This window comes from Kitasatospora sp. Ki12, from assembly GCF_054601375.1.
This window is the reverse complement of the sequence record NZ_BAAIHT010000002.1, coordinates 2099234-2156904: the sequence shown is the minus strand read 5'-3', so window position 1 is coordinate 2156904 and position 57671 is coordinate 2099234. Positions and strand designations below refer to the sequence as shown.

Annotated in this window: 49 protein-coding genes (2 of these 49 running past the window's edge); 13 read left to right on the top strand and 36 right to left on the bottom strand. The window is 70.8% G+C overall.

Annotation, left to right across the window (positions count from 1 at the left end; all coding sequences use genetic code 11):
• A protein-coding gene (locus ACYP53_RS27000; RefSeq protein ID WP_459649317.1) for a hypothetical protein crosses the window boundary here: on the bottom strand, positions 1-405 show its 5' end (the start). The gene continues 2697 nt to the left of window position 1, outside the view; 405 of the gene's 3102 nt are visible here — the first part of the coding sequence; it begins with the start codon at positions 403-405; the stop codon falls past the left edge of the window.
• Between the two features lie 182 nt (positions 406-587).
• Here ACYP53_RS27000 and ACYP53_RS26995 point away from each other — a divergent pair, with 182 nt between their 5' ends.
• Positions 588-1517: a hypothetical protein gene (locus tag ACYP53_RS26995; RefSeq protein WP_449789034.1), complete on the top strand. Its 930-nt coding sequence runs from the start codon at positions 588-590 to the stop codon at positions 1515-1517.
• 118 nt (positions 1518-1635) lie between these two features.
• Here the strand turns inward: ACYP53_RS26995 and ACYP53_RS26990 are convergent, their stop codons facing one another.
• A complete protein-coding gene (locus tag ACYP53_RS26990; RefSeq protein ID WP_459649316.1) occupies positions 1636-2400 on the bottom strand; it encodes a hypothetical protein in 765 nt (254 codons plus the stop codon).
• 110 nt (positions 2401-2510) lie between these two features.
• Between ACYP53_RS26990 and ACYP53_RS26985 the strand changes: the two genes are divergently transcribed.
• Positions 2511-3332: a hypothetical protein gene (locus ACYP53_RS26985; protein ID WP_459649315.1), complete on the top strand. Its 822-nt coding sequence runs from the start codon at positions 2511-2513 to the stop codon at positions 3330-3332.
• Between the two features lie 44 nt (positions 3333-3376).
• Here ACYP53_RS26985 and ACYP53_RS26980 read toward each other — a convergent pair whose 3' ends face one another.
• The 18 genes from ACYP53_RS26980 to ACYP53_RS26895 form a co-directional block, all read right to left on the bottom strand.
• Entirely contained in the window at positions 3377-4222 is an 846-nt protein-coding gene (locus ACYP53_RS26980; RefSeq protein ID WP_449789031.1) for a protein phosphatase 2C domain-containing protein, read from the bottom strand.
• 39 nt (positions 4223-4261) lie between these two features.
• Entirely contained in the window at positions 4262-4897 is a 636-nt protein-coding gene (locus ACYP53_RS26975; protein WP_459649314.1) for a DUF5753 domain-containing protein, read from the bottom strand.
• A 111-nt stretch (positions 4898-5008) separates the two neighbouring features.
• The gene (locus ACYP53_RS26970; protein ID WP_459649313.1) at positions 5009-5674 is read right to left on the bottom strand and encodes a hypothetical protein; all 666 of its coding nucleotides are present in this window, start codon (positions 5672-5674) and stop codon (positions 5009-5011) included.
• A 152-nt stretch (positions 5675-5826) separates the two neighbouring features.
• The gene (locus ACYP53_RS26965; RefSeq protein ID WP_459649312.1) at positions 5827-5955 is read right to left on the bottom strand and encodes a hypothetical protein; all 129 of its coding nucleotides are present in this window, start codon (positions 5953-5955) and stop codon (positions 5827-5829) included.
• Positions 5956-6399: 444 nt separating this feature from the next.
• Positions 6400-7374, bottom strand: coding sequence for an endonuclease/exonuclease/phosphatase family protein (locus tag ACYP53_RS26960; protein WP_449789010.1), 975 nt, complete (start codon positions 7372-7374; stop codon positions 6400-6402).
• A 41-nt stretch (positions 7375-7415) separates the two neighbouring features.
• Positions 7416-7928 carry an NUDIX domain-containing protein gene (locus ACYP53_RS26955; protein ID WP_449789009.1) on the bottom strand — a complete coding sequence of 171 codons (513 nt, stop codon included), beginning with the start codon at positions 7926-7928 and terminating at the stop codon, positions 7416-7418.
• Positions 7929-7963: 35 nt separating this feature from the next.
• Positions 7964-8302 carry an HIT domain-containing protein gene (locus ACYP53_RS26950; RefSeq protein WP_449789087.1) on the bottom strand — a complete coding sequence of 113 codons (339 nt, stop codon included), beginning with the start codon at positions 8300-8302 and terminating at the stop codon, positions 7964-7966.
• A gap of 2 nt (positions 8303-8304) precedes the next feature.
• A complete protein-coding gene (locus tag ACYP53_RS26945; protein ID WP_459649311.1) occupies positions 8305-9375 on the bottom strand; it encodes an NUDIX hydrolase in 1071 nt (356 codons plus the stop codon).
• 11 nt (positions 9376-9386) lie between these two features.
• Complete coding sequence (locus ACYP53_RS26940) at positions 9387-10613, bottom strand: IS110 family RNA-guided transposase (RefSeq protein WP_459649310.1); 1227 nt, start codon at positions 10611-10613, stop codon at positions 9387-9389.
• Between the two features lie 218 nt (positions 10614-10831).
• The gene (locus tag ACYP53_RS26935) at positions 10832-11134 is read right to left on the bottom strand and encodes an NUDIX hydrolase (protein ID WP_459649309.1); all 303 of its coding nucleotides are present in this window, start codon (positions 11132-11134) and stop codon (positions 10832-10834) included.
• Positions 11131-11502, bottom strand: coding sequence for a glutamate ligase domain-containing protein (locus tag ACYP53_RS26930; protein WP_459649308.1), 372 nt, complete (start codon positions 11500-11502; stop codon positions 11131-11133). The genes ACYP53_RS26935 and ACYP53_RS26930 overlap by 4 nt, the downstream gene beginning before the upstream one ends.
• On the bottom strand, positions 11499-12743 hold the full coding sequence (gene fxlM / locus ACYP53_RS26925; protein ID WP_459649307.1) for a methyltransferase, FxLD system: 1245 nt from the start codon (positions 12741-12743) through the stop codon (positions 11499-11501). The genes ACYP53_RS26930 and fxlM overlap by 4 nt, the downstream gene beginning before the upstream one ends.
• On the bottom strand, positions 12740-14698 hold the full coding sequence (locus ACYP53_RS26920) for an ATP-binding cassette domain-containing protein (protein WP_459649306.1): 1959 nt from the start codon (positions 14696-14698) through the stop codon (positions 12740-12742). The genes fxlM and ACYP53_RS26920 overlap by 4 nt, the downstream gene beginning before the upstream one ends.
• The gene (locus ACYP53_RS26915; RefSeq protein ID WP_459649305.1) at positions 14695-15021 is read right to left on the bottom strand and encodes a MazG-like family protein; all 327 of its coding nucleotides are present in this window, start codon (positions 15019-15021) and stop codon (positions 14695-14697) included. The genes ACYP53_RS26920 and ACYP53_RS26915 overlap by 4 nt, the downstream gene beginning before the upstream one ends.
• A gap of 119 nt (positions 15022-15140) precedes the next feature.
• Complete coding sequence (locus ACYP53_RS26910; RefSeq protein WP_459649304.1) at positions 15141-15743, bottom strand: 3'-5' exonuclease; 603 nt, start codon at positions 15741-15743, stop codon at positions 15141-15143.
• A 430-nt stretch (positions 15744-16173) separates the two neighbouring features.
• Positions 16174-16662 (bottom strand): NUDIX domain-containing protein, encoded by a 489-nt coding sequence (locus ACYP53_RS26905; protein WP_459649303.1) that lies wholly within the window; start codon positions 16660-16662, stop codon positions 16174-16176.
• 65 nt (positions 16663-16727) lie between these two features.
• Positions 16728-17312, bottom strand: a complete 585-nt coding sequence (locus ACYP53_RS26900; RefSeq protein ID WP_459649302.1) for an AAA family ATPase — start codon at positions 17310-17312, stop codon at positions 16728-16730.
• Positions 17309-17683, bottom strand: coding sequence for an NUDIX domain-containing protein (locus ACYP53_RS26895; RefSeq protein WP_459649301.1), 375 nt, complete (start codon positions 17681-17683; stop codon positions 17309-17311). Before ACYP53_RS26895 ends, ACYP53_RS26900 begins: the two co-directional genes overlap by 4 nt.
• Positions 17684-17866: 183 nt before the next feature.
• On the opposite strand from ACYP53_RS26895, the gene ACYP53_RS26890 reads away from it, so the two are divergent.
• The 4 genes from ACYP53_RS26890 (at position 17867) to ACYP53_RS26875 (ending at position 23713) form a co-directional block, all read left to right on the top strand.
• Positions 17867-19300: a site-specific integrase gene (locus ACYP53_RS26890; RefSeq protein ID WP_459649300.1), complete on the top strand. Its 1434-nt coding sequence runs from the start codon at positions 17867-17869 to the stop codon at positions 19298-19300.
• An 86-nt stretch (positions 19301-19386) separates the two neighbouring features.
• Positions 19387-21159, top strand: coding sequence for a hypothetical protein (locus ACYP53_RS26885; RefSeq protein WP_459649299.1), 1773 nt, complete (start codon positions 19387-19389; stop codon positions 21157-21159).
• Positions 21156-23294 carry an integrase gene (locus tag ACYP53_RS26880; protein ID WP_459649298.1) on the top strand — a complete coding sequence of 713 codons (2139 nt, stop codon included), beginning with the start codon at positions 21156-21158 and terminating at the stop codon, positions 23292-23294. The genes ACYP53_RS26885 and ACYP53_RS26880 overlap by 4 nt, the downstream gene beginning before the upstream one ends.
• Positions 23294-23713: a hypothetical protein gene (locus tag ACYP53_RS26875; RefSeq protein WP_459649297.1), complete on the top strand. Its 420-nt coding sequence runs from the start codon at positions 23294-23296 to the stop codon at positions 23711-23713. The genes ACYP53_RS26880 and ACYP53_RS26875 overlap by 1 nt, the downstream gene beginning before the upstream one ends.
• Positions 23714-23809: 96 nt before the next feature.
• On the opposite strand, the gene ACYP53_RS26870 is transcribed toward ACYP53_RS26875, so the two are convergent.
• From ACYP53_RS26870 to ACYP53_RS26800, 15 genes are all read right to left on the bottom strand, one after another.
• Positions 23810-26371, bottom strand: coding sequence for an ATP-binding protein (locus tag ACYP53_RS26870; protein WP_459649296.1), 2562 nt, complete (start codon positions 26369-26371; stop codon positions 23810-23812).
• On the bottom strand, positions 26368-29595 hold the full coding sequence (locus tag ACYP53_RS26865) for a hypothetical protein (protein WP_459649295.1): 3228 nt from the start codon (positions 29593-29595) through the stop codon (positions 26368-26370). The genes ACYP53_RS26870 and ACYP53_RS26865 overlap by 4 nt, the downstream gene beginning before the upstream one ends.
• Complete coding sequence (locus ACYP53_RS26860) at positions 29592-33224, bottom strand: AAA domain-containing protein (protein ID WP_459649294.1); 3633 nt, start codon at positions 33222-33224, stop codon at positions 29592-29594. Before ACYP53_RS26860 ends, ACYP53_RS26865 begins: the two co-directional genes overlap by 4 nt.
• Complete coding sequence (locus ACYP53_RS26855; RefSeq protein ID WP_459649293.1) at positions 33217-37230, bottom strand: hypothetical protein; 4014 nt, start codon at positions 37228-37230, stop codon at positions 33217-33219. The genes ACYP53_RS26860 and ACYP53_RS26855 overlap by 8 nt, the downstream gene beginning before the upstream one ends.
• Positions 37231-37233: 3 nt before the next feature.
• A complete protein-coding gene (locus ACYP53_RS26850) occupies positions 37234-38643 on the bottom strand; it encodes a lipase/acyltransferase domain-containing protein (protein WP_459649292.1) in 1410 nt (469 codons plus the stop codon).
• A gap of 181 nt (positions 38644-38824) precedes the next feature.
• The gene (locus tag ACYP53_RS26845; protein ID WP_459649291.1) at positions 38825-39067 is read right to left on the bottom strand and encodes a hypothetical protein; all 243 of its coding nucleotides are present in this window, start codon (positions 39065-39067) and stop codon (positions 38825-38827) included.
• Between the two features lie 480 nt (positions 39068-39547).
• Positions 39548-41497: a tetratricopeptide repeat protein gene (locus tag ACYP53_RS26840; RefSeq protein WP_459649290.1), complete on the bottom strand. Its 1950-nt coding sequence runs from the start codon at positions 41495-41497 to the stop codon at positions 39548-39550.
• A 143-nt stretch (positions 41498-41640) separates the two neighbouring features.
• Positions 41641-43536, bottom strand: coding sequence for a glycoside hydrolase family 15 protein (locus ACYP53_RS26835; RefSeq protein ID WP_459649289.1), 1896 nt, complete (start codon positions 43534-43536; stop codon positions 41641-41643).
• A gap of 31 nt (positions 43537-43567) precedes the next feature.
• A complete protein-coding gene (locus ACYP53_RS26830) occupies positions 43568-44047 on the bottom strand; it encodes a hypothetical protein (protein ID WP_459649288.1) in 480 nt (159 codons plus the stop codon).
• Positions 44048-44167: 120 nt separating this feature from the next.
• On the bottom strand, positions 44168-44413 hold the full coding sequence (locus ACYP53_RS26825; protein WP_459649287.1) for a hypothetical protein: 246 nt from the start codon (positions 44411-44413) through the stop codon (positions 44168-44170).
• On the bottom strand, positions 44410-44928 hold the full coding sequence (locus tag ACYP53_RS26820; RefSeq protein WP_459649286.1) for a helix-turn-helix transcriptional regulator: 519 nt from the start codon (positions 44926-44928) through the stop codon (positions 44410-44412). Before ACYP53_RS26820 ends, ACYP53_RS26825 begins: the two co-directional genes overlap by 4 nt.
• 32 nt (positions 44929-44960) lie before the next feature.
• The gene (locus ACYP53_RS26815; RefSeq protein WP_459649285.1) at positions 44961-46469 is read right to left on the bottom strand and encodes a glutamate ligase domain-containing protein; all 1509 of its coding nucleotides are present in this window, start codon (positions 46467-46469) and stop codon (positions 44961-44963) included.
• Positions 46470-46568: 99 nt separating this feature from the next.
• Positions 46569-48005, bottom strand: coding sequence for a glutamine synthetase family protein (locus ACYP53_RS26810; protein WP_459649284.1), 1437 nt, complete (start codon positions 48003-48005; stop codon positions 46569-46571).
• Positions 48002-49501, bottom strand: a complete 1500-nt coding sequence (locus ACYP53_RS26805; protein ID WP_459649283.1) for an amino acid permease — start codon at positions 49499-49501, stop codon at positions 48002-48004. Before ACYP53_RS26805 ends, ACYP53_RS26810 begins: the two co-directional genes overlap by 4 nt.
• A gap of 52 nt (positions 49502-49553) precedes the next feature.
• Positions 49554-50540 (bottom strand): hypothetical protein, encoded by a 987-nt coding sequence (locus tag ACYP53_RS26800; protein WP_459649282.1) that lies wholly within the window; start codon positions 50538-50540, stop codon positions 49554-49556.
• Positions 50541-50914: 374 nt separating this feature from the next.
• On the opposite strand from ACYP53_RS26800, the gene ACYP53_RS26795 reads away from it, so the two are divergent.
• A complete protein-coding gene (locus tag ACYP53_RS26795; RefSeq protein ID WP_459649281.1) occupies positions 50915-52240 on the top strand; it encodes a DNA-binding protein in 1326 nt (441 codons plus the stop codon).
• 66 nt (positions 52241-52306) lie between these two features.
• Here ACYP53_RS26795 and ACYP53_RS26790 read toward each other — a convergent pair whose 3' ends face one another.
• Positions 52307-53344: an NAD-dependent epimerase/dehydratase family protein gene (locus ACYP53_RS26790; RefSeq protein WP_459649280.1), complete on the bottom strand. Its 1038-nt coding sequence runs from the start codon at positions 53342-53344 to the stop codon at positions 52307-52309.
• 253 nt (positions 53345-53597) lie between these two features.
• Here ACYP53_RS26790 and ACYP53_RS26785 point away from each other — a divergent pair, with 253 nt between their 5' ends.
• The 6 genes in view from ACYP53_RS26785 to ACYP53_RS26760 are tightly spaced (at most 52 nt apart) and all read left to right on the top strand, a layout consistent with a single transcriptional unit that may run on beyond the window.
• Positions 53598-53738: a hypothetical protein gene (locus tag ACYP53_RS26785; protein ID WP_459649279.1), complete on the top strand. Its 141-nt coding sequence runs from the start codon at positions 53598-53600 to the stop codon at positions 53736-53738.
• Between the two features lie 13 nt (positions 53739-53751).
• Entirely contained in the window at positions 53752-54942 is a 1191-nt protein-coding gene (locus ACYP53_RS26780) for a cupin domain-containing protein (RefSeq protein WP_459649278.1), read from the top strand.
• Entirely contained in the window at positions 54939-55784 is an 846-nt protein-coding gene (locus tag ACYP53_RS26775) for an aldo/keto reductase (protein ID WP_459649277.1), read from the top strand. The genes ACYP53_RS26780 and ACYP53_RS26775 overlap by 4 nt, the downstream gene beginning before the upstream one ends.
• Entirely contained in the window at positions 55765-56613 is an 849-nt protein-coding gene (locus ACYP53_RS26770; RefSeq protein ID WP_459649276.1) for a hypothetical protein, read from the top strand. Before ACYP53_RS26775 ends, ACYP53_RS26770 begins: the two co-directional genes overlap by 20 nt.
• Before the next feature lie 3 nt (positions 56614-56616).
• Positions 56617-57447, top strand: a complete 831-nt coding sequence (locus tag ACYP53_RS26765) for a hypothetical protein (RefSeq protein ID WP_459649275.1) — start codon at positions 56617-56619, stop codon at positions 57445-57447.
• Between the two features lie 52 nt (positions 57448-57499).
• Positions 57500-57671, top strand: the 5' portion of a protein-coding gene (locus ACYP53_RS26760; RefSeq protein WP_449788982.1) for a class I SAM-dependent methyltransferase. The gene runs 548 nt beyond the window's last position; 172 of the gene's 720 nt are visible here — the first part of the coding sequence; it begins with the start codon at positions 57500-57502; its stop codon lies beyond the right edge, outside the window.

Here is a 57671-nt window from a genome sequence, read left to right as displayed (position 1 = left end):
CTCCAACGGGACGCCGTGCCGGGCCTGGAGGGCGTGCCACAGCCTCCAGATCCGCCCCTGCACCGGTGGCGGGCCGGCGAACCCGTCGGGGAATGGGCCGTTGTCGCTGGTGTTGTCGGCCAGGCGCGCGCGGTTCAGCTCGGTCAGGCCGGACTCGGTCGACTGAGCGGTGCCGTCGTGCTCGGGGCCGGGCAGCAGCCGTGCAAGGCTGTCGCGAAGGCGCGGCGGGTTCCCGAGGCGATAGCGCACTGCGCGGAGCGGGACCTGGTCGACGCCGACGGCATCCTCGGTGGCGATCAGGTAGTAGAGCAGCGCCAGGACGTCCTGCTCGTCCCGGTCGAGCGCCCTGAACGCCCGCGCCCGAGACTTGGCGTCGCGCCAGCGCTGTTCCTCGTCACCGCTCATTCCACAGATGGTAGGACGTCAGGTGCCCATGGGCTGAGCTGATCTTGAGAGCGGTGGGGCCAGCGCAGGCGGGCCTTTACCCGATCAACCAGGTGAAGCCGACTGCCGGTCGTTAACCTGCTCCCGGCACACGACGGCATCACCATCACGACCACCGCGGAACACCCGGGAGAAGACCGACCATGCCCGTTGAGGACCAGCTGCCGGCGTGTGGCGCCCGGCACCCGCTGGAGCGCCGCCTCGGAACACAGCCCCGCCCGCCCGGCGTGGCCCGCGACGCGGACTACACCCCGAGCGCCCACCTGCTCGCCGCGCTCTTCGCCGACTGTCTGCCGTGCGTCCTGCAGTGGCGGGAGATCGTCCTCGGCAGCGAACGGCTACTCGTGGCCGATCTGATCGCCACCGCCACCGGGCCCATCGAGTACCTCGACTCCGCGACAAGCCTTGCCACCCGGCAACTCCGCGAGGCCGTCCGGCAGCTCCGGACCAAGAACACCGCCGTCCCTCTCATCACCGCGGTCGACGACCTCAGCCACGAAGACCTGGCCCTCGTCCTCGACGACGCGCTGCGGCACTACCGGCTGGCCGAACGGCTCGCCCCCGGCGCTGACTGGTATCGCCGAAGCACGACGGCCCACCTCTCCGGGCCGCTCGACAGCCCGGCCGAGTATGGCCTCGCCATCAGCAGCCTGACGGTCGGCAGCCGAGAGTTGCCGTTGATCTACCTGGTCCCGAAGAGCGGCACGGCCGGGGTCGGCCACCTGCGCGACCGCTGCCGCTGGTCGCAGTGGGTGATGAAGGACCTGCCGGCCCTCGACACCAGCTGGCAGGTGTTCATCGACACCGACGCCCGCGACCTGGTGGCGATCTGCCAGGCCAACCACACCGGCCTGATCGACGTCGACCTCTGGTACGCCGATCGCATCGGCGACCGTCTCCCTGACCCTTGGCTCGCCCTGATGGAGAAGCAGGGCATGATCCTCCTGTGCGGCCCGGTGCCGGCCGGGCCGGACGAGGTCCGAGCACGGGCCACCGTCGGGATGTTCCACGCTGTGCTGGCTCTCCCCGTGGTCGATCACCATCGCGACTCGGCCAAGCGTCGTCGGCGCTGACCAAGGACGCAGGCGATCGCGCCGGACCTCGGCCACGGCCGCGCCAGATTCACAGGAACCCGGGCGAGCCTCGAAGCGGTGGCGCTGCCGGGAGAACCGGAGCCGGGGAGCCGGGCGGTCAGTAATCGACATCGCCGGTGGCACCGGCGTGCAGCACGGTGAGCAGGTCGCCGAGGGCGAGTTCGGCGTCGAGCAACGCCGGCGGGTTGAACGGGTCCGGGCCGGGCTCGATGTCGGCCACCGTCATGGCGGTGGCAGGGCGCAGTGCCGTGCTGCAGGTGCTGAGCAGCGCGCCGAGACGGCCGGTGGTCATGGCGGCGTACACGGCAAGGGTGCCGAGGTGACGCTGGAGGTCGCGGAGCCGGTCGTCGTCGCTGGGCTCCGTACCAGGTCGGTGCTGACGCCGGGTCTTGGTGAGGAGATCGTGGGCGACGGCCGTCTCGTAGTCGTCGAATGCCCATTCCCTGCGGTTGAGGGCGCGGGCGGCCTCCGTGACCGGCTCGCGGACGGCATCACGCAGTGGTGCCGGGACGGCCGCCTCGGGATCGGTCCGGGCCTCCCGGTAGGTGAGCTCGGCCGGTCCCAGAGCCAGCCGTACGACTTCTCGCAGGAGCGCCCGCGGGGACAGCCGCGGCAGGTCCGGGGTCCTGGTGTGGCCGCATGCGCAGGTGAGCGTGGCAGGACTTCCCCAGCGTCCCGCCACGGTGAGGCCGCAGGCGGCGAGGCACACCGGGCAGTGCACTGGTGCGTACCGCTCGGCCGTCTCCCGCGACAGCCGCGGAAGGTAGAACTCCTGTACCTGCGGTACGTGGTGGCAGATGACCACGTGGAGGTGCCCGGCGCCGTCGTGCCCGAGGCGGCTGGTCACGATCGTCCAACTCACCGGCCACACCGTAGCAGCCGGTACACGCTCTTGGACCGGCGCTGCCGCGCATCCCTGGCCGCTGCCCGGCGGTGCGTCCGGCTGCGAGGCGGAGGTTCTAGCCTTCCACCATGACGCTCACCGGCGCCGAACGGGTGCTCTTCGACTTCATACAGCAGCAGGCCGAACTGGAGCAGTCCTTCGACCGTGAGGGCACCACTGCCTGGGTGCACCGCTCCGTGTACGCCCTCCTGCTCGCCCACGGCCAGTGGTGCACTCCCGCGGTCCTGCCGCCCGGGGTCGACCCGCTGCGGGAGCGATATTGCTACCGCAACGCGCAGCGCACCGAACTGGCCCACCCGGCCCTGATCTACACGGAGGGCTGGGCGCTCGCCGCGACCGCCACGGCTCCCATTCCGCTTCCGCATGCGTGGTGTACGACGGTCGACGGCGACGTCGTCGATCCGACCTGGGCCGGGTTGGGCGGCGGCATCGCCTACTTCGGCATCCCCCTGGCCGATCCCGCCCCGCCCCGGCGCCGCAGGCCACGGTGTGCTGGAAGATCCCGAGACAGCCCATCCGCTGCTGCGCAACGGGCTGTCCCCTGGGGCAGTGGTCGTCGGGGTTGGCAGGCGTGGGAGTGCGCCTGCCTGAGCAGCACAAACGGGCAATCTGGACCGTCGCCGCGACACGTGCGCACAGAGACGATGGCGACACCAATTCTCACCCAGAGAGGGTCATTCGCCGCCGTGCTTCTTCAATTGGCCGGACGTCGTCGACGGGCGATCTTGACGCTCGCTGCGGACGCTGGCCACGGCCGTGACGTCGATCTCGCCCGCCGGCACCCAGTTCGGGAGTCGCCGTCCTGGCCCCGCCCAGCTGTCGCTTCTTCCGGGTTCGGCACCTCAGGTCGTGCCCGCCGCGGGTCCGTCGGGTTCGCCGACGGACTGTGAGCGGGGTGAGGTGATGGCCCGCCCCGGCTGGACCGGGCTCCGCCTTACGGGCAGGACAGCAGCCAGTGGGCAAGGGCGGCGTCGTCGGATGGCTTGTACCGGGGGTGGTGGCGGGCGTCCGGGTCCTGGGCTTCGAAGTCGCGGATGGTGTCGATGACGGCGTCCGGCCCTGCTGTGCGAGAGAGGGCGGCGATCTGTGGCCAGGTGAGGAGCTGGTAGGCGTCGACGGCCTCGGTGATGCCGTCGGTGGCCAGGAGCAGGTCGGTGAGCCCCTCGGCCGGCCAGGTTGCGGCGAAGGCGTTCTGGCCGGCGGCGGGGTCGGCTTCGGCGATCCAATACCCGCCGACGCGGTTGACCTCGGTGTTCTGGAAGTCTCGCAGTTCGCGCAGGATTTCGCGGTGCTGCTCGTCGAAGCCGTGGCCGGCGCGGAGCCGGGACCGATAGAGGGCCGCCTGGGGCTGGGCGTCGACGAGGTGCGCGAGACGGTCGTCCCGGAGCTGAAGGAGGGTGCCGTCGCGCTGGATGGCGGTGATCGGGCTGTCGCCGAGGACGGCGACGTCGATCTGGTGGTCTGCGAGGCGGGCGACGGCGACGGTCGCGGCCGGCGAGCGCCCGGGGATCAGGTGATGGTCGCGGGCGAGGCCGCCGATGGCGGCGGTGAGGACCTCGCGAAGATCGGCTCGGGGCATGCGGGTCAGCAGGTTGGCGATCCGCTCGCCGAGGGCGCCGGCGTACCAGCCACCGCGCGGCTGCTCGTCGGTGACGGTGCTGACGCCGTCCAGGACAACCAGGGCGTGGTCAAGCACCACGATCCGATCCTCGGAGGGGCGGTTGTCCTGTCCGGCGCGCTCGCCCGTGCGGACGACGGGCACGGTGGAGGTGGTCGACATAGGGATGTCCTTCGCGGGTGTGGAAGCGGCGGTCGGAGGTCAGGAGGTGTGCAGGGCCGTGGTGATGATGGCCCGGGCGTCGTCGCCGTACACGGCGGACTCGTGGAGTCGGTCGAAGGCGCGGTGGAAGACCCGGACTCGGTGGTCGGTGATCGTCTCGCCTCCGCGGTAGCCCTCGACTTCGACGCGGGCGCCGTCGAAGATTCCGAAGCCGTCGCCGGGGTACACGGCGAGCCGGGCGCGGGCGGGGATGATGCCGAGGGTGAGGCCGGGCAACTTCATGGCCTCCAGGAGGTGTTCGAGCTGGGCGCGCATGACCTCGGGGCCGCCGATGCCGGTGAGCAGCGCCTGCTCACCGAGCAGGACGTGGAAGCTGCGTCCGCCGACGCCGAAGTACTGGGCGCGGGCGACGCGTTCGGCGGCGCCGGCCTCGATGTCCCGCGGGATGCCGTGCAGGTCGACGACCGGCCGCAGGACCTCCTCGGCGTAGGCGCGGGTCTGCAGGTTTCCCCAGACGAGGTCGGGGCTGTAGCCGTGGTAGTGCGTGGTCTGCTCGACGAGCCGTCGGAACTCGGCCTGGGCCGGCCCGGTTCCCTGCCGGAGAAGACCCGGCCAGTCGATGGCGGCCGGGCCGGCAGCTGTGAGGTCCGGGGCGGGGAGGGTGTGGTCGGACATGCGTTTCCTCCTGAAGACGGGCCGCGGTGTGGGGCCTGGTGGAAGGGCTGTCCCGCCCGACGCGTGCCTGCGTCGGGCGAGACCGCGAACAGGGTGTCAGCGAGCAGGCTGCTACGGCTGGGCGCCGTCGGAGCCGCCAGTGAGGGGGATGGTTGCGACCGGCTCCCAGGACAGCTCCCAGGCCAACTCGCCACCCGGCCGCGGGAGCTGCTCGAACTTCACGTCGAGCAGCTGGAGCGCGCCGAAGCGAACGAGGACGTGGCTGGGCGAGATCCCCCGCAGGGCCGTCTGCAGCGCGTCGGAGGACGCCTCGGCCCAGGCATAGCCGAGCGAGATGTGGTGCCGGCCGCCGTCGTGGAGCAGCGCGCCGGGCCCGCGGACCTCGCGGATCGCGTCGCGTACCCGCTCGCGCAGGTCGACCAGCCTCTCATCGGGCGAGAGGTCCAGGAACGCCCCGACCCGGTTGGCGATCGGAGAGCCGGCCGTGACCTCCAGCGGGCCGGTGAAGGCCAGGTGCGTGTGCAGGGCGGCGACGAGGTTGTCGCGCTCCTCCGGGGTGATCTTGTCGGCGGTGGTGTCGGCGACCATCTCGATGGTGCAGTGCAGCGTGCCGTCGCCGACCGGGGTGATCGGGTAGGGGCTCATTGCGCCGCGGCACTCGCTGACCAGCCGGGCCAGGGGCAGGTCGGCCTGCAGGTTCGGAACGGCGTAGACGTGCAGGACGCGGGCGCCGTCGGGCCACGGCGCGCCCTGGAATTTCGGAACGAACTTCTCCACGATCGCTTCTCCGTCACGTTGGTGCGGCGGCCGTTCCGCGTGGGGCGGCGCGGCCTCGCCGCTGCTGGTCAGGACTGGCCGAGGTGCAGCTGGTGGACGCGCTCGAAGGTGTAGCGGGGGACCGGAGTGGGATGCTGGCGTTCCCACACCAGTCACACGCTGGAGACGGTGGCGTTGGTGCGGATTCCCGGCCGGATCCGGCGGCCGATGTCGGAGGCGAGGCGGTCCGAGCGGGCGGCGAGTTCGGGGGTGTCGGTGTCCTTGATGGTGCAGTCGGGCATCGGAACTCGCCGAATAGGTCGGCCGCCCGCCCGCGGCGGTGAGCCCGGCCCGCACACGCCGGTACAACAGGTCCGGGCCGTGCTCCGGCCAGATGTCCACGATGCCGGCTGAGCCGGAGGCGCGGGCCGGGCCGATCTCGATGGTGAACGGCTCCAAGTAGGCGAGTTCCTTCTGGGCGGCGGTGGCGGCGCTCGCGAGCATCGCCTCGTCGACCCGCGCGCCGGCGGCGGTCAGCGGGTGGATCTTCTGGATCGTCATGTGCAGGTCGTCGTCGGCGATCGGTGCGATCACGTCCGGGTACTGCTCGGTGATTTCGCGCAGCCGGGCGAAGTACTCGAGGACCTGCGGCTGGTCCTGGGGTAGCCACAGGACGTGTGGTCGCACCCAGTCCTCAGCCGGGCCATCCTGGCGTCCCCACCAGCGGCTGGTGGTCATGAACTTCCTCACCGCGTCTCCTGCCGCGCCGGGATAGCGCTGACGTCCAGGTCGGCGTAGACGGGGCGGTGGTCGGCCGCAGCCTCGCTGGCCGGGCTGACATGGGCACGGTAGTGGACCAGGGCGGGGGCCACGGGCCGGGTCGCCAGGATCAGGTCGATCCGTCGCTCGCCCCACGGGTCCGGATCGCCTTGCCCGTCGGCCCAGTAGCCGACGGTCGGCTGCCACCGTGCCGCCAGCTGGGCGGCGGCGTCGACCATGAACCCGCGCCGCAGCAACGCTGCGGTCTGCCGGCGGTCGGCCAGGTTCTCCCCGCCGACGGTCTCGGCGATGCACTGGTACTCAAGGTCGTCGTGGTCCTGGTCGGTGTAGGGCTCGGCGTCGTAGTACACGTGGTCGGACGTGGTGGCGGCGGAGATGGAGTTGAAGTCGCCCGCCAGGATGCCCGGCTTCGCCCCGCCGGTGCGGCGGAAGATCCCCTTGAGCCGTAGAGCCTCGTTCGCGCGGCCGTCGGGCCGGAACGGGTCACCGTGGTAGCTCCCGACAAGGAGGGGCTCCGCCGCGCCGACATCGAGTTGCAGGGTCGTGCAGCTGTGCCAGAAGTCCGGTGCGCCGAACGGGCGGAACCCACCGGGGACCGCGCGCACGGTGTCAGGGTTCCAGAGGATGGCCGTGTACCAGCCCCGGTGCTGGTTGTTCGCCATGGCGATGCCACCAGGCGTTCCGTCCGCACGTATCGTCGTGGCGGTCAGGCCGCAGTCGGCCGCGAGAGATCCGATGATCTCGCCGGCCTCGGCCCGCCACCGCTGCGCGCGGTCAAGCTCCGTCTCGCCTTCCTGCAGGTCCTCGTCGACGAGGACCTCTTGGAGGGTCAGGATGTCGGGCGCCACCTCCCGAATGGCAGTGACGCGGGCTCTCCAATCAGCGGTGTTGCGAGCGGTGAGTTTGAGCTTGTAGGCGTTGAAATTGGTGATGCGGACCAAGGTCGGCTCCTCTGGTAGGACTGGCTGTGGTGTCACGGGTGCTACATCGGACGCCCGTTGTGCAGGACGAGCTGGCGGCTTTCCGCGCGGGCCTGGGTGAGTGAAGACAGCAGGTCGTAGCGGTTGGGCAGCAGGATCGGCTGCCAGTCGGTGAGGCTGCGGAAGGCGTAGCTGTCGTGCTCGTCGGACAGCCGGATCGCTTCGGCCTGGGCGGCGGTGAGCCAGCCTCCGTCGAAGTGGTAGTCCGTCATGGCCGGCCGGTGCTCGGTTGGGTCGCGGAAGTCCGTCGCCAGGGGGCGCAGGATGCCGGTGAGGTCGAGGCCGGTCTCCTCCAGGGTTTCGCGTGCCGCGGCACGGCGCGGGTTCTCGCCGTGGTCGAGGCGTCCTCCGGGGAACAGCCAGCGTGGCTCGGCGCCGAAGGCGTCCCGCTGCTCGTCCGGGGCTTCGTGGAGCAGCAGGACCCGGTTGCTCTGGTCGGTGAGGAACACGGCGCAGCCGTGGAGCGCCTGCGGCATCGTCTTCAGGTATTCGGCGGGGGGAATCCACTGCGGCATCGTGGGCGGTCTCCTGTTCGTTGGCGCAGCCGGGTTCAGGCCAGGCCCTCGGGCTTGTCGCCGCGGTAGAGGACGTGCACGTGGAGGTGCTTGGACTCCTGGTAGTCGCCGAGGTTCGTCACGACGCACGCGGCGCCGTGCTCGGCCTTGACCTGGGCGGCGACCTGCCGGACGACCCGCATCACCTCCAGCAGCAGTTCCTCGCCGCCGTCGCCCAGGTCCTCGATGGAGGGGGTGTGCTGCTTCGGGATCACCACGATGTGTACTGGGTAGCTGGGCCTGGTGTGGTGGAAGGCCAGGACCGAGTCCGTCTCCTGGACGGTATCCACCTTCGTGAGGCCGGTCAGCACCTGCTCGCAGTAGAAGTCGGACATGCTCACGCTCCGATCAGGGCGAGGTAGTGGGCGACGTACGGCGGGGTCTTGAGCGCGGCGACCTCGGCGAAGGGCACCCAGGCGATGCCCACGCCTTCGTCGCCGAGCCGGATCGCGTCCTTCGGGCCGGTGTACACCGCGTGCAGGACACGGGTCATCGCCGAGACGCGCTCGTGGCGGGGGCCGGGCAGCTCCCGGACGTCGGTGATGGTGATCCCGGCTTCCTCGAACACTTCCCGGGTCGCGGTCTCGGACGGTGTCTCGTCGTGCTCTCGCCACCCGCCGATCGGGGTTCGGAATCCCGGCCAGGCGATGCCCTCCTTCTCGTCCCGGTGGTGCACCAGCAGCTCGCCGTCCGGGGTGGTGACGAACACCACGATGCCCTCGAAGTCCTGGTGCTCCGGGGTAGGCCGTTCGATGTAGAGCACCCGGCCGGAGCGGGCGGCGCGCAGCACCTGGAGGTCTTGCCGGTACTCCTCGGGCGTCAGGTAGTGGCGCCAGTTGTACTCGGTCTCAAAGCGGAACTCGCAGTGTTCGGCCGGGTCGAGGACGATGCGGGCCTTCTGCTCCTCGGTGAGCGTGCCACCGTCGAAGACCCATCCGATCGACGGCACGGGGCGGACGTGGTCGGCCTGCTGGTGGATGACGGCGATCAGCCGCTGTCGGCCGACCGGGTCCGGGTTCTCGGTGAGCAGGTCGAGACCGATCTCTTCGCGGGCCTCGCGCAGCGCGGTCTCGAACGGGGACTCGCCGGGCTCGGAATTCCCGCCGGGCCAGTCCCATCGGTCGGTGTCCACGGCGTTGCGCATGCCCAGCACCCGGCCCTGCTCGTCGCGCACGAGAACGCAGGCGTACGTCATCGGCCGGTCGATCGTGGCGAGGTACTGGCTGGCGGGCTTCCATCCGGCGGCGAGGCGGTGGGTGAGCCAGGTGATCACCTCGCGGTAGCCGTCGCTGGTCGGCGGCAGCTCGTCTGGGCGGAACCAGTCGAAGGAGTCGTGCTCGGAGAGGGTCACCGTGGTCTCGTCCGGGACGGTGCAGGTGAAGACGAACTGGCGGGTCAGACACCCCATGACGTTTGAGGTCAAGCGGCATGGAGGTCTGCGTGGTGGGACCAGGCGGTCGCTTCGTCGTAGTGGGTGCGGCTCTTGAGGCATCCGTGGAGGATGCCGACGAGCCGGTTGCCGAGCTGGCGGAGGGCGGGGTTGTAGCCGGCTTCGCGGGCTCGTTGCTTGTCGTAGTAGCGGCGGGCGCCCGGTGAGGCGCGCAGGGCGGAGAACGCCTGGCGTTGGAGGGCGTCGGCGAGCCGGTTGTTGCGCACGTAGCGGGCCTGGACGCTGTGGCTCTTGCCGGAGGCCCGAGTGACTGGGCTGGTCCCGGCGTAGTTCTTGCGGGCCTTGGCTGAGCTGTAGCGGGTGGGGTCGTCCCCGAACTCGGCGAGCACCCGGGCGCCGGTGATCTCGCCGATGCCAGGCATCGACAGGTAGATGTCAGCGTCCGGGTGCGCGAGAAAATGTGCCCTCACCTGCTCTTCCATCGCGGCTATCTGCTCGTTGAGGGCGAGCAGGAGGCGGGCGTGGGCGGTGGTGGCGGCCGCGTAGGCGGCCGTGAGCGGCTCGGGCAGCTCCAGGTATGTCTCGCGCAGTGTGGCCTGGATCGCGCCGGCCTTCTGGTCCCGGTCGCGGCGCCGGGCCCGGGCCAGGACGGCGGCGATCTGGGTGCGGGTCAGCTTCGCCGCCGTCTGCGGCGTGGGTGCCTTGATCAGCAGTTCCAGCGCGTCGGCGCTGGTCAGCTCCAGGGACGCGTATGCGGTCAGCGCCCCGGGGAAGTACTCGCGCAACGTGCTGCGGAGCCGCTGGAAGGTGCGGGTGCGTTCCCAGATCAGGGTCTGGTGGGCGCGGGTGACGACCTTGACGGCCTGGGCCTGGTCACTATCGCCGGCGATGGGCCGCAGCTGGTCGCGGTCGATGCGGACCATGTCGGCGAGCGCGTGGGCGTCGCCCTTGTCGCTCTTGGCACCGGAGGTGCCGTATCGCTCCTTGAAGCGGGCGACCTGCCGGGGGTTGATCGCGTAGACCTGGTAGCCGGCGGCGATCAGGGCCTGCACCCAGGTGCCGCGGTCCGTCTCGATCCCGACGATCACGTCGGCGGGGTCGGGGTCCTCGCCGGCGTGCCTGGCCACGAGCTCGTGCAGTTTGGCGATGCCCTCCACGCCCTCGGGCAGCCGGGCGGCGGCCAGCTTCCGGCCGGTCGGGTCCTGGACCTCGATGTCGTGGCGGTCCTCGGCCCAGTCGTCGCCGATCAGTAGCAACTCGTCCTCCCCGTCGTGTACTTGCCGGTCGTGCAGCCAGCGGAAGACACGGCACGCGGCCTAATGGATCCAGTGCTCACGCCTTGTCCGGCGGGCACGCCACCCCATCAGCGGTCATGGCCTTCCGGCCGACCAGCAGGGGCACGGTCTGACCCCAGAACTCGCAATGGTTCCGGCGACACGAGTGCTCACCTGCTGGCGGCTACGGCACCGAGTCTCTACGACTCAGCAAGTCCCATTAGGCGGCCCCGGGTGTTGACGAAGTCCAGGGCCCGCACGTACTCGATGTCGGGGCAGTGGATGCCGGTCTCCTCCACCAGCTCCCGGATCCCACCGTCCCGGGGGTCCTCGCCGTCGTTCAGCCCGCCGGCCGGGTAGTCCCACAGGCCGGGCAGCACGTCGTCCTGCTTGCGGCGCAGCATCAGCACATGGCCCTGCTGGTCGCGCACCACGGTTCCGGCCGCGAGCTTCTGGACGCCTTCGGCCAGGGCCTGTTCGGCGAGCAGCTTGTACGAGATCATGCGGTGGTCTCCTCCTTCGCACGGTTCCAGTCGCCCCAGGCGGTGACCGGCTGCCCGGCCAGGGCCTCGGCGACCTGCCAGAGCATCCCGGCGCGGGAGCCCTTCACGAGGACGACGTCGCCGGGGCGTACCTCGTTCTGGAGCCAGGCGGCGGCGGTGGCGTTGTCGCGCACGATCGCGACGGTCTCCACGCCCGCCGCACCGGCGGCGAGCGCCAGCTGCTTAGCCAGAGCGCCGCCGACAGCGAGGACCAGGTCCACGCCGAGTTCTCCGGCCTCCCGTCCGACAGCGCGGTGCCCTTCGACGGCGTCCTGTCCGAGTTCGGCCATCTCGCCGAGCACGGCGATCGTCCTGCGCTGCTCGTTCAACGGGGGTCCTCGGTGGTCCAGGTGACGGTCATCGGGGTGGTGGGGCGGGCCAGGACGAAGCGGCCCCGGTCCGGGTCGGCCGCCGGCGGCGAGGCCGGGATAGCGATGACGGCGGGGTGGTTGCGGAAGCGGTGGTCCCACAGTGCGGCTTCGGCGGCGAGCTGGGCGGCGAGGGCGGCGCCGCCGGGGCCGTAGCCGTGGAAGTCGAGTTCGAACCGGTCGCCGCCGTCCTCGGTGAGGTGGTAGCCGAGGTGGGCGAGTGAGCCGCCTGCGGTGGTGGCCATCGTCTGGGCGGGCAGGCCCGGGACCGCGTCCTTGGAGGACCGCAACCACATCGGCGGGTTGGGAAGGCGGCAGGCGAGCCACAGGTACAGCTGCTCGAACGACTCCTGTCGGCCGACGAAAACCCCGGTGGGCACGGTGGTGTGCCGGGTGTTCAAGACCCCGGTCAGGGCGGCCGGGTCGGTGGCGTGGAGGTTGTCCCGGTTGGACTGGAGGGTGGCCGCGCCGGTGCCGGTCAGGTCGATGGTGCTGGAGGCGGCCGGGGTGGTGCCGGGGTCGCGCAGCGGCATGAAGCCCGCCATCTCGCTGCCGTCGCCGACCCAGCCGCCGTGGCCGTCGCTGACGAAGGGGACGGTCCGCGACACCGCCCCGGCCAGGCGCACCGGGACGAGGAGACGGCCGGCGGGGTGGAGCTGGTCCAGCCAGGCCCGAGGGACTTCGAAGGCGCCCACGGTGGCGGTGATCCGGTCGAACGGCGCCTCGCTGGGGTGGCCGAGCCTGCCGTCGCCGAGGACGACGTCCACAGATCCGATGCCCGCCCGGGCGAGGTTGGCGCGGGCACCCCGGACCAGGTCGTCATCGACGTCGATGGTGACGACCCGTCCGGCCGGTCCGGTCAGGTGCGCCAGCAGGGCCGCGTTGTAACCGGTGCCCGCCCCCAGCTCCAGCACCCGGTGGCCGGGCTCGACCTGGAGCTGCTCCAGCATCATGGCCACGATCCGCGGTTGGGACGCCGCGCTGATCGAGGTCCCGGCCTCGTCGGTCTTGATGGACACGATGTCGTCGGCGTAGGCGGTGGTGAGGGGGACGCCGGGGACGAACAGCTCGCGCGGCACGGTGCGCATCGTCGTCTCCACCGCGCTGGTGCGGATCTTCCTGTCGGCGAGCAGCCGATCGGCGAGCTGGTGGCGAAGCTCCTCGGCGGTGCTGGGCCGGGAGGTGGTCTGCTGGTCGCTCACGCGGTCTGCTCCTCGCTGGTCGTCTCAGGGGTCTCGGTCAGTGGCGGCCTCTGCGCGGGCACGCCGCTGCGGTCGTGCTGCAGCGCCCGGAGGTCGGCGAACATCCCGGGTGTGGAGGCGAGTTCGTCGAAGGTGCCTTCCTGGATGACGCGGCCGTGGTCCAGGACGACGATGCGGTGCGCGACCCGGGTGTTCTCCAGGTTGTGGGTGACCAGCACGGTGGCGCGGTCCTTGGCGATGCCGGTCAGGCCGTTGAAGATCCGGTGTTCGGCCCTGGGCTCCATGGCGCTGGTCGGCTCGTCCAGGATGAGCAGGTCGGACTGCCGGTGGAACGCGGCGGCGGTGACCATGCGTTGCCACTGGCCTTCGGACAGGTCGGTGCCTCCCCAGAAGTCCCGCGACACGAGGGTGTCGAGTCCCCGGTCGAGTTCGGCGATCACCTCGTCGGCGCCGGTGGCGGCGGCGGCCTCCATCACGGCGGCGTCGCCCCGGCTGGTGGGCTGGCCGAGCGTGATGTTCTGCCGGGCGGTGAGCGGCCAGTGGGAGAAGTCCTGCTGGACGAAAGCGGTGTGCCCCCACAGCAGGTCCGGGTCCATGTCGCGGGTGTCGCGCCCGTCCCACGTCACCGCGCCGTCTGCGGGCAGCGTCAGGCCGCACAGCAGCCGCATCAGGGTGGACTTCGCGGCGCCGTTCACCCCGACCACGGCGACGATCTCTCCGCGCCTGACGCGGAAGTCCACGCCGCGCAGGGCCTGCTTATCGGAGCCGGGGTAGGTGTAGGTGACGCCCCGGGCCTCGATCACGGCGGTCTCCTCCGGCGGGGCCTGGGTGCCGCGGTTCCGGCGCTGGGCGCCGGCCAGCTCGATGAAGCTGCTCCAGTCGCCGACCCACAAGCCGGTGCGGTGGACGGCGGCCGCGTAGCTCGCCGCGTTGCGTAGGCTCGCCGAGGCCGCCCGCAGGGCGATAACGGCGGTTCCGGCGGCGGCAAGGGAGACCCGGCCCGTGGCCAGGAGCCAGGCCAGGCCGCCCCACACCAGAGCGGCGCCGATGCCGGACACCAACGACCCGTACAGGTTCAGGCGGGCGGAGCGGGCGGCGGCCTCGTCGGTGGTGGCGCTGATCTTCTTCACCGCGCGGGCGTGGTGGCGCAGCAGGAACGGGACGAAGGTGTTGGAGCGGACCTCGGCGGCCGAGCGGCGGTCGCACAGGTACCAGCGCAGTACGGCGGCGGCGCGCAGTGGTCCGTAGATGGCGAGCATCGCGCGGTGCAGGGAGGTCGCGGCGGCGGTGCGGGCCAGCGCCTGGGGCAGGACGGCCAGGACGAGCAGGGGCAGCAGCAGGGGGTGGATCGTGGCGATCACCACGGCGGCGGCGGCCAGCGAGGCGGCGTGGGTGATCAGGTCGCGGACCTGGGAGACGAGGTCGCGGGTGGAGACTGCGCCTCGGTCCCCGGCGTCCCAAGCGGCGTGGAACTTCGGGTCGTCGTAGGCGGACAGTTCGGCGCGCGTCGCGGCCTCGATCAGCTCCATCTCGGCCAGGCGGTTGATCTTGGGGCCGAGCCGGTCGGACACCCAGCCGCCGACGATGTCCAGCAGCGAGCCGGTCGCGGCCATCGCGGCCAGCACGATGATCGAGGGCAGGGAGTCGGAGAGGCGCTGGCTGATCGAACCGGTGCTGGCCAGCAGGTGGGTGATCATGCCGGTGGTGGCCAGCAGGCCGAAGGCGCTCGCCGTCGAGGCGACGACCGCGCACACCAGCATGATCGTGAGGGAGCCCGGGTCGGCCTGGCGGCCGAGGCGCAGCGCGAGGAGGACCAGGCGGGGCAGGGCGCGGGCGGTGGCCAGCACGCTGGCCTTGCGGCCGGAGATGAGTTCGGCGTCGCTCTCGGGCGGGCGGTACTCCATCATCTCGGCCTCGTCCTCGGCCGTGAGGTCGAGCTGCTGCGTGGTGCTCAAGCGGTGCCCTCCCAGCCCTCGGCCTTGGTGCGGATGGTGCGCAGGTGCTCGGTGAGGAACCATTCGGGGTCGCCGCCGAGCATGCAGAGCGTGACGAGGGCGGTGAGGGCGGTGTCGCACGCCTCGGCGCGCACGTGGTCCCAGGTGTGGGAGTGGCCTTTGTTCGGATTGAGTCCGAGCGCTCCGATGATGGCCTGGGCGAGTTCGCCGGCCTCCTCCTGGACCTTGAGCCCTTGCAGCATCCGGAGCTTTTCGGGATCGTCCTTGAAGCGTGAATTCAGCTTATTAGCAACCAAGTTGGCGACTTTCAGCAGCTCTTCCATGGGGGTTGATCCTGCTCCCTGTTCGATTTCGCATCCAAGCGCCGGGAGGTTCCCGGCGGTTCTCGGCGAGCCCGGGTCGAAGACCCCGAAGACCACGTTTTCGATTCGGGCCGGGCCGCTCACCACAAGGTCGCGTCCTCCTGCGGCTGGGGGTGGCCGGGCAGGCCGGGTGGGACAGCGGCGGTCAGCAGGGCGGTCCAGGTGGCGTGGTGCCCGGCGAGGTAGATCAGCAGCAGGGCGGCTGCGTGGGCGTCGAAGGCGGCTCGGTGGCGCTTCCCGGGGACGGCCGACAGGTCGATGCCGCACAGCTCGATCAGCGCGTCCAGGCCGTACCCGCCGGCCTTCGGGTAGGTCGCGCGCGCCAGGCGCAGGGTGTCCAGCACCCCGGCCGGCTGCCACCCCGGCAGGTACCGCAGCAGCACGCCGTAGTCCACGTGGGCGTTGTGCGCGGCGATCCACGCGCCCTCCAGATCGGCGCGCACCCGGGCTCCGATCTGCGGCCACGACGGCGCGGAGGCGACGGCCTGGTTCGTGATGCCGTGCACCCGCACGGCCATCGGGCTGATCGGCCGGGGCGGTCGGATCAGGGTGGAGCGCACGGAGGAGGGCACCAGGCTGCCGTCCACCACGGGGATGGCGGCGAGCTCGACCAGGTCCGGCGGTTGGGCGCCGTTGCCCTCCACGTCCAGGACGATGACGGGGGGCCAAGTGCTGTAATCCATGCGTTCCCTATCGGCTGGCGGTCAGGCAGGCGGTGACCGTTTGGCCGCCCATTGGTCGCCGGGAAGGGTGGCGGCCAGCAGCGCGAGCGCGGCGACGGTGTCACGAAGTGGTCTTGGCGGTCAGTTGGCTTGGCGTGCAGGGACGTCCGAGGTGAGGCGTTGGCCGGGGATGTTGGTGGTGTACTGGCGGGCCTGGAGGAGGTAGGAGGCGCGGTAGCGGGAGGCCGGTTCCTGGGCCATCAGCTCGGCGTGGGTGCCCTGTTCGATGAGGCGACCGTGGTCGAGGTAGAGGCGAACGGGATGGTCGGGCGCCAGTGCCGTCCGGGTTCGGCGTAGCCGTGGGGCGACCGGTGCGGACCGGGCAGGACCGACCTGGCCGGCACTATGCCGGGCGGGCGCACTCGCCCGGCATAGTGCCGGCGGGCGCCAGTCACGTCTCGACGAGCTCCCGCTGTCCGGAGGCGGGGTCGAATCCGTGGGTGGAGAATGCGGGCTTGCCGGCCAGGTACGCCTCCACCGCGGCCTTGGAGGTCGGGAACATCGGGCTGGGCAGGACGTCGGCGGCGGGGTGCCAGCGCACCTCCAGGTGCTTGTCCGGCTCGACGTTGACCAGCTCGCCCGTGAACTCGCTGGTGGCGAAGACGAACAGCACGAAACCGCCGCGCCCGTCCCAGCCCTCCTTGGCCTGGATGGTGTGCACCAGGCGCAGGTCGGACGGTTTGGCGATGAGCCCGGCTTCCTCACGCAGTTCCCGGGCGGCAGCGTCGGGGATCTCCTCCCCAGGGTCGACCTTCCCGCCGGGGATCGTCCACGCGGGGCCTGGGGTCCAACTTCGTTGGGCGTAGTGGACGGTGGCGATCCGGTCGGTGCTCAGGTCGTGGGCGATGACGCCGACCGACAGCCTGCTCGTCTCGTGCATCAGGGGCTCCTGGTTGAAGGTTGAGGGGGCGATGGAGGGGAGGCGACGGTCGAGTAACTGCGCTTCTAGGTGTCGCGCGGGGGCAAATCCGAGAACGCGGTCTCGCGCATGATGCGGTCGACCGTGTCGTGGAGGGTGCTGTCGCTGCCGATGACGGTCTCGATCCCGCCGGGAAGGACGTCGTGCTCGCGGTACCAGTCGCGCAGTTCCCGCTCGGTGACAGCAGCCAGGTACTCGCGATCGGCCTTCGAGGCGTGACGGACCAGCGTCTCGTCGATCGGGATGTCGAGGTAGTAGCAGCGGGTGACGCCGCGGTGGTCGCCCACCAGGCGCGTGAGCATCTCGCCGTAGTGATCGGCGTACAGGATGCCTTCGATGACGACGTGGTAGCCGGCGCCGAGCGCGTACCGTGCCACGGTGTCGATCAGGCCGATGTTCGCGCCGCCGGGCCGGTCCCGCTCGCGCAACACGATGCGGCGGAGGTTGTCCTGCGCGACCACGGCCAGGCCCCGACCGAACCGGTCCCGGATGCCCGCGGCCACCGACGACTTGCCCGACGCCGAGTTTCCCCGAACGACCACGAGCCGGGTCTCCGCGCTCCCCGCAGGCGCCCCGGCCGCCAGGAGTCCTGGGTGGCTCGTGGTGCTCATGCCGGCCATCCGACGACGGACAGCGCGCGGCCGGCGGTGATCTGGGCGAGCGCGTCGGCGGTGTAGCCGACGATCGGCTCCGGAAGGCCGTCCAGCGGCCAGAAGCGGAGGGCGGCGCACTTGTCCGGTTCGCGGTTGGTGATCTTGCCGGTGTACGCGCGCGGGGTGAAGAACAGTTGGAGGCGTCCGGCACCGTCGTCGGCGTCGAGGTGGTGGAGGGTGTGCACCAGGTCGAGATCCTCCTCCCGGATGGTGATGCCGAGTTCCTCGTCGGCCTCGCGGGCCATGCCGGCCAGGACGGACTCTCCCGCTTCGAGGTGGCCGGCTGTTCTCCGGGCATCCGCGTGCTGTAGAAATAACTCTCTGAGCATGGGGGAATTATGGATGGTCTGGGGCACTGGTCCGTTGACTTCTACGAGATGGTGGGGGCAGTTCCGTTTGCGGCCGGGGAGGAGTTCGCGTGGTTCGGCGACGTCCACGAGCGAGCTGCTCGGAACGGGGCTCGGCACGGCACTCCGATCTTGATCGCTCCCACGGGCTATGCGGACCCGCGAGTGAACCTGTTCTTCCGCACCGGCTCGATGGCCGGCGCACCGGTTGGGACCATGCGCCGATACGCGTACTCGCTCGCGGTCTGGCTGACCTTCCTTCACGTCTTCGGTCGTACCTGGGACGAGGCCACAGCGGGCGACATCGAGGCGTTCAAGGACTGGCGCATCACCGACGTCCGCAACGAGGAGCGGGTGAGGGGGACGAGCTTCGACACCGACCGGGCGGCGCTGAACTGCTTCTACGCGTGGGCCAAGCCGCGCTACGGCACTGACAATCCGGTGCTATCGCTGCCGAGTCAGTCGGAGCGCTCGAGGCGGCCGTCCGGTGTGCTGAACGAGGACGGAGTGCCGCTGGCCAGGAACGGGCGAGATCCGATTCGGCCGACCGCGACCCGGCGGCGGCAGGTGAAGTGGCTCTTGCGGATCGGGTTCGAGCAGTGGCGGAACATCGGCCTGCGCGGCTACGGCTTCGACGGGCTGCGGCGGGGCGGCTGGCGCGGATACAACGAGGACCGGGACACGGCCTTCGTCGACGGGCTCTACGGGACCGGACTGAGGGTCCAGGAGTGGGCGAGCATCTTGGATGTCGAGCTACCACTGTCAGAGGAGGGGCGCTTCCCGCGGGCCTGGCTGGCGGCAGCGTGCATCAAGGGGGCGAAGGAGGGCCGGTACTACCGGATCCCGCGCCGGGTGATGGCTTCGGTGGCCTCCTACATGGACGAGTGGGAGGGATCCCGGGCGGAGGTGATCCGCCGTGCCCAGCGCGCCGGGCGGTACGACCGCCTCACCGGGGTGTGGATCGTGACGGGCTACAGCCCGCGTACGCGGGAGCTCCACCTGGAGGGCCGGTCCGGATCGTCGGTGCCGACGGCGCTCGATGTCATCGGCCCGGACCAGCGCAGACTGCTGTTCCGCCGTACGCCCAACGGCCTTGAGCCGCTTGCGGTCTGGCTCTCCCCTGACGGGCTGCCGAAGAAGGTCGGCGGGTGGGAGGACACTTTCCGCGACGCCAACGAGCGCATCGCAGACCTGTGGGTGGACTTGGCCGCCGAGACGCTGACGCCCGAGCAGCGCGAGCGGCGCCGGGCGGAGTGCCCACTGTGGGCACGAGCCCATATGCTCCGCCACTCCTTCGCCCTACGCTGGTTCCTGGTACTGTCGCTGGTCTGGCAACCGCAGGTTCAAGGCTTCACCGATGAGCAACTCATGGACTTGCGCGACCAGTTCGGCGACGTCTGGTACGCGTTGTCGATCTTGATGGGCCACTCGCATCCGGACACGACCCGCGATTACTACCTGGAGCCGTTCACCGGACTGCAGGTCGACTATCTGATGGCGCTGCTGGATGAGGACGAGCAGGCCGGGGTTGACGCCCTGGTCCGCGCGGCTGCCGCGGACAGCGGACTGGTGATGCGCGGTGTGAAGGGGGCACGGTGAGCCGGGGAGGGCGCAGGGCGTCCCTCCCGGAGTCGACTTGGCAGCCGCCGCAGCGTGGAATCCTGCCCAAGGGTGGCGGGACGCTGGTGCGCTTCCTGGAGGAGTCCGGCCGCCGGTCCAGAACATATGACTTCGCGAAGTTCAAGGTCACGCCCGTCATGCAGCAGTGGCTGGCCCGGTCCTTCAGCCGGAGAGTTGGTACGGCCCGGACGTCGAGTAAACGTTTCAGGACCGCCGAGGGGCACTTCTATACCGCCAGCAGCTTCGCCAACGTCCTGGCCGACTGCGATCCGCAGCCGACCTCACCTGATGACCTGACGGGGAAGCACATCCAGGCGTACGTCGAGTGCTACGAGGGCCGACCTGTGCAGCACGACTACGTCAAGCGCCTGCGCACGCTGCTGCGAGGGGATCCCGAACTGCCCGAGGCTGCCTGGCAGGCGCTGCTGAACGTGCGTGTCAAGGGGCCCGAGATCGAGCGGCCCGGCTCGTACCCGGACGCGGACTGGCAGGCGATCATGACGGCGGCGCGCCGCGATATCCGGCTCGCCCGGGAGAGGATCGAGGCGGGTCGCCGCTTGCTGGCCCGCTGGCGTGCTGGCGACCCGGGCCTGAGCCTGCACCAGACGGAGGTCGGCTCGCTCCTCGACAACTTCGACCGCACCGGGGAGCTGCCGCGAACGCCCTCGGGTGACCACACCCGCGCGGTCATGAGGGCCGGTGGCTTTCGGGCCCTGGCCCCACGTCTTTGCCTGACGCGGGCGGAGGCGACGGCGTTCTGCCTGCTGCTGACCGGGTTGACGCAGGAGAACTTCGGCACGGTAGCCACCTGGCCCGCCGCTCACTTCCACCCCGGCGGGGCGCGCGAGGACGCGGAACTCGTGCTGATCGAGGAGGCCAAACCGCGCCGCGGTCCCGAGCGAGAACACATGATCGCTGCCCTTGAGGACCTGCCCGCCGATCTCGCCGATCTGTTCGGCGCGAGTTCCGAGGAACCCCGGCTGATGCGCTCCCCGTTGCGGCTGTACCAACTACTCTTGTCACTAACCGAGTTGGCGCGCCGACACGGCGGGACGTCGGCGGCGTTCGCCTCGCTCTACCTCGGCAGCGGCAAGACCGGATCGTTCTGGGGTGTGGGCACGGACGCCAGCGATGTCCTCGCATGGGCGCGGTCGCACGGGTTTCCCGCAGCCAGGAATGCCGTCTCCGGCGGACCGCCCGCGGTGGACGTGAAGAGGATCCGGCAGACGGCGCTGGAGCGCCGGCGTCACCCGGTCGCGCACTCGCGGCGCACCCTCAACGACCTCTACCTCAACGGCAGCCGCACCGTGCAGGCCGACAGCCGACGGATCGTCGCAACCGCGCTACGCCAGGAGGTCGCCAAGGCCCGCGCGGCGCAGGCCGTCCCGGTCTTCACCGCGGACTTCATCGCGCAGGCCCGCCACGACCTGGCCGGGGCCGCCGCGCAGGTGGGGCTGGAGCCGCAGTCGCTCAAGGAACTCCTCGGTGCCCAGCGTGACACCGTCACCGTGGGCTGCGTCGACCATCTCGCCAGCCCCGTCGCAGAGCCCGGCCAACCCTGTCCGGCCTCGTTTCTGGACTGCCTGAGCTGTGGGAACGCCCGAGCCCTCCCGCACCAGCTCCCGATCCAACTGGCCGTGCGCGACGGAATCCTCCAGCGCCGACCGAACCTCGACCCGGCTCTGTGGCGAGCCCGCTTCCGCGATCACCTGCAGCAACTGGAGGACATTATCGACCACTACACCGACGCCGAACGCGGCAAAGCCCGCGCGGACCTCACGGACGACTACCAGCACCTCATCGACGATCTCCTCGACGGCCGATTGGACCTGCGATGACCACAGCCGCGCTCCTGCCACTCGAGCAGCATGAGAGTCCGTGGCCGGCCGCGGACACGGTCGTCCTGCGCAACCGACCTCTTCGCGCGGGAACCGACTTGGCCACGCTCTCCCGCTTCGGCGATCCGCTCTGGCGCATCAAACCCGCGCACCCCGACGCGCACGTCAACATCGCCTCCCTGATTTGGGTCCGCTATCCGAACGCCCTCCAACTCCCCTTCAAGACCTTCTTCCTGGCCGCACTCGACTATCCCTACCCCGGGGATCCAACCCTGCAGCGCGGGGGTGAGCGCGCCGGCGTCGCCACCTTCCGCTACTGGTTCATGGACTTGGAGGTCTTCGCGAAGTGGCTCGACGGCCACGGGATCACACGCTTGTGCGATGTCACCGCGAAGGACCTGGAGGCCTTTCGCGCGCATGTCCTCGGTCTCGCACGCAAAGAGGGCCGGAAGATCGACATGCTCGCCGCGGTCCGCACGTTGTGGCTCTACGGCCCCCACCTGCCCAAGGAAGGACGCCTGTCCACCGGCTACCCGTGGCCGGAAGCGTCCGACGACGATCCGAAGCGCCCAGCCGAAGGCCGCGAGAACAAGACGCCCCGGATTGCCCCGGAGACCATGACTGCCCTGCTGGCCTGGGCCTTGCACGTCGTGGAGTCAGTGGGCCCGGACGTCCGCGACGCCTGGGTGACCCACCAGCAGATCAACGCAGGCGTTCACCCCTCCCAGGCCGAGTACCGCGGGTCGACCGCCGACCGCTTGCTGCAGTACATCGAGCGGTGCCGTCGCACCGGCGAGTCCCTTCCGGGCCTCCGGCACAAAGACGGCACAGTGACGGTCAACTGCAATGCCGTCAAGCGCATGATCCGCACGCCCGAACTCAAGGTCCGCGTGGGCATCACCCCGAACCAGAAACGGATGCTGAGCAACTCAGGGCTGCCGATCGCACAGGACACCTATCTCGGACAGATCGCCGGACTGATCGACGGCCGGCCCTGGCGCGTGACGCCCATCACCCTCGCAGAGCTGCGGACGCTGGTCCGCATGGTCGCCGCCGCCTGCTTCGTGGTGATCTGCTACCTCAGCGGCGCTCGCCCCGGCGAGGTCCTCAACCTGCGGCCCGGCTGCCGGGAAGTCGATGAAGAGACCGGAGAGCTGCTGATGGTCGGCCGCCGAGGCAAGGGCTTCGACCGCGCCTCATTGCCGCCCGAGGAGGCGACGGAAGACCAGCGCCCGTGGGTGGTCGTCGCCCCGGTCCACGCCGCGATCGCCCTGTTGGAGAGCCTCGGCGACTACCCGTTCCTCTTTCCCGCCAGCTTCACGAACGCGCACGCCGCACGCCCGAACGAGTTCAACGCTCGCCAGGGCTGGTCGATCAACAACGACCTGGAGGACTTCCTGGCCTGGGTGAACGCGACGTTCCACCGCCCCGGTGGAGCCCTGCCGATCCCACCGGATCCGACCAAGCACCTACATGCCAGCCGGTTCCGTCGCACGCTGGCGTACTTCATCGTCCGCCGGCCACGCGGACTGGTGGCAGCCGCCCTGCAGTACGCCCATGTCCACACGAAAGTGACCTTGAGCTACGCGGGGCGCTCCGACACGACGTGGATGGACGACATCCACATCGAGACCCTGGAGTTGGTGCTGGAGCAGAACGAGCAGGACGCGCGCCTGCTCGATGAGGGCGAGCACGTGTCCGGGCCCTCGGCCGACGAGTACCGGCACCGGGTTCGGGCTCGTGCCCGCTTCGCCGGGCGCGTGATCACCGCCGGCAAGAGCGTCGAGCGGCTGCTCGACCAGGCGAACCCGAACATCCACCACGGCGAGGGCATGACCTGCGTATGGCGACGTGAGACCGCGGCCTGCCGCCAGGCCCGGCTCGAGGCCGGCCTGCCCGCCGAGGACGGCCCCAACGAGTCTGAATGCCGCTCGATATGCAGCAACCTCGCTTATACGGACCGGAACATCGAAGAACAGGTGGTCCGGCTGAAGCGGTGGGAGAGCGCGGCGGCCGACCGGCTGACACCCCGACCCCTGCGCGACCGAGCCGCCGCCCTCGCGGCTGGCAGCCGCGCGATCATCGACTCGCACCACCACACGTTCGAAGCCGCCGACCAGACGAAGGAGCCGTGATGGGGCGCCGACCACGTGACCACGAGTCCGACCGGGCGGCGATCCGCGCGGCTGCCGACCGCCTCCTGGCCGGCACCCCGCTTCGGTCCGCGTCCGGGAGGTTGACCGCCTCCGAGCTGATCACTGAGAGCGGCCTGCGGCGCGACGTCGTCTACGGGCACACCGACCTCGTCCAGGAGTTCCAGGCCCGCGCGAAAGCCCAGGACGCGATCCCCACCGCGATGCAGGAACTCGCAGAGGAGAACCAGCAGCTCAAAGCCGAAAGGGATGGGCTGAAGAAGAAACTCGACGGCGAACGGGCGAGGAGCAAGGCGATGCGAATGATCATCGCCGAGCTCTCCCTCGAACTCGAACAAGCCAAGGGGGAACTCGGATCCGCCACCAGGGTGACACAGCTGCCGACACGACGACGGCCCTGATGCTCCGAGACTGGACCACCCAACGCCACTCCGTGGTCACCACCACCTTCACCCATCACGCGTCCCGCTACGCGCCCGGGCCCCTGGACGACCTGTTCACGGCGTGGCTTCGTGATCCGGCCCTTCCGCCGTTGCTGGCGTGACCGGAAGGACGAGCCGCAGCGCGGCACCCGTCAGTGCCGGATGGGAGGAACGGAAAACCTCCACCTCCGCCTCCACCGCCGGTGCCGGCAACGCCTGGAGGAGCTTGCGTACGCGGTGCAGGCCCCACCCGCGATCGGCACCCCGGGTGGTCCACCCGGCCTGGAACACCCGCCGCCCCCGTGCCTCGGCCGGCAGCCCCGGACCGTTGTCCTCCACCTCGACGATTGCCTCGGGTCCCTCGTGGGACACGGTGACCTGCACCAGACCGGTGTCACGACCCTCCAGGGCTTCCGCGGCGTTGTCCAGCACCTCGTAGAAGACGGCACACATCACTGGCGCAGGGACGTCCACCCGCAACGACGGCGGACAGCGCAGGTCGACGTGGAGGCCCGGGTACTGCTGATGGCACTGGGCCGTCAGCTCCGGCAGGACCGTCCCCAGGTCCGCGACCGGCGGTGCCGCTCGCTCGATCAGCTCCTCGGCGGAGGAGGTGCGGAGTTCCTCGGCCGCGAGCTCCGCAAGGGCGGCCAGTTCCCCGGGGCCGGCGCCCCGCCGCTCCGCCTCCAGGCGCCCGGCACAGGCCGGTACCGGCGCGAAGCGGTTGCGGTGCCAGGCCGTCCAGGCACGGTCGGGCACGGGGACGGAAGCCGTGGCTGCCGTGCCGCCGACGGAGCCGGTACGCTCCATCTCCTCCAGCAGGGCGCCCAGTTCCGTCTCCGCCGACGGACGCAGGGCACGCACCGCTCCGCACAGCGGGACGCGCAGGTCCTCGCCCGATGATGCCAGCAGACCCTGTTCCAGTAGCGGGGCCGTTCCCCTGAGCACCTCGGGCCCGGCGCCCGCCCAGCCCGAGCAGATCTCGGCCCACTCACCGAGGTCCGTGGCCGTGAGCAGCCCGTCCTCCTCGTCGCAGATCGACAGGGCTGCCCACCATGCGGCTTGGGCCGCCGGACCACCGCACAGGGCCAGCAGTTCGGACCGCAGCGCGTGCAGGAGCGCGGGATCCTTGCGCCAGCCGCCGGTCTCCGCGGCCCATAGCTCGGTGTGGGCGGAGCGGTCGACGGCGGTCTCGGCGTAGCGGAGCATGGTCCGCAGCAGCCCGGGGTCCATCCCGGTACAGTGCTCCATCGCCTGCACGGTGGGGGCGCCGCCGCCCAGAGACAGGTGGGTGATCCACCGCAGGTTCCGCCAGGCCCCTTCGGGCGAGGTACCGAGAATCCGTCCCAGCGCCGCGGGACTGTCTCCGACTAGGGTGTCCACCGGCCATTGCCGGGCGAGGAGGCCCAGGGTGCGGGCCCCTCGGTCGGTCTTCAGGACCGCGAGCCGGAGCAGATCGCGCAGGCTGAGTACGGCGGTGGCCACACGGTCGCTGTACCCCGTGCTCAGCAGGTTCCGGCCGACCGCCACATGCGGGCGGCCGTGCTCTGCCAGCTCCTGCGGGGGTGTGAGGGTTTCCGGGTCGGCGACATAGAGGTCGATCCGGGCTCTCCGGCCGGTGGGATGCAGTCCGGACAGGGGTTCCTCGCTGAACAGCCCGTCGAAGAAAGTGAAGTAGCCGCCCTCGATCCGGTTCGCCACGGCACCCTCCCCGGTTCCCCCCAGGAAGCGGCCGAGAGCGTTGGCCAGGCCCACTGCTGCCTCGGGCGAGGCCTCCCGGTTCAGCCGGTCGAAGGCGAAGAGCAACCGTTCGGCGGACTCGTCGGCCGCCTTCCACGCGGTGAACTCCGGCGGCCTGCGCGCCGTCGGGTTCAGGTGGTACTCCATCAGGTTGTCCGGGGTCCACGCCTCGTCCCACTCCGGGAGCGGGGCCAGTGCCTCGGGAATGGGGGCTCCCAGCGGCTCCCGGTTCAGTAGCGCCTGCGCGGCCACGAGTTCACCCGACCGCAGGAGCGCCCGCACCCGGGCTGTGGAGAGGTCCTCGCCGGCGTGCTGATCCGCCGGAACCGAGCCGTTGGCGACCGCCCGCTCCTGTTTGGTGACGATACGGTCCAACTGCTCGGCGAAGGTCCTGATCCGGTCCTCGACCCCTCGTTCGAGAACGGTCAGCACCGCTCCCGCGGCCGCCCTCCGCGACCGCGAGCGCTCGATCAACGAGGTCATGTCCGGCTGCTCGAAGGCGACGCCCGCGATCTTCGCACGGCGCTCCAGCTCGTCCACCCGCTGGCGCACCGAAACCGCCTCGGCCTCGCGCGCCTCCTCCAGCTTGCGGATCAGCAGGTCGGCCTGGCGCCCGTCCGACTGCGGCTCGCCGACGAGCACCTGCTCCGCCGCATCGTGTTCCCCCTGCTCCAGCAGGGCCTCGAAGGCCGCACGCGATGACACACCGCCCACGTGGCCGAGTACCGCCCCGGCGAGTAGGTCACCGTCCAGCTCGGCTGGCTCGCCGCGGGGCGCGGCACCATCGCCCCGGCTCCCGTCGCCGGACCGGCCGTGCTCCACCAGCGCGATCAGGACGCCGGGAAACCGGACCCGGCCGGGCCAGTTTTCCAGCAGCGCCCGTGGAATCCCGGTCAACTGTCATCCCTTCCGATCACTGGCAGTGAGGCGAGAGCACCGAGCAGAGCCGTCGCCGGATGGCGGGCCGGCTCTTCCAGCCCGTCGGCCTCCTCCCGGAGGGTGTGCCACATACGGTCGAGGAGTCGTGCGAACTCGCGCTGCTCCGGGGCGAGGGCCGGGAGCAGCACGGCCACGGACCCCGACGTGTTCCTCTCGGCCTCGGCCGCGGACAGCTCCGCGAGACGCCGGGCCTCGGCGAGCATGTCCGCGACCCGCCGCGCGTAGGCACGGTGATTGCTCCACTCGACCTTTTTCAGGCCCTCGTCCGTGGCGCGCTGGTCCATGTGGAGACGTGCGTCGAGCTCCGTGTCCGGCAGCCCGGCGGCAGTTTCCAGCCGGAAACTGTCGGAGGCGTCGCCGTCCGCCATGGCCAGGACCTGGGCGAACAGGCCGTCGGGCGGCACGAACATCGCGCGGTGCATCCGCTTTCCGTCGAGGAACTTGAAGTGCTGGTCGGCCCGTTTGAAGTCCTTCACATCGGCGACGAGGCGGGCCCAGCCGTTCCGGACGTCCGCCGACCGGTTCCGCTGCTCGGCCCAGGCGTTGATGTCCTGGAGCGGCACCGGGGCCCTGGTGGCGGCGAAGCAGGCCGCAGCCTGCTTGGCCAGCTCCAGCCAGCCGGGGGGCAGGCCCTCGGCGGTCCCGCCGCCGGAATCGGCCATCGCCTCGCAGACCAGCAGACCGGTGTCGCCGCCGTGCAGCAGCATCTCGGCCACCGCGCCGACCAGGGCCACCGTGCGGTGCTCGGCCGGCGCGTCGGCCAGCTCCATCGCGCTGTAGTACAGCTGTTCGCCGAGCGGACCATGCTCGACCGGTACCGCCACGGCGGCCAGAGGCAGCGGCAGGGTCTCCGCTCCGCCGAGTCGTGGGGCCAACAGGTAGGCCTCTACGAAGGCATGGCGCCGCCATGCGTCGTGCAGGAGCCAGCGTCCCCAGCGCTGTCGTTGCTCCGCGGAGCCCGTGGCACCGTGCAGCAGTCCGGCGGAGTCGGCGCGCAGCCGTTCGGGCACCACGCCGGACGCCAGGCGGTTCTCCAGCACCGCCCAGTCGTCGGCCTCGACGGGCGTGGACGACAGCGAGGGCAACGGGGGCAGATAGCCAGGTCGGACCGCGGCCTCACCGCCGTCACCCGGGCCCCCGAACCAGTCGCGAATGCCCAGCTGTCCGGCGAACTCCGCGGTGAAGGCGGTGTTCATGATGTGCAGGCCGAGGTCGGTGGGGGCGGGCCCCCGGGCAGGATTGACCGGCCGGTTGCCCAGCGGCCGGTAGCTGCCGACGACCATCTCGTGGTCGGACAACACCGCCCGGGCCCGGGCCCGGGTGCTCCGCAGCGTTCCCTCCGCACCGAGACGACGGTGAATCTCCGCGTATCCGTGCGGGGTCCGGCGCCCGTCCCTGAGCGGCGGATGCTGGAGATGGATCACGACGCCCTTCTCGCGCAGGCGCGACAACCGCTGACCGAACGCGTCCGTACAGGTCTCGGCCTCCGCGGAGTCGTCGGTGACCGCCAGCCGCCCGGTGGCTCCGTCGACGGCATGCTGGACCAGATCGGCGTACATCCCGTCCCAGACCGCCCGCACCACCGGCCGTCCCCGGTACACCTCCTCCACCGCCTCCATCAGCAGGCGGAGCACCCGGCCCCAGTCCGCCGCCCACCGGGTGGTACCGGCAACCTCGTCCCGGTCCCAGGACTCGTCCAGCTCCGGCAGCGGGATGACGGGCAGTGCCGGGCTGGCCCCCACCGAGGAATCGGTGGACCGGCGCCTGCCGAAATCGGCTGGCAGCAGGGCGATGTTCCGCCCCACCTCCCAGTACGGATAGGTCCGCCTCGCCCAGCTCAGCAGATCCGCCACACAACTCGGCGGTTCCTCCGTGCCCTCGACCGGTTTCACCAGCACCCCGGCCCCGGTGTTCGCCGAGAGCGGGCTGCTGGACCCCACGTACGCGCACAGGTCGTCGCAGATAACGGCGGATGCCGCGCAGCTGCTGCTGCGCTGTTCGAGCAGGACGTTCTCGGAGAAGCGGGACTGGAGGTCGAACAGTGCGGTGGCGACCTTGCCCTCCAATGTGGCGGAGGGCGTGTCGCCCCAGAGGAACACGACCGTGACACCTCGCTTCGCGGCGAGTTCCAGCGCGGGCAGCACCTCGTGCAGGGCGTCGTACGTGATCTGCGGGAGGGCCAGGACGAGTTGCTGGGTGGCCTGCTCGATCAGCTCCTTCAACACCCATTCCACGCCAGCCCCGGGAGCCACCGGCTCCACCGAACACTGTGCCCGGCGTACCTCGGCAAGCTGACCCAGCACCTTGGCCGCCTTGCCGCGCAGCTCCTCGTGCCGTTCCGGCAGCACGTGCGGCGGGACCCTGTCCAGGCCCTCGGCCAGCTGGTCCAGATCCACCAGCAGCGAGCGCAGGCTGTCGGGCGGGACCACCTTCAGCACCTCGTGGGACAGCAGCCCCTGGACGAACCTGCTGTCCGGCCGGTTGCGCACCAGCTCGCTCACCCTGGCCTGGAAGAGCTGAAGGGCCCGTCTGCCCCAGCCCTGCGGCATCTGGACAGGGGTGGCGGTGACCACGTCGGTCACTGGGTCCCGGTTCACCACGACCTCGACCGTGTTCCAGTGGACCGCCTCGGAAGGGTTCAGCATCGGGTTGGCGAAGGACACGTCCAGCACACGCTGGCGCACCCCGTGCTCCCTGCGGTCGGTGCGCACCGCTTCACGGACCGCGCGCAGCAGTTCGGTCTGCGGGATGTCGATCTCGGAGATACCACGCGCGAGCGGCATGGCGATGGCCCCGTTGGGGATCCGGTTCATGCCCTTGCGGTGCAGCAGGACGGCTGCCGTCACCGGGTCGAACAGGAACTTGCGCATCTGCACCTTGGCCGCGACGGGCCGGTCGGCCTGCTGTTCGCCGAGCCCCGGCTGGGCCGCCCGGGTGTTCTCCAGCGTGTTGGTGCTGAAGTCGACGGCCAGGAACCCCCTGCTCCACAAGCCGTGCACCACGTCCAGCATCAGACGGTTCGGCAGGGAGAACAGCTCACCCAGGTCCCGTATGGTGTTGCGGCCCGCCGCCACGGCCCGGAGCACCAGGTCCTCGAGCGTGGAGGCCCCCTCCTCCGCACCGAGTTCCATGCGCAGGGTGATGACGCGGCAGGGGATCGCGACAAGGACGGTCTCGGTCATCGGCTCTCTCCCGTTCCTGCGCCCGTTCGTGCCGTGGCGTCGACGAGGATCTCTCCCGTCGCGGCGTCGACGATCCTCCCGACCTCGCGGAAGGTCTTGATCACCGACTGCCAGGCGGCACCGCCATAGCGCTCGAAGTGCGGCAGGTTTCCGACCACCACGAGAAGCTGCTGGGCCCGGGACAGCATCACGTTGATCACATCGTCCTGAGCGGTGTGCCCTACGTTCTGCCGCGATTCCGTGCCCCGTTCCGAACTGCGGACCAGTGAGACGATCACCGTCTTCGCCTGGCCGCCCTGGAAGGAATGCACGGTGTGCACGCGCCCCTTGAGGAAACCGCGTTCCAGGTTCTCGCGTTGCTTGCGGTAAGGGGTCAGCACGGCCAGCTTGCGCGGATCGTGCGTGGTGAGCCCCAGCTTCCGGGCCAGATCCTCGACGAGGTCGACCTCTCCGGGGTTCCACCAGTACCCCAGGTCCCCGCATTCCGTGTGCTCGGAGGTGTCCAGCCAGACCAGGGGTGCACCCGCCAGGTAGCTGGGCTCGGTGGCGGAATGGAATTCCCTGATCTCCGGATCAGGGGTGAGGAAGGTGCTGCCGTTGCCGTCCGGGTAGAAGGCCCGTGCGAACGGCTGGGCGATGTCCGGATGCATCCGGAACTGGGTATCGAGGGTGTCCACCGGGCAGGCGGGCACGGCGCGCTGGATCGCGTCGCGGCCTTCGAAGAACCGGCCGAACATCTGGATGAACTTCAGATAGCTGTCACGTGCCGCGTAGTGCAGCTTGATGCGCTCATCCGGGTGCTGCCCCAGGCCGTTGAGGAAGGTCTTGATGTCCTCGGCCCGGTGCGGCCCCAGTTGCAGATGGTCACCCACGAGGGTCCACCGCACCCCGAGGACCAACGGCATGATGATCTCGGTCGGCCAGGCCTTGGCCGCCTCCTCGATGATCACCCAGTCGAACACGTCAGACGGATCGCGGACTTCGTCGGTCAGCGTGCCCGCGATCGAGCAGGTGGCCAGCACAATGTCGGCACTCGCCCGGATCCGATCGGTCAACTCCACCATGTTCGCCTGGGCAACCTCGGCCCACCGCAACATCAGGGCCCGCTCCGACGGGTTGCGGGCCCCGATGTGGCCACCCGCGACCCGCTCGCAGATCCGCTTGACCAGGTCCGCGGCGATCGCTTCGGCGGTGAAGGGGCGCAGCTCCTCCGGCAGATCGTAGGCATCTTTGCGGCGGGACAGTTCCCTGAGCATCAGCACCGACTGCTTGTCGATCACCGGCTTGAGCAACTCCAGGCACTTGCCGGCCAACTGGTCCAGCGCGTCGTTCGACTGCGCGCTCACCAGCACCCGTGCCCCGTGCTCGGTCCTGATGAAATCGCGCAGCGCGTGGGACACTACCGTGCTCTTGCCCGTGCCGGGCGGTCCCTGGAGGGCATAGAACGGGTGCAGCCGCAGCATGTCCCGGATAATCCGGCCAGCCTTCCCCCGCAGCGGTTTCTCGCCAGGCCGTGCCGGAATCTGCAGCGTGGTATCTCGCTGGGCGTGCAGCTCGATGGACTCGGGCGTGTGCAGGATGCGCGCCAGGCCCGCCTTCTGGCGCAAGGACCCCAGTCCCCGGGCCTCCCGCCGCAACTGGACCTCCGTGCCGTAATCCTCCTGCGGCCTGAGCCAGCCCTGGGCGGGAAGCTCCTTGCCCGGCGCGACCTCGACGACGATCGACCGCGCGTCCAGCCGCTCCTTCACCCGGACGTTGAACGAGTCGCCGCCGAAGTACGGGGCGGGCCGGTCATATACCACCGAGACCATTGCCTGGTCGCTCTCGGCCAGTAGCCCCCGGGCGAAGTCCCCCAGCGGCGGCCGGTGCCGGGGATCGGCACAGTAAGCGGTGAGCAGCTCGTCTTCGTGCAGCCACCTGCGTTCCCTGCCCAGGTCCTGGGTGAGGACGAGACGGCCATGCTCAGCTTCGGTGAGGGTGTACGGATACTGGTGGGAGCGGAGCACCACGCCCTGGTAGTCCAGCATGAAGGAGACGGCCCGCAGCATCTCCTGGACCTCGGCGCTTTGCGTGCTCTGCTTGGTGCTCCGGACGGCGTCGGTCAGCTCCTTCCAGGACGGGCGGCCTTCCTGCTTGTCGTCCAGCGGCTGTCCCAGCCTGAACGGCACCAGATCCACCTTGCCGATACGTCGTTTCGGCTTGACCGACAGGATCTCCGACGCGAAGCGTTTGTCCACGAGGTACTTGATGACCAGGGTGTCGGTGTGCGTCACCGTACGACGGCCCATCGCGTCTAGGTCGAAGAGGAACGCGCAGAACCACACGGCCTGCTGACCGATCAGCACCCAGTGGGCGTCACCGAGCGAGCGGGGATCGCCGTCGACGAAGCCGACCGCTCCGCCGTGCCAGTGGACGAGCTCGGCCTCGCGCAGTTCCTCCTCCAGGAAGGCCTGCAGTTCCTGGCAGCCCTGGGGGGTGTCCGGGCTGTGGTCCGTCCAGCCCCGGGTGGTGTGGATGGTGCCCACCGACTGGTCGGGCATGAAGGCGAGCAGGCGGGCCTTGGCGCCGTTCGGCACCGGTTCCAGGGCCAGGCAGATGCTCGACCAGTCCCGTTGCAGGGTCGCGGACGCCTCGAAGGACGTGCTGCGCTGGGTGGGCGAGGGGTCGAGCATGTCGAGCAGTGCCTTGCGCAGCGGGCGGGGCAGCTTGAGCGAGAGGCCGAGTTCGCGACGCATCGCGGCGTGCAGGCGGTGAAGAGCCGGGAGCAGTTCGTCGCCCTCCGCGCCCTCGACCTCGGCGCATTCGCCGGGCAGCCGGTCTGTCAGGGAGCCGACGAACAGCTCCCACCCCAGCACGCCGAGGCCGAAGACGTCGGTGCTGCCGTGGTCCAGGTGGCGCATCCGCACGTCGCAGAAGACGGCGGGGTGGTTCTCTGGGGCCAGATAGGCCAGGTGATGGGCCTTGCCGACACCGGTCGGGGGGGTGAGGAACAACGCCTTCACGGCTTCGTCGTACGTCGCCTTGCCGCTGGGGCCGTGGACCGACTGGAGCAGGTTGTTGAGCAGCGCACTGAGCTCGAACCGCGCCAGGGACAGGGTCGTCCCGGCCGGGTTGTTCCGTTCCGGGTTGACCCGGACGGCGTCCAGGGTCAGGTTCCGGTGCACGATCCGGGTGCCGTGCAGCTGGCTCAACGCGTCCACGAGGAGGCTGAACTGCTCGAACGCGACCACGGGATGCTGCACGGCCCATTCGTCCACCACGGACCGCCACTGCTCGGCGAGCGGTTTGCCTTCGAGCCGGGTCATGATGAAGGCGGCCCGGAAGCTGCGGTCGAATCTGCCCTCCACGATCTCCGGCAGTGCCGGATGGCCGAGCATCTTCAGCCGTAGCAGATTGCGCACCTCGTGGTCCCATAGGTCGCCGCCCACCTGGTCGACGTCGAGGAACAGCGCCACTTCGCGTACGTCCGTGGAGTGGTCGCAGTTGCGCAGAACGAGATGGATCAGCCGCCCCCTGATCAGCTCGTGGTAGTCGCCCACCCGCGTGTAGCGACCGTGCCGGGCCTGCTTCCCCGTGAACAGATCGTCCAGCAGGTCCTCGATGCGCCGGGGTGGCAGTTCGTCATCCATGTGTCTCCTCGGTTCCTCCATCGTCGACGCCCCACACGACGGAATCGAGCCTGAGCACCATCACGCCGTCGTCGGTGGCTATGCCGAGCCGCCCCGATGTCAGCGGTGCGAGCTGGATGCACGGTGACCCCAGCGGGATGCGCCGCACCGGATGCCAGCCGGACTCCGGATCCTCGCGCCACACCACGACGGTGCCCTCCCGGCCGGCGGTCACCCGCGCCTGGGCCGACCGGGGCAGGGAGGCCGGCGGGTCGATCGCCACGCAGTCGACGAGGGAGCCCGAATGCGGGTCCTCGGCTCCCTTCGGTACGCCCAGCCTTGCCGGGTCGTGGCCGGAGGGCCCCTCGGCGGGGGCTGGCACCTCCAGCCGGGCACCGTCCGACGCGCGCAGGACCTGCACGGTCCGGCGCCCGGCGCACTTCTCGGTCACAGCCAGCGTCTCCGTGCCGTCGGCCAGGATGTGCCTCCGTACCGCGCAGACCCAGGACTCGGGTTCCACCGGGGCCGCGCCCGTACGGGCTGCGGCCGCCGGGTCCCAGAAATGGACCCGGGAATCGCGGTCCGCCGCCGTCACCAGGATCTGGCCGCCCAGGGGCCCGCGCAGGACGCCGATCGCCCGGATGGGCCGGTTCCCAGTCGAGGTTTGGAGGAACTCCGGGCCGCCGGGCGGGGCGACCGGACCGGCGATCCGTACGATGCCCCGACGGTCACCGATCACCGGGACTCCGTCCCGGCCGGGTGTCGGCAGCGCGGCCAGGACGGGACCGGCACCGTTGCGCACCTCGGGAAGCCGTCCCTGTGTGTCGGCGCGGATCGCGGGGCGGCTGTTTCCTTTGTGCACCCGCCAGCGCGCGAGACGGCCGTCCTCCGAGACGGTGATCAGCCGGTCGGGGCCCGATGGCGCCGGGACGCCCACGAGCCCGGCCAGCTCCGTGCGCGCGCTCGACCGGTGGACGAGTACGGGCACCGCTCCGCCGACCTCCCACAGCGCGAGTTCCCCGGACTGATACGCCGCCACGACCAGCGGTGCGCCCTCCGGACCGCGGACGGGCACCAGCCCCACCACGTCGCGGTGGGACACCGCGTCGGCGGTCGGCGACAGTGTTCCGTCCGGGCCGAGGAGAGCGAGATAGCCGGCCTCACCACCGAGGACGAAACGCTGGGACCCGTCGGGCAGTGCCGCCATGACGCGCACCATCTCCGTGCAGGCCGCGTGCCGCGACTTGGTCCGGCCGGCACCGGTTTCGGCGTCGGTGCTCCAAAGGCGAACCGTCCGGTCGTCGTGGGCCACGGCCAGTAGGCCGGGTCCGGCACTCCCCTCGCCGTCCTCCCGGCGTACCGAACCGAGTGCGGCGAGCGCGGTCACCGGGCTTCCGTCCCCGCTCAGCAGCATGGTGGGGTGGTGATCGCGCCAGGGTTCCCACACCATCACCGACCCGTCCAGAGAGCCGGTCACCAACCAGGGGGCATCGGCGTGCGCGACGAGTGCGGTGATCGCGGCGGCGGAGCCGCCGAGCTGCAGGTGCAGGGGCACCCGGCGTAACCGTCCCCAGACGACCTCCCAGTCCGCGCCGGGACCGGCGGCATGCAGCAGGCCGGCTGCCCGGACCCCGCCGAGCTGGCGCAGGCCCGGCCGGTCGCCCGGCTCCGACTCCTTGATCAGGTGCGCCGATGCGACCGTGCCCAGCACCTCGATGGGCAGGTCGGTGGGAGCGGTAGCCGTACTCCGCCCCGGCGTCAGCGCCGGAGAGCTCAGTGAGGCCGGCGGCAGCCGGTCGACGACGGCAGGCCGCGCGGCCAGCGCCGCCCAGCCGTCCGTGCCGCAGTCCGCCGCGTACTCCGCCAGCCGGTGGGCCAGATGAGGACTGAGCGGCTGCCCGGCATCCGCCTGTGCCGCTGCGAGTTTCAGCAGGGCGGTGAGCATGGCGTACCTGCGGTCCGGCGAGCCGTCCCGGAGCAGCTGCTCGGCGTAGCTGCGGTGGGCCAGCCGGTACACGCTACACCAGTCCTCTCCGTCCACCAGGAGGTAGGCGGCGGCCCGGCTCAGGAACAGTTCCAGCTGCTCGTCCTCGATGGGGCCTTCTGCCTCCGCGATCCCCGCGGCGGCGTGTGCCCAGATGCCCTCCGCCAGCGGCAGCCCGCGTCCGTGCGCATAGGCCAGGGCCCGCAGCAGAGGCTCTGCCGCGGGGAGCCCTGCCGTGATCCGCTGCACGGCGGCCCCGAAGAGCCCGCTCTGGTCGCGGTCCAGCAGCTCGGCGAGGGCGGCCCGGTCGGCGGGGCTGGGGGAGAGTACGGTCGGCCGCTGCTCGATCTCCTGGACCACCAGAGCCGCCTGGAGAAATTGCCAGGACCCGTCCCGCATATGGGCTTCCACGGCGTCCGCCACGGTGCCGATGACCGTCTCCTGCGAGGCGGCGTCACCCCTGGGGTGCTCGCGCAGGATGTCGCGTAGCCTGCCCTCCGTGTAATGGCGGGCTGCCGACGGATCCGGTTCGAGGGTCAGGATCTGGGCGTGTCCGGAGGCCGATCCGAACAGCTCCGGCAGGCTGGGGTGCCCACTGGCGTCCGCCGGCCCCTGCTCGCCCGCAGGGGCGGCGAACCGAGTCGGCCGGGTACCGATGAGCAGCCGCACCCCGGGAACCGCCGTAAGCTCGCGCAACAGGGCGGCGATGCGGAAGGGATCCCTGGCCTCGTCGAGCGCGTCGGCGACGATCAGCGCCCGCAGTGGCGTCGCTCCGACCGGGGTGTCGTTTCCGGACGTCTCCGCCCGTCCGGTGCCGGCCGATGTGCGCCCGGCATCGGGGTTCCGGGCGAGCCCGGCCAGACGTCGGCGTACGGCGTCCAGTGCCACACTGTCCCGGCCGAGGCCGTCCTGGTGGCCCTGGTCGTCCTCGCCGGGCGCACTGGGGGACAGGTCGAGCTGCTCGCCCAGCTGCCGGACGACGTCGGCGGGCGTGCTCCCGGTCAGCGGCAGCACCGCGACCACCGGTGGGGACGGTTCCGTTCCGTCCGGGCCGGACCATCGCCGCAGGGTCTCTCCCAGGAGCGCGGACTTGCCCGCGCCGGGCGCGCCGGTAACGACGAGCACGGCCGCTCCGGTGTCGTCGGCGCACCAGCCCGCGATGGTCTGCAGATGTGCTGCTCGACCGGTGAAGTCGGTGACCACTTCGAGGAACCCCACCTTGTCCGGCATGGGCCTGCGCGGCCATGCCTCGGGTGCTTCGTCGTAGCGGCTCTGCTGCCGGCGCAGTTCGGCCACCGTGGTCGCCCCGGCGAGCGGCACCCGGTCATGGAGCTGGAGACGGAGTTCGGCACCCGTCTCCGCGCCCACGAGCTCGGCGTAGCAGCGGTGACTCTTGAAGTGGCCCTGGAGTTCCCGAAGGCTGAACTTGTCGATGGAGGCCTTCGTGGCTAGGAACCGCTCCAGCAGACTGCGGAAGGTGCCCAGGTAACCCTGCGCGGCTGGCTTGCCCGTGGCAATCAGCAGGAGGGAGCGGGTCCGCTCCTGATTGGTCCCGTTGAACCTGCTGGCCATGTCTTGGGCGAAGCTCTCCGAGTTGCACGCCTCCAGCACGACCAGCGTCCACAGGCTTTCGTCCCGCTCACGCCTGAGCTGGTCGGCGTGGACGTAGTGGGCGAGCATCTCGGGGGTCACTCGGGCGTTGCCGCGGTCCTTAGAGCCCGGCACGACCAGTACCGAGCCCATTCTCACCGCCCGGCCGTGGCCGAACCACAACAGCGCGGAAGGGCGGGAGGAGTCGTCGCCGCCGTGCTCACCAGCCCAGTGCGCCAGCGCCTCGTCCGCCTCGGTGAGCGACTGCACCGCCTCACCGGCCAGGGGGAGAGCGACGGCCTCCCCGCCCATCCGCCGGAGTACGGCCGAGGTCAGCGCGGCCTCGCCGACCGTGTCCGCGTCCGGGAAGCCGGTCACCGGTCCCACCGCGAGCGCGTGCACCGCGAACGAGTCCGCGACCTCGGCCTCCATGTCATCGAAATCAGAGACCATGCGTCAGGCTTGCCGCTCCGATTCCAGGACGAGGACGAGCCGTGTCACCGGCTCCTTGCCGCCGGTGACCTCGAACTCGTACAACCCTGGTTGGCTGGCCACGCAGGTCGCGACCAGTCGTCCCTCCGGTCCGGGTACCGGCTTGAACTTCGGGTACAGGACCTCGCCGAGCCCGCTGACCTCCTTGGCGCTGCAGGTCAGATCCGAGTCCCCGGTCCAGCCCGACACCTCGACGGTGAAGGGAGCGCCGGGCTCGGCCCACTCCGGGGCGTCCAGATCGAACGTCCCGTCACCGAGCATGGCACCGAGTTCGTCGGCGTGGCGCAGGCCGCGCAACATGCCGCGCGCGAAGTCGAGGACGGACCGGCTGCGGGCCAGGGCCCCGTGTTCCTGGTAGACGTGGACCGGCCGCTCACCGGAGCCCGGCAGATGCGCCGCGAACTGGTACACCGTGCCGTCGCCTTTGTGGTTCTTCCTGCGGGGCCGGCCGTCGGGGTGGAACAGCACGCGGTGGTCGCTGGGATCCCGTTCGAGGATCTCCTCCATGCCCACGGCGGTGTCCCCCGCCATGTGATAGCTCTGCAGGGTGCGTTCGCCGAGCCCGACCACCATCGAGTGGTCGGGCAGAGTGATGTTCTGCCTGCCCTCCCGTCTCCGAAGGGCGTCCTCGACCAGGTCACGCCGGCCGCCCAATGCCACCAGGTCCTCGGCGGTCGGCACCCGTGAATCGAGGCCGAGGTCGAGCGCTCGGTAGGAGGGGAGCAGGTCATACACGCCAGGCATGCTCCGTGCCGCGTCCCGCAGGACGGTCCGGGGCAGCGGGAGCGGCGCTCCCTTGCCCGCGTTGAGCATGACGGCCGCTTTCACCGATCCGGAGAAGGGGGTGCCGACGGTCATCACGGCCCGGATGTCGGTACGGAGGCCATCGTGGCGCATGAGCTCACGGACGAGGAGCCCGCCCATGGAGTGGGCGACGAAAACCAGCCGGGCCGGACCGGCTTCCGGGTGCTGATCCAGGTAGTGGCGGTGGGCGGGGTGCTGACGCCAGGCCTCGAGGTGACGGCGGGCTGTGCCGGCCAGCAGCCCTCCGTTGTGCTCGACCGAGAGCCGCCAGTCGTAGGGGAACGGGAGGACCGCGCTGCGATGCACGGCCGCGTGGCGCAACTCGCTGACGAGCTCGTTGTAGGGCTGCGCACGGCCGAATCCCGGCAGGCACTCGGCGACGTTCAGCAGGCCGGTCGGCTCGATTCTCCCGGTACGCCCGGCGAGTTCCCCGGCGGTCAGACCGAGCGCGCGGAGACGGCCTGTGTGCATACGGGCCGTGTACTCGAAGAGCCGCCCGATTCCCCACAGTTGCTTACCGCTCTCGACATCCCTGAGCGCACTGCCCATGATGCCGGGGACGATGACCACGGCATCATGGAGACGCCGCTCGGGTACATGTAATCCGCCCATGCTCCACACCCTTCGAGCCGCAGCGCCCTTGCTGCTCCCCCACGCACTCTGCGGTGGCGGCAAAAGGCTAGCACGGGGGGATGTGACGCTCGCCACGCCTTGGGGACAGGGCCATCAGCCCCTGGAAGCACGGTCCTTCCTACCCGCGCACCCGTGCGTCCCGACCGGCCGCGGGGACGCGGCACGTCGGCTTCGTCGGGGACCGGTCCGGGAAAGCGGAGGCCGTCAGGTAGGCCAGGCCACGCCGCACGGCCGCCGCCACCAGCGCCGCGTCCTCCAGCAGTGCCCGGCACTGTTCCAGGGGGCAGCTGGCCGGGCGTCCGGCGAGGCTGGCGAGCAGGGCTGCCGAGAACGCGTCGCCCGCTCCGATGGTGTCGACCACCTTCTCGAATTGGAGCCGGATAGACCTGAGGTGGGAAAGCCGACAGCTTCAATCCCGACACATGCCTTGCCCAGTGAACGGCCGGAGTGTGCCAGTGCCCTTCGGCGTAGGTGGTGTTGGCGCGCTGTCCGAGCAGCACCCGGCCGTTCTCGATTAGGACCAGGTGCACTCCGACACCAACGGTGTGCGGCACTCGACGTCTCCTTCCCAGGGGGTGAGGGAACCGGCGCAGGGAGCGCAAACCGGTTCAAGGCATGGCAAAGCTGCGATCAAACTGGTGATCGTTCGTCGTACGTGAGTGCGTGGGCAGGTGTCCCACCGTAGGCGGCCCGGCGGGGCCGCGTCGGCGTGTCGCGGCAGAAGCCACACGATCCGGTGAACAGGCCCAACTCGTCATACTGATACGGCGGTTGCTGGTCGAACAGGGCAGTGTGCCACGGGGTACTGACAATCGCGCCAAGCTCGGCGGGAGGCCGGCGTTCACGTCTTCGCCAGGGCGGTGATCCGCTTCCGGAGGCGCTCGGCGTCGCGGGTGCTTCCGAGGCTCTCGTACTGCCGGAGGCTCGCGGTGTACCAGTCGCAGGCGGCGTTGGGGAAGCCGGAGCGTTCGGCGGCCTGCCCGAGGAATTCAGTGGCGTAGGCCGTCCAGTGGAGGTGGCCGAGGTCCGTGAACTCCCGGTGGGCCTCGCTGATGGTGGTGACGGCGAGGCCGTACTCGCCGGCCAGGGACTGCGCCTCGCCGAGGAAGACCTTTGTCCGGGCCACGTTCAGCGGGTCGGGCGGGGTGAGCGAGCCGAGGTCGGCGATGGCCTGCCGCAGCAGCGGGATGCCGAGGTCGGTGTTGCCCTGGTGGGCGGCGGCGGAGCCGAGGAGGGTCTTGGCGAGGCCGGCACCGCGGAGGTCGCCGAGGTCGGCGTAGAGCTCGGTGGCGCGGGTGAGTTCGGGTTCGGCGGCGGCGTACTGCCCGGTTTCGTAGAGCGTTGCGCCGATTCCGGCGGTGCACTGGGCGATGCCGTGGGGGTCGTGGTCCTCGATTGCGAGGTCGAGGGCCTCTCGGTAGAACCGGCGGGCTTCCTCGTGCTCGCCGACGCGCTTGTGTGAGATGGCCAGGGTGGTGGTCATCTCCCGGATGGCCATGCGGTGGCCCCAGATCCGGGCGGAGGCCAGGCCCAGCTCGTGGAAGGCGATGCTCAGGTCCGTGCGCCGCAGGCGGTGGAACAGGGGCCACAGGTCGTGGACCAGGACGACCAGGGCCTGGTGCTCGCCGAGTTCACGGGCAGCGGAGAGGGCCGACGGGATGGTGGGGGCGATGGCCTCCAGCCAGTCGAGCGCGGGGCGGTCGCCGGTGATGCGCACCGGTTCGGCGGGATGGTGGCGGTGCTGGCGCGGCAGGACGCGGTGGTGCGGGGTGAGGCGCTGGACGGTCTCCTGGGCGGTGGCGATCAGGTAGTCGAGGCAGCGCTGCACGATGAGCAGGCGTGTGTCGTCCGCGCTCCGGAACAGCTCCCGGACGCCGGGGCGGATGCGGTAGACATCACCGCGCACAGGCTGGTGGCCGGCATGCTCCAACAGATGCCGGGATGCGAGCTCTCCGAGCAGGTGCCGGGTGTGGGCGGCGGGGGTGGCGGTGGCAGCGGCCACCGTGAGCGGGTCGAGGTCGGGTGCGGGGATCAACGTGGCGAGCCGGAGAAGGCGTGCTTCGCTGTCGGGCAGCGCCGCGCAGGCGACGGCGATGGCCATCGGAACACTGTCCAGTTCGGGCGCGGCGGTGAGCACCGGGTGGGAGGCGAGCGGGCGATCCGGGGTGAGGACGGCTTCGCCGGCGGCCAAGCCCAGGGCTAGCGGCATACCGTCGCAGGCCCGAGCGAGGGCCTCGGCGGCGTCCGGCTCCGCCCGCACCCGGTCCTCGCCGAGGATTCGGCCGAGCAGCTGGACGGCATGGGCGGTCGCGAGCGGGCCGAGGTGGTGGTGGTGCGCTCCGCGGGCGGCAAGCGCGGGAATCGGTGAGCAACTGGTGACGACCACCAGGCAGTCGGGCTCCGCCGGCACCAGCGGCACCACCTGCTCGGCGCAGGCCGCGTCCTCCAGTAGCACGAGCAGCCGCCGCCCGGCGGTCTCGCTGCGCCACATCCCGAGCAGGTCCTGCTCAGCCCAGGGAAGGGGGACGTGTTCGCCCAGCCCGAGCGAGCGCAGCAGCGACCGTACGGTCTCGGCGGTCGAGGCCGGAACGCCGGGCGTGCTGGCGCGCAGCCGGGCCACCAGCTGCCCGTCCGGGTAGCGGGGTGCGTTCCGATGCGACCACTTCGCGGCGAGGGAGCGCTTGCCGACTCCTTCCGGGCCGGTGACCACGACGACGGGCGCTGTCTCGACGACTGCGCGGCCGAGGACGCCGTCCAGCGCGCGCAGCACCTCCTCCCTGTCGGTGAACACGGAGGGAACCGGGGCGAGTTGTCGCGGCACTGGTCGCGGCGGCGGGCCCGGATGAAGGTGTACGCCGCCGGTGATGGTGGCGGCCTGGACGGCAATGTTCACCTTCGACCCGGTGACGGTGTTGCGGACCTCGCTGGTGCCCACTACGCCACCACGGCGGCGGGAAGTGCCTGGTCGACGACGGCGCGCGCCCCGGGCAGCGCCGGGCGCCGGGGTTGCGGCCGGCTGGCCAGGCGGACGGCCGCGTCCGCCAGGCTCCAGTGGGAGAAGCCCTGCGGGTAGTTCCCGAGCTGTCGGCGGGCGAGGGGGTCGTACTCCTCGGCGAGGAGCCCGAGATCGCTGCGCAGGCCGAGCAGCCGGTCGAACAGCTCGTGGGCTTCGGCGTGCCGGCCGATGGCGGCAAGACTCTCGGCCAGCCAGAACGAGCAGGCGAGGAAGGCGCCCTCGTGGCCGGCGAGTCCGTCCACGTTGCCGCCGGCATCCTCGCGGGTGGAGTAGCGCAGCACCAGCCCGTGCTGGGTGAGTTCGCGCTGGATGGCTTCGACGGTGCGGATGACGCGCTTGTCGTCAGGCGGCAGGAAGCCGACGAGGGGCAGGAGCAGCAGGGAGGCGTCGAGGGCCCGGCTGCCGTAGGACTGGGTGAAGGTGCCGGTCTCGGAGTTGAAGCCGCGCGTGCAGACGTCGGTGTGGATCTCCGCGCGCAGACGGGCGAGGCGGACGAGGCTGGCAGGGTCGGTGGCGCTCCGGCGTTCCAGCAGCCGCAGCGTCCGATCCACGGCGACCCAGCACATGACCTTGGAGTGGGTGAAGTGCCGTGCCGGGCCGCGGATTTCCCAGATGCCCTCGTCCGGCTCGTGCCAGCGCTGCTCCAGCTGTTCGGCGAGCGCCAGGAGCAGCGCGTCGCACTTCGGGGACGGGGGGAGGCCGGCGTCCTCGGCGAGCAGCAGGGTGTCGGCGAGTTCGCCGTAGACGTCGAGCTGGAGCTGGTCGGCGGCGCCGTTGCCGATGCGCACCGGCCGGGAGCCGTCGTAGCCGGGAAGGTGGTCCAGGACCTCCTCGTCGAGGTCGGCATCGCCGTTGACGCGGTAGATCGGCTGGAGGCGCTCGGGGTCGACGGTGTCGACCAGCCAGTTGCGCCACTGCCGGGCCTCCTCGAGGAAGCCGAGTCGCAGCAGTGCGGCGATGGTCAGCGCGCTGTCGCGCAGCCAGACGTACCGGTAGTCCCAGTTCCGTTCGCCGCCGAGTTGCTCGGGCAGGGAGGTAGTGGGCGCGGCGACGACACCTCCGCCCGGGTGGCAGAATGACTTGAGGGTGAGGGCGGAGCGCACCACGGCCTCGCGATAGGGGCCGCGATAGGTGTAGCCGGCTGCCCATTGCTCCCAGAACTCCGCGGTGGCGTCGAGCTCGGAGAAGGCGTCGGGCGGCTCGGGCGCGGGACGGTGAGAGGGAGCCCAAGTGAGGGTGAGTACGACGATCTGACCGGCGTGGACGGTGAAGTCGGCCCGGCACACGCCCCGCCCGTTGGCGGTGTGCTGGGGGCCGTCGAGCCAGTACGAGTCCGGGTGGGCGGCCACCCACAGCTGCGAGGTTCCGCGGGTGATCCGCTCGATGTGCGGCCTGGTGGCGCTGTAGCCGGGGCGGGGGCGGAAGACGCTGGCGACGCGGACCGCGCCGCTGACGCCTTCGACGATCCGGAAGATCCTCGGCTCCGCGTGGTCGCTGACGGTGGGCGCCGGCATGAAGTCGGTGACCGCGACCGTACCGGTGGGCGTGTCCCACTCCTGGCGCAGGACCAGGGAGTTGCCCGCGTAGTGGCGGCGGTCGGCCTCGGGGGGCGGCGCGCCGTTGTAGACGGCCGGGCCGACGCGCCACAGGCCGTGGTCGGCGGCGCCGAGCAGCGAGGCGAACACCGCCGGCGAGTCGAAGCCGGGCAGGCAGGCCCAGTTGATGGAGCCGTCCGGCCGGAGCAGGGCGGCGGACGCGGTGTTGCCGAGGAGGGCGTGGTCCTCGATCCAGGAAGGGGTGGTGAGGGTGTGCATGGGGTCCTGACATGGGCGGGTGGGTGGGTGGTCAGCGAGGTGCGGGGGCAGGGGTCGCGAGCGCGGCGAGTGCGGCGGCGACGGTGTCGGCGAGCGTGTCGGCTACCGGCAACCACGGCATGAGGGTCGCGAGCAGCACGCGGTTGGCCCGCTGAACGGGGTCGGCCGGGTCGCAGCCGACGACAACCGTCCCGCCGTACGGGGAGAACAGGCCGGCCTCGTAGCAGTCGTGCACGCGCACGTGGCCGATCGGGTTCCAGAACAGGACGACGTCGGTGCGCCGGATGTTGCGGTCCTGCCAGCCGAACGGCTGCCACGCGACGTAGGGATCGACGGTCGGGTTGCGCGACGGCCGGGGGTTGAGCACCGTGCCGTCGAAGCCCGCGGTCGCGAACAGGTCGACCGCTTCGCTCTGCCAGTCCGGGCAGCCGACGGTTGCTCCGGCGAGGAACACGGCCGGGCGGCCGTCCCGCTCGTACGGCTGCGGTGCCTCGACGTATCGAAGGTTCACCGGGCGCCGCCGGAGGGAGTAGGTCCGTGGAGGACGGTGAGGATGATCATCTGTTCTCTGAGCTCGAAGGGGTGCGGCCCTGGCCCGAACGGCCGCCATGGGTTGCTGCGGTTGTGCTGTTCAGCCGGACCGGCGGCGGTCGCCAGGACGATCCGGGTCGTTCGGGGGTGGCTGGCGGTGGCCCACCAAGCGGTCGGCCACGCCGAGAGTGCACAGGGCGACGACGACGAAGGTGCCCAGGTAGAGAGGCTGTCTGAAGGCGGCGCGATGATCCAGCAGGTAGATGGCGCCGCCTCCGACCAGAACGCCGAGCAGGAAGCAGAGCACGGCGAGACCGATGCGCCCGATGCCCCGTTGAGCGCTCACGGGGCCACCGCCTGCGGTTCTGCGGTGGGAACGAGCGGACCGGCCGGCCATGCGGGGTCGATGCAGTTCAGCCAGACCAGCTGGGCGAGGACGCCGACGACGACGGCCTGAGGCTGGGAGTCGACGTTCAACTGGCTGAGCAGGCTCTTGGAGTAGGTACGCATCGTGCTCGGCGCGATGCCGAAGTCGGCGGTCAGCTCGGGCGTACTGCGCCCGCCCGCCCAGCCGCGCAGGATCTGCAACAACCGCGGAGCCAGCTGAGGGTTGATGGTCAGCGCCCCGCTGGGGTGCACCGGCTGGGTGACAATCCGGTGGGCGGTGGCCCAGGCAGCGAGGTGCAGCACAGTGCGGGTGCCGGTCGTGACGAGCAGCACCTCGATCGCGCTGCGGACGTCGTCCCGTTGCAGCCTCGTCTCGGGGTCGGCCGCGATCTGTTCGTGACTGGCGTCGGAGGCGACCAGGACGACCAGCCGGCGCTCGGAGGCAGTGAGGGCGGGCAGGGGACCGATGGCCACGGCGGCGTCTCCAGCGGGATGGTGTGGGCGGGTCACAGCTGCTGAGGGATCGGCATGCCGGGGGCAGCGAGGTGGAACAGCAGCCTCGGACCGAGCCGCTCGGCCTCGCCGGTGCCGACGACCAGGACGAGGTCGCCCTCGGCGGCCACCTCGACGATCCGCTGCTCCTGGGCGGGTTCGCACGGCCCGAGGCGGATGCGGTGGACCGCGCCCTGTCCGAGCCTGTGAAGAGCGGCCTGCTCGACGGCCTCCAGCGGGTCGGGCCCGGCGGCCTCGCTCAGCGGGGTGCTGACCGGCAGCAGCACCGCGTGATCGGCATCGCCGAGGGCGGCACCGATCTCTGCGGCGTGCGCGCGGGTGCGGGCGACGCCGTCCGGTTCCAGAACGACGACCACCGAGCCCTCGGTGAGCATCCGAGCGGCCGTGACGTCCTGCGCGATCTCGCGCGGGTGCCGGGCACGGGAGTCGACGACGGTGACGCCGGCCTGAGCGCCGAGCACAGCCAGCGACCGGTCCACCCCGCGGAAGCCGCCGGCGCGCTGGGCGACGGCCTGCGGGTCCTCCCCGACGACGAGGGCCGTAGCGATGGCTGCGCACACCGCCAGGGCGTGGTGACGGCCGGCGACCGGCACGGTGAACTGGTGCCGCTCCCCCTGGTGGTGGAGGGACAGGAGGTACTCGGTGCCGAGCCAGCGGGGCGGGAGGACCCACACGTCGGCGCTCTCCTCCAGGCCGACCGTGACCACGGCGGGGCCGGGGCGGTCGCTGAGCCGCTCGTGCACGATCTTGGCACCCTTGTCCCACAGTGGCAGTACCACCGTGGCGGAGGCGCGGGCGAGGGCGGTGGCGGCGTCCAGAGCCTCGATGGTGTCCGTGAAGTGCGGGGCGTTCATCGCGGCGGCGGTGATCAGCGTCGCGGCCAGGGTCGCCCTGCGGACGGGCTGAGGGCCGTGCGGGAGGCAGCTCCAGGAGGCGGCCTCGTGCGTGCCGGCGTCCGGGCACAGGTCCACGACCAGGCGCTGGCCGTGGATGCCCTGTCCGGGAACGCCGCCCTGGGTCGCAGCGGTGAGAATCCAGGAGGTGCGTCCGTCGTCGAGGACAGCGGCCAGGGCCGCCGCCGCGGTGGCGGTGTCGTGGCTGCCGTAGACGGCCACCAGCGGGTCGCCGTATTCCCCGGTCAGCGTGGTGAGCGCGAGCGCGCGCGTGAGCACAGGCAGCCCCAGGGCCTGGGCCTGGTCGAGTTCCGGGAGCGGGGCCGTCGTCGCGCCGGACCACACCACGGCGCTTCGGTCGGCCTGGACGTGCTCGGCGTCGAAGCCAGCGACGACCTTCACGCCGGCCGTGCGCAGCCGGGTGGCGGCCGGGCTGTCCTGCTCGGCTTGGGTGATGCTCGCGGTGATGTCGAGCTGGCGCGTGGCCAGCCACAGCGCAAGGCCCTCCATGCCGGGTGCGGTGGCGTCGACCAGGTGGGCCCGGGTCAGCAGATCGGCCCCGGTGGGTCGCGGGCCCGTACGAGTTGGAGGGCGGGTGGTGGTGTCCATAGGAAGGGCTTCCTCAGCGGGGTCGGGGACAGAGAAGTGGGGGTTGGAACCGGGCCGGTCGCGGGTCTCGGGGGTTTGGCGCCGCGACCGGCCCGGGGCTCATGCCTGGGTGAGACCGCGCTCCAGCTCGACATCGCTCACGGCGGCGGCGTGGTGGTCCAGGTCCAGGCGGGCGACGGCGGCCAGGTGGGCGACGACGTGCTCGTCGAGCAGCTCGCCGGCCAGCGGGCTGGTCTCGAACGCGGAAACGGCCTCGGCCAGTGACTGCGGCACGGGATCGGCCTCGCGGTTCAGGTAGGCGTCGCCGCGGGTGGCTGCAGGGGGCTTGAGTCCGGCCTCGATGCCGTGCCGGATTCCGGCCAGGACCGCAGCCAGCGCCAGGTAGGGGTTGGCGTCGGCACCGGGGAGCCGCACCTCCATGCGCAGGCTGCGGCCGTGACCGACCACCCGAACCGCGCACGACCTGTTGTCCCGTCCCCAGGTGAGGCGGGTAGGGGCGAAGGAGTGGTCCCGCAGGCGCTTGTAGCTGTTCACGTACGGCGCCCACAGCGGGCCGAGGGCGGGAAGGGCCGTCAGGAGTCCGGCCACTGCCTGCTCACCCAGCTCCGACAAGCCGCTGCCGTACTCGCGGCCGGCCAGCAGGACCGGCTGGTCGTCGACGTCGTGCAGTGAGACGTGCAGGTGCATACCGCTGCCGACCCCACCCGGCAGGGCCGCCATGAACGACGCCGCCATGCCCTGCTCGTCCGCGACGGTTTTCGCGGCGTGCTTGAACAGCACGTGCTGCTCGCACGCTGTCGTCACCGCCCCGTAGGGGAAGGTGACTTCGACCTGGCCCGGCGCGCCCTCGCCTTTCGCGGCCTCGACGGGAAGGCCGGCGTCGGCGAGGCCCTGCCGAAGACGCCTGCTGAACTCCCTTACCGGCAGCGGCTGGTCGAGGGCGTAGTCGCGGTTGTCCCAGACGGCGGGGCGAAGTCCGCGGAAGCCGGCCGCCGCCGCGTCCCGGGCGGTGCCCTCGAAGAGGACGAACTCCGTCTCCACCCCTACCTTCGCAGTCAGCCCGAGGCCGGCGAGGCGCTGCTGCTGCTCGTCGAGCACGCTGTCCGGGGCGAGCGGGTGCGGCAGGCCCATGCTGATCGGCTCCGCGAGCATCAGGGCGGTGGACGGCAGCCAGGGCAGGACGCGGGCGTGCTGGTAGTCGGGCAGCAGCGCGACGTCCCCGAAACCGGACTCCCACGAGAACGACCCGCTGCGCGCAGCGGTCATCCCCAAGTCAGTACCGAGCACGTACCCGCACATCTCCGGCGAGAGCCCACCCGAGCGCAGCCGATCCACCAGCGAGGCCGCGTCGAACTCCTTGCCCTTGAGACGGCCCTGCACGTCGACAGCCGCCAGCAGCACCGTCGTGATGCCGAAGGAGTCCACCAGGTGGTGCAGCGGCCCGGCGGGCGAGGCCGCCACCGGAGAATTGCCGGCGGCGCGGTACCGGGCGGCCCGCATCGTGGCCCGACTTCCCGGGCGTCGGCGGCTGGTCACACGACCTCCTCGGTCAGCTCGACCAGCTCGGCCGACTGCTGGACCGGCGGCGCGTACGAGCGCCCGGCCTTGAGCCACCACGCCCAGGCCAGCAGCAGCACCACCCCGAGCGCCACGGGCGCGTAGTTGAAGGTGTCGACCGTCACCGGCGAGGACTGTGGCAGGCACACCAGCACGCTCACCACGGCCACCCAGCCCACCGCGATCCACCCGATCACCGGCCCCCGGCGACCCAGATTCCACGGACCGGGCCTGAAGCGGCGGCCCTTGCGCAGCCGGAGGTAGATCGGCACCGCGTACGCCGGCGTCATCCCCACCACGTTGACCGCGGTCACCGCGCCGTACGCGGTCGCGCTGTACAGCGACGGCAGCGCGAGCAGCAGCGCCGCCCCGAGCGAGAGCCACACCCCGGCCACCGGCGTCCCGGTGCGCTCCGACACCCGGCTCCACAGAGCCGACCCGGGAAGCGCGCCGTCCCGGGAGAACGCGAACACCATCCTCGACGCCGCGGCCGTCTCCGCGTTGCCGCAGAACACCTGCGCCACGATCACCACGGCCAAGAGCACCTTCGCCCCGGTTGTCCCGAGTGCGTCGATGAAGATCTGCGCGGGCGGCACGCCGGTGGGCGAGCTGAGGACACTGTCGTAGTCCTGGACGGCGAACAACATGCCCGCCAGCAGGACGGCGCCGGCGATCCAGCTAACCCAGATCGAGCGGACGATCCCGCGGGGCGCCGACACGGACGCCTTGGTGGTCTCCTCGCTCATGTGTGCGGAGGCGTCGTAGCCCGAGAAGGTGTACTGGGCGAGCAGCAGCCCGACCGCGCTCACGTAGATCGGGTTGCTCCAACCGGTGTTGTTGACGAAGTGCCCGACCACCCAGCTGAGGTCCCGGTGTTGGGCGGGCACGAGCGCGAGCGCTCCGACGATCAGCACGACGCCGCCGATGTGCCACCACACCGAGATGCCGTTGAGCACCGACACCAGCCGCACGCCCCGCAGGTTCAGCACCGCGTGGAGCAGCAGGATCGCGGCGAAGATCCCGAACAGCCCGGCAGGCGTCGGCGAGTACCCGAACTGCATGTTGAGGAAGGCGCTGACGAAGCTGGCCGCGCCGTAGTCGATGCCGCAGATGCCGCCCACCAGCCCGAGCAGGTTGAGCCAGCCGGTCATCCAGCCCCACCGGGGGCCGCCGAGCTGGTGGGCCATGAAGTACAGCGCCCCACTGGTCGGGTAGGCGCTGGTGACCTCGGCGAGGGCGAGGCCGACGAGCATGACCAGGCCACCGACGCCGATCCAGCCCCAGATGATCACCGCCGGTCCGCCGGTGTTCAGGCCGAACGCGAGCATCGTCATACATCCGGACAGGATGCTGATGACGGAGAAGGAGCTGGCGAAGTTGCCGAACTCGCCCATTCTGCGGCGCAGTTTGGGCTGGTAGCCGAGCTGGCGCAGCCGTTCCTCGTCGGTCGGTGCTGCTGCCTGGGCAGGGGACATCGGGGACAACCTCCGTGCGGCAAGTCGGGTGGTGGGAACGGGAGTGGCCGGGTTAGGCCAGAGCGGTCGCGCGGCCGGCAAGCGCCTGGTCCCGGGCGGTCAGCAGCAGGGCCTCTGCCTGGTCCGGGGAATCGGCGACATGGGCCCACGGCGCCTTGGACGCGAACTGGCCCAGCGCGCTGAACACCTGTACGGCGGCGCCCATCTGGGCGGACGCCCACAGAGCGTGGGCGAGATGGCTGAGATCGACGACCGGCCACGACCCCGGCGCCGCCATGGACCAGCTCTCGAACGCGCGCCGAGCGCGGGAGAAGTGGGGCTCCCGGAGCCATTGCCGGAGCACGACCGCGGTGCGCCTCGGCTCGTTGCGGTAGTGATCGACCGACAGGTACAGCGGCAGAGCGGCGAGCGGCGATCCCGCCGGAGCCTTCGACATGGCGAGGTGAACGAAGTCGGAAGCCGCCGGCCGGTAGACGTGGAGCCAGTAGCGGAGCATGCGATGGTGGGCCTCCCGATTGCCCGGATCGCGCATGAGCGCCTCGTCGAGCAGCCCCCACGGGCCGCGCGGCAGCATCGGGTCCGACGAGCGATCCTGGTGCTCGGGGCGGTTCTTGGCGCGATCCAGCACCGCCAGGGCGAGCAAGCACACCCACGGCACAGGGTCCGAGCGAACCGCCTCGGCGGCGGCCTGGCACGACTCGCGGGCCTCCTGTTCCAAGGGCTCGGCCTTCGGCGAGCCGGCCTCGGCTGCGGCCAGGGCGTGCTCGACCATCACCCTGGTGCGCAAGATGGCGAGCCCGGGGTCGTCCGGCTCCTCGAGCCCCCACTCGGTGAGCACCGTCGACCGCGCCGCGACCAGCGCCAACACCTGCGTCCGAGACGTCCGCAGGCCGACGTTCTGCGTCGAGGCCAGCAGCCGCTGCGTCGACAACCAGCGTCCGGCCCGCAGGTCGTCCACCGCGGTCCGGAGCGCATCGTCGAACCCAGCAGGGTGATAAGCCGGCCTGGGCTGTGCACCGGCATTGGGCGCGGGTGGCATGACCTGTTCCCCCTTCATGGTCCGCCGGGACTTCAATCCGCCTACTGTCTGCGGGGGCCCGAGCACGTCGGCGTGAAGCTCGGCGGGCAGCTGGGCGCAGCCGGCGGTCGGGAAGACGAGCGAGAAATGACTCGCTCACTTCGCGGACTGCGATTAAGTGATCGGTCACCTACTGTCGCGTCCTGGCCGAAACAGCGCTACGACACCCGGGTGTCATCTGACGCCTTGCGTAGCCATCACCCTGTCATCGAGGTGTCATCTCGTCAGATACAGCTCTGAGAAGCGCTCTTGTCGGGTATGGCTGGACCAGGTCCTCCGCGCGCAGGTGGCGGCTGGGCCGGGGTCGAGACCACAGGGGGCGGAGGCAATGCGGAATGGCGAGTAAGACGCTACTGGGTGCTCTGGTTGAGAAGGCGGGATGGGAATTCCCGGACTTCCACAGGGAACTGAAAAGCGCCGGCAACGAATTGGCCCGCACCCTCAAGGACCCACGGTTTCGCGACCTGGACATGTCGGAGGCGACGTACCGGCGCTGGACCGCCGGGACGGTGAGCCGACCGACCTCCGTCTTCACCCAGACGATCCAGCACATGTTCGACAGGACGATCGCAGACCTCCTCGCGCCGCCGAGTGAGGGAGATCCTGCGGCAGTTACCCAGCAAGACCTCGAAAGAGAGCTCGCGATGACCGCACGCGAAGCATCCGACCACGCCGCTTCCGTGGCGTCCGCCTTTCTCTCAGACCTGTCCATCGACCAGGTCCAGTACGACGTTCGCCACCTCGCCCGCACCTACAACAATCGGTCACCCTTCGAGGTGCTCCGCGAAGCCCGGAAGCTTCGGACGAACGCCGAAGGTCTTCTGGATCGCACCCACATTCCCGAGCAGAAGCAGCTGCTGCTGATCGCGATCGGCCAGACGACGGCGTTGCTCGCCCTGGCCGCCTTCGGACTCGGGGCCCTTGGCGAGGCAAATCGGCTCGCCCGTTCCGCGGGCATGTACGCCGAGGTCACCCGCTTCACCCCGCTGGCCGCGTTCGCAGCCGGCACGCTCGGCATGTTCGCCTACTGGGAAGGGCGGCCTGGTGAGGCGATCCGCTTCATCCGGCAGGCGCAGTCGTTCCCCGGTGTCGGTACGGCCGGCCAAGCACGCATCGCTTCGATCGAAGCCAGAGCCTATGGGCACCTCGGCGACCAGCGCAGAGCCGCAGCGGCGGTCGCGCGCTTCCTCGACGTGGACACCCTCGAACGAGACGACCTCCACGACGATGTGGCCGGCGAGTTCCTACACGGTCCGGACCGGCTCGCCCGGTCGCACGGCACCACGTTCGTGCTCCTGCGTGATGGCGCCAGCGCGCTGGAGCACACCCGACGGGTGCTGGAGCTGCAAGCCAGCCTGCCTGTTGGGCAGAGGATTCCCCGGATCGACGCCGAAGCCAGGACGGACCTCGCCGCAGCGTTGATCCTCAACGGTGAGGTGGAGGAAGCAGCCGAAGTCCTCAAGCCCATCGCAGACCTTGCACCCGACCGGCGCGCCAAGGGCCTCGTCGAGAGGGTCGTCCACGTCGGCAAGCTGCTCACCACCGAGTCCGTCCGGACATCACCGGTCGCTGCCACCCTTCGAGAGGGACTGGAGGAGTACACCCGAGTCGCGGCCCCGCGACAGTTCGGGGGTGCCGCCGCGCGGCTGGCCATCGAGTAGGACAACACAACCGCGACGGACGGGGCGACCGTCACCATGGCGGTCACCCCGACCGTCGCATCCTGCTCAGCGAAGAGAACCGGCAGCCGCCAGAATCGCCCGTTCCCGGTCCGCGTCGATTCCGAGAGCGGCTGCCCGCGGGTGCGGGACCGGGGCATTGCCAGCCTGGAGCCACTCCCAGGTGTCCCGAACCGTCTCCTCCAACGGCCGGCACCGGAACCCGGCTGCGTACGCCGGTTCGGAGTCGACCCGCCAGACGCCCTCGCCTGTCCGCCACAGCGGCACTTCCGTCCACTGCCGGATGCCGTGCTCCAGCAGCACCTCATCCGGGACCCACCGAAGCTCTCCCTTGCCGCCTGTCACCGTGAGACAGGCCCCCAGGAAACTGCTCATCGTGTCCCGGCCGATCGGCGCGGTGGCGTTGTAGACGCCCCCTCCGGGCCGTTCAGCGAGATCGACGGCGAAGCGCGCGACGTCGCGGACGTCGACCGGTTGGATGGTCTTGCTCGCCGATCCGGGCGCAAGGATCTGACCGCCGCGCTCGGCCCTCCGGAGCCACCACGGGAGCCGGCCGACGTACTCGCGGGGCCCGAGGATCACACCGGGACGAACCAGACAGGACCGCTCCGCGCCGAAGGTCTCGACCACTGCCCGCTCGGTGCCGGCCTTCTGCCGCCCGTAGTGCAGATTGGGCCCTCGCCAGCCCTCGGGGTTCCTGCCGTACTCGCGATCGGCGTCGGCGGGCCCGTCCAGCACCTGATCGCCCACCTTGAGCGGGTGGTCCGGCCAGCCGGCGTACACCGACACCGTCGAGATGTAGACGTAGCGCTCGGTGGCGCTCTCCAGCGCCCTCGTCCCAGCGAGCACCACGTTCGGCGGCTGCTCGGCAGCCGACGTGTCGATCACTGCATCCCACGGCCCCTGTGCGGCCAGCCGGGCCAGGTCCTCGACCGACGTACGGTCGCCTATGACGTGCCGCACGCCGGGCAGGAGCGTGCCGGATCGCCCTCGGTTGAACGTCGTCACGCCCCAGCCGCGCCCCAGCGCCTCCTCAATCACGGCCGTGCCCAGAAACCAGCCTCCGCCGATCACCAAGATGTCCATACCCGGAATCCTGCCCAGGACGGGGGCTCGTTGGCCACCCTGTCGTACTAGCGAAGCCGAGGCGCCGCAGCTCGTGGCCGTGATCGTCGTGAAGATGACACCCCGATGACACCTGCGTGCGAATCAACCCGCGAGATGACAGCCGGACGACATGGCCCTGCCACGCCCCGCTCGGAACACTGGGGCACTCAGCCGCTGCGACACCTTCCGGTCCCCGGAACGGCCGAGCAGCGCCAGGAGGAGAGGAGATCCGATGGAGAGCATCGCATCCGCGGTCCAGCCGGAGGAGGAGGGCGGCCTGCTGGTCGGCGTCCACAACATCCAGGCCGCGCGTTCGCGGTCCGACGTGCCGTCCGACAACACGGGCGGCAAGTCCGACCAGAACGACACCTGAGAGACCGCCCACGATGCATAAGACCGCCTCGTGGGCGGTGCGCCTGGGTGGGGACCAGTTCCTCACCCAGGCGCTCCACCGCTCCTACGCCGTGATCCCTGCCGGGAGCACCGACACCGCGCCTCTCCTGTCCTGGGACGACCTGAACACCATCCTCGCCACCCACCGCATCGGCCCGCCGCGGCTTCGGCTGTCGATGGACGGGCAGACCGTTCCCGTCGGCCGGTACTCGACCCCGGCGACCAACCGGCGTGGGGTGACCTGGAACCGGCTGCACCCCGCGCAGCTCCACGCTCAGCTCGCCGAGGGCGCCTCGCTCGTGGTGGATGCGATCGACGAGATCCACCCGCCGATCCGCACCGCCGCCGAAGCGTTGGAGCGCTTCATCGGCACGCCCGTGCAGACCAACCTCTACGCTTCCTGGACGGAGAAGGAGGGCTTCGGCCGGCATTGGGACGACCACGACGTGGTCGTGGTCCAGCAGTACGGGGCGAAGCGCTGGCGTCTGTGGGAGCCGACCAGGCAGGCCCCGACCTTCCGCGACGTGGACTCCCCGGAGGAACCCGAGGGCGAACCGGTCGCGGACGTCGTCCTCCACCCGGGCGACCTCCTGTACCTGCCGCGCGGCTGGTGGCACAGCGTCACTGCTGACCAAGGCAGCGAGTCGCTGCACCTCACGTTCGGACTCGTAGCCCAGACCAGCGCCATGCTCCTGGGCTGGCTGGTGGACGAGCTGCACGAGAGCCCCACCGTGCGGAAGGACGTGCCGCTCCACGCCGGAGCGGACGAGAAGGTCGCCTACCTGGCCGATCTGAGGGCTGCGGTGCTCACCGCGCTGTCGGACCCTGACCTGATCGACCGCTGGGCCACAGCCTCGGGCACCACCCACTTCGGGCGGCCGGCCCCGTCCCTGCCCTTCGTGGACACCCTCCCCGCGGACCCGGAGATCAAGGTGCGGATCACCGCCCCTCGCGCCGAACTCACCAGCGACCCCACCGCCCGGACCGTCACCCTGTCCGCCGCCGGAACCGCATGGGACTTCTCCGAGCGGATCGAGCCCGCCCTCCAAACCCTGCTGATCGGAGAAGCGGTCAGCATCGGGGAACTCGCCGAAGCCGCCGGCCTTGAGGTCAAGGACGTGGCCAGCGTCCTCACCGTCCTTGTCCAAGGCCAGGCCATCGCTGTGGTCGAGGCTGGCCGGTGAACCCGGAACTCGGCCTGGGGACCTACCGGGTGCGCGCCGCCGGCGAAGCGGCGCGCATCGCCCTCACGGCCGGGGCGAAGTGGATCGACACCGCCCCCAACTACGGCCACGGCCGGGCACACCGCAACCTCGCCCCGGTGCTCGCCGATCACCTGACCGCCAAGGTGACGACGAAGACCGGCTTCTACCCGGACGGCAGCCACAGCATCGCCCCCGTGGACGTCCGCACCCAGACCGAGGAATCGCTCGCCGTCCTCGGTCGTGCCGACATCGTCTTCGTCCACAACCCCGAACGGTCCGACCACGACCGGCAGCAGCTGCATCACAACCTCCGCGCCGCGTTCGCTGTGCTGGAGGAGTTCGCGCAGGCCGGCCGTATCGGGGGGTACGGCGTCGCCACCTGGGCCGGCTTCACTAACCAGGCGTTCACCGTCGCCGAACTGATCGCGCTGGCCAGCGAAGCAGCCGGGTCGGCGAGCCACCACCTCGCTGGCGTCCAGCTGCCGGTCAGCCTCGTCATGGCCGAGCCCATCGCCCAGGCCCTCGATGGAGCTGGGCCACTCGTCCACGCTCGCGACGCCGGGATCATGACGTTCGCCTCCGCCCCCCTGCACGGAGGCGAACTGCCGGGCCTGATGACACCCGAACTGGTGAACCTCATCCAGCCGGGATCGACCCCGCACACCGCGGCGTTCCAGCTCATCGGTGCCTGCCCCGCGCTGGACGTCGTCCTCACCTCGACCAGCACCCTCCAGCACTGGGAGGATGCCCGGGGCGCTCTCGCCCAGCCGATCCCCGACGCACGACTCAGGACGGTGCTCGATGTCCTTTCAGCCGGATGACGACACCCGGCACGACCTGACGGCAGCGCACCAGAAGGCCGCCGGATTCCTCGGCCTGGTGTGCACCGGACCGCCGATCTTCGGCACCTCCGGAACCACTGTCGGCCGCCGGGCCGTGAACGTCTGGCTGCGGGTCTCCAGAAGCAGCGGCCGCAGGGCGCCCCGGCCGACCGGCCAGGGCGCCCTCGGCGCTGAACAGCTCGTCCCTGCCTCCGTCCCGCGCCCCCGACTCCACGACACTCTCGACTGGACCGAGGGCGGGTGGTTCTACCAGGCCGACGTCTTCGACCTGGTGGGTCCCGCGGTCTCCTCGACTCCGGACCTTCGCGAAGACCCCGGCCTGGACGACGGCTGGTGGACCGGGCTGCGGAACGCGCTGGCCGCCATTGCGGAAGCACCGGGCGCGAAGATCACTCTGCGCCAGGCGTGGGTCGACGAGGTCTTCCCGAAGTACCTCGGCATCCCGGCCCCGGCCGAGATCGAGCGGACCACCGGGCACGGTGATCTCCAGTGGGCCAACCTGACCGCCCGGCCGCTCAAGATCCTTGACTGGGAACGCTGGGGTCTCGTGCCGGCCGGCTACGACCCTGCGGTCCTATGGGTCAGCAGCCTCCTCGTGCCCGAGGTCGCGGACCGTATCCGCACGGAGTTCGTCGACATCCTCGACACCCCGGCCGGACGCGTGGGTCAGCTCATCGCAATTGCAGAGATGCTCCAGGCCGTTGACCGCGGGCACTACCCGGAACTCGCCCCGCTCCTCGCTGACCAGGCACGTGAGCTGACCGGCGTCACCCCACCGCAGGGCACCGACGCCGGCCTCGTCCGGTAGACCATGGACCTCCGGCAGGAGCCCGTCGATCACGTCCTGGACCAGGTGGAGCAGCGCCTCGGCACGAGGCTGGACCGGCGCAGCATGGTGCGCAAGCGCCGGACGGTCGGAGCCGGCACCGACCGCGGCAGCTGGACCCGGGTCGAACGCCGCCCCTGGGCGCGGGCACGAGAACAGGGCTGGGGCGGATTCGAAGCCGCAGCGGTGTTGCCCGGCGTGGCGATGCCACGCTGGTATAGGTCGGCGACATGGCAGGACCCGGACGACCAGGCGGTCTGGCACGTGGACGAGACCTCGCTGCTGCCCGAACTCCCGATTGGAGCCGCGGTGGTGACCGTCGACCCGGAGCTGCCGGACGATTGGTGGCGCTCGCTGAACGCCTCGCTGGCAGCGCTGGCCCTTCAACGAACGACCCGGGTGGCGGCCCCGGACACCGAACGGATCACGAAGCAGCTGGTCGACGACACAATCAAGGCCGCCTTTCCAGGGGCGCACGACATCCGGGTGGACCAGTGGTGTCCTGCTCACGCCGACCTGAACTGGGCGAACGTCACCGGCCCTGGTGGGTTCTGCATGTTCGACTGGGAGGACTGGGGAATGGCGCCACGCGGACTCGACTCGGCGTCGCTGTACGCCGCCTCGCTTGCCGCACCGGCGCTCGCGGACCGGGTACGCAGGGAGCGCCGGGTAGACCTTGAGAGCCGCGACGGGATGGCGATGCAGCTGTTCGTGCTGGCGAAGATCGTCGGGCCACAGGCCGGTCCGAACGACCCGCGAATTGGGCCGGCGCATCGGGAGGCCGTGCGGCTGATCCACGTTCTTCAAGGGGACTGAACGTCACCCTGCCGGCAAGACGCCAACGTGAGCGAATAGGGAAGGAGAACGCATGGACCCCACCACGCGCCGTCCGGTCGGCCACGACGCCGAGGACATCGCGAGCGCGAAGGAGCGAGGCTGGAGCGATCTGGCACCCATTGACGACGCGTACCAGGCGGGCGAGATCACGGCCATCGAGTGGCACGCCGCCGTCCTGGGCGTCATCGAACCGGCCTACCTCA

Bases quoted from the DNA above. Each gene is read 5' to 3' on its own strand.
- ACYP53_RS26815 (WP_459649285.1), bottom strand. From the start codon at position 46,469: ATGGACACCACCACCCGCCCTCCAACTCGTACGGGCCCGCGACCCACC.
- ACYP53_RS26765 (WP_459649275.1), top strand. From the start codon at position 56,617: ATGGACCTCCGGCAGGAGCCCGTCGATCACGTCCTGGACCAGGTGGAG.
- ACYP53_RS26835 (WP_459649289.1), bottom strand. From the start codon at position 43,536: ATGCACACCCTCACCACCCCTTCCTGGATCGAGGACCACGCCCTCCTC.
- ACYP53_RS26780 (WP_459649278.1), top strand. From the start codon at position 53,752: ATGCATAAGACCGCCTCGTGGGCGGTGCGCCTGGGTGGGGACCAGTTC.
- ACYP53_RS26995 (WP_449789034.1), top strand. From the start codon at position 588: ATGCCCGTTGAGGACCAGCTGCCGGCGTGTGGCGCCCGGCACCCGCTG.
- ACYP53_RS26790 (WP_459649280.1), bottom strand. From the start codon at position 53,344: ATGGACATCTTGGTGATCGGCGGAGGCTGGTTTCTGGGCACGGCCGTG.
- ACYP53_RS26915 (WP_459649305.1), bottom strand. From the start codon at position 15,021: ATGGAAGAGCTGCTGAAAGTCGCCAACTTGGTTGCTAATAAGCTGAAT.
- ACYP53_RS26985 (WP_459649315.1), top strand. From the start codon at position 2,511: ATGACGCTCACCGGCGCCGAACGGGTGCTCTTCGACTTCATACAGCAG.
- ACYP53_RS26900 (WP_459649302.1), bottom strand. From the start codon at position 17,312: ATGAGCACCACGAGCCACCCAGGACTCCTGGCGGCCGGGGCGCCTGCG.
- ACYP53_RS26860 (WP_459649294.1), bottom strand. From the start codon at position 33,224: ATGGATGACGAACTGCCACCCCGGCGCATCGAGGACCTGCTGGACGAT.
- ACYP53_RS26905 (WP_459649303.1), bottom strand. From the start codon at position 16,662: ATGCACGAGACGAGCAGGCTGTCGGTCGGCGTCATCGCCCACGACCTG.
- ACYP53_RS26865 (WP_459649295.1), bottom strand. From the start codon at position 29,595: ATGACCGAGACCGTCCTTGTCGCGATCCCCTGCCGCGTCATCACCCTG.
- ACYP53_RS26880 (WP_459649298.1), top strand. From the start codon at position 21,156: ATGACCACAGCCGCGCTCCTGCCACTCGAGCAGCATGAGAGTCCGTGG.
- ACYP53_RS26785 (WP_459649279.1), top strand. From the start codon at position 53,598: ATGGAGAGCATCGCATCCGCGGTCCAGCCGGAGGAGGAGGGCGGCCTG.
- ACYP53_RS26855 (WP_459649293.1), bottom strand. From the start codon at position 37,230: ATGGTCTCTGATTTCGATGACATGGAGGCCGAGGTCGCGGACTCGTTC.
- ACYP53_RS26965 (WP_459649312.1), bottom strand. From the start codon at position 5,955: ATGCCCGACTGCACCATCAAGGACACCGACACCCCCGAACTCGCCGCC.
- ACYP53_RS26875 (WP_459649297.1), top strand. From the start codon at position 23,294: ATGGGGCGCCGACCACGTGACCACGAGTCCGACCGGGCGGCGATCCGC.
- ACYP53_RS26945 (WP_459649311.1), bottom strand. From the start codon at position 9,375: ATGGGGTGTCTGACCCGCCAGTTCGTCTTCACCTGCACCGTCCCGGAC.
- ACYP53_RS26935 (WP_459649309.1), bottom strand. From the start codon at position 11,134: ATGATCTCGTACAAGCTGCTCGCCGAACAGGCCCTGGCCGAAGGCGTC.
- ACYP53_RS26770 (WP_459649276.1), top strand. From the start codon at position 55,765: ATGTCCTTTCAGCCGGATGACGACACCCGGCACGACCTGACGGCAGCG.
- ACYP53_RS26795 (WP_459649281.1), top strand. From the start codon at position 50,915: ATGGCGAGTAAGACGCTACTGGGTGCTCTGGTTGAGAAGGCGGGATGG.
- ACYP53_RS26895 (WP_459649301.1), bottom strand. From the start codon at position 17,683: ATGCTCAGAGAGTTATTTCTACAGCACGCGGATGCCCGGAGAACAGCC.
- ACYP53_RS26800 (WP_459649282.1), bottom strand. From the start codon at position 50,540: ATGCCACCCGCGCCCAATGCCGGTGCACAGCCCAGGCCGGCTTATCAC.
- ACYP53_RS26805 (WP_459649283.1), bottom strand. From the start codon at position 49,501: ATGTCCCCTGCCCAGGCAGCAGCACCGACCGACGAGGAACGGCTGCGC.
- ACYP53_RS26980 (WP_449789031.1), bottom strand. From the start codon at position 4,222: ATGTCGACCACCTCCACCGTGCCCGTCGTCCGCACGGGCGAGCGCGCC.
- ACYP53_RS26975 (WP_459649314.1), bottom strand. From the start codon at position 4,897: ATGTCCGACCACACCCTCCCCGCCCCGGACCTCACAGCTGCCGGCCCG.
- ACYP53_RS26955 (WP_449789009.1), bottom strand. From the start codon at position 7,928: ATGCCGCAGTGGATTCCCCCCGCCGAATACCTGAAGACGATGCCGCAG.
- ACYP53_RS26910 (WP_459649304.1), bottom strand. From the start codon at position 15,743: ATGGATTACAGCACTTGGCCCCCCGTCATCGTCCTGGACGTGGAGGGC.
- ACYP53_RS26950 (WP_449789087.1), bottom strand. From the start codon at position 8,302: ATGTCCGACTTCTACTGCGAGCAGGTGCTGACCGGCCTCACGAAGGTG.